Source organism: Paraglaciecola hydrolytica, from assembly GCF_001565895.1.
In the GTDB taxonomy this organism is placed as follows: Bacteria; Pseudomonadota; Gammaproteobacteria; order Enterobacterales; family Alteromonadaceae; genus Paraglaciecola; species Paraglaciecola hydrolytica.
On the sequence record NZ_LSNE01000003.1, the window covers coordinates 190101 to 247771 of the forward strand.

Here is a 57671-nt window from a genome sequence, read left to right on the forward strand (position 1 = left end):
GATATGCAGGAAATACCTTGGGGCATATTGTTATTGTTTGGCGGCGGCTTAAGTTTGGCAGCGGCAGTTTCAAGCTCTGGTTTAGCCTCTTGGTTAGGCCAGAGTTTAGTGCAGCTCAATACGCTCGGTTTGATTGTCTTGATCGTTTGTGCCACCGCCATGGTAATTTTTCTAACGGAAATGACCAGCAACTTGGCCACTACAGCAACATTTTTACCCGTGGTAGCAGCCATCGCTCTGCAAATTGGGGGTGCGCCTATCAGCCTGACAGTACCGGTAACACTCGCAGCGAGTTGCGCCTTTATGCTACCTGTAGCCACACCGCCCAATGCCATAGTGTATTCGTCGGGCTATATAAGCATTCCACAAATGGCTAAAGCCGGATTCTTGTTAAATCTGCTGGGCATAGTGCTGGTAACGTTGGTATCGGTGTTTATTGCACCTTGGGCGTTTGCGCCTTAGAGACTAATAATAAGCCCTAATAAACCTGCAAACTGCGACAATGGCTTAAATCCGACACTTTATGTGGGAATACCTTTAAAGCATTAAGCTGGGCAAAGGCCAGTTGCAGAGTTGCCATGGCATCATCCAAGGCGTTATGCGCTGGCGCTGGCGGGAATCCGTAACGCCGGCAACAATCGCTGAGTACCACACTATCTCGACTGAATACCGCTTGGGCACGGTTTAAGATGTATTTTTCCAAGCACAGGGTATCCAAGCTGAGCATGCCATCCAGTGGAATATCGAGCAGCCGCATATCCCGCGATAACACTTGGGTATCGAGGGGCGCATGATGAAATACCCAAATATGCGAGTGCAACATGGTTGCCAATTTTTGTAGAGCTGGCGCTAGTGCATCACCTTGGGCGATATGTTCGGCAGTTAAACCATGGATCACTGGGCTTTGTTGCAAATCTTCGGCAGTGTTAATCACCTGATAAAAAGCACTAGTGAGATCAGTTTGGCCGTTGATGCCACTTACCCAACCAATGGAGGTAATAGCAGCAACAGAGGTATCCAGCGAGGTTAACTCTAAATCAATGGCTAACAGCGGCACATCCTGCCAATGTTGGTTTTTCCATTTTTCAGGTATTCCCGCACTGACACCCAAAAACTTTTTACTTTTATGCCACCAATTCACTTAACTCATTTCTCCACAAAATTTCATCAAGGCACCTTGCTGTGCCACCTGAATGGCCTGAAAAGCCGCTTTTAACTGATGTTTTTCAATAGCGGATAAGTCTTTAATTAATATGCTGTTATTAGTGACTTTATTACTAACCTGATGACGCCAACGTAAACGATTTAAGAATAACCAGATATCCCGCAAATTATCCGCATCGCGTTTAGTTAAACTGTCCTCACTGGGTAGATTAGCCAAACGGCTTAAGGTGCTGGGCATACTCAATTGGGCTGATAAGGCATAAATTCGCACAAGAGAGTTAATAATATTTAAGGCGTACTTTTTAAGATTGATGGCATCGGCGGTACCTTTGTCATAGGTAAAACGTTTGAACATCGACAAAGGCACACTCAAGTCACCCACTTGCCGTGCCAATAAGGCTAAAAAGCGGCTTTGATTAAACAAAGGGCTGCGTGCCTGATGCAGTTGCTTAAACAGATTGATGTTGCCTGCAACGGGGCGCACATCCAGAAAAATATTAAAACTTAACAAAGCTTTAGGTGTGGGTGAATCAATCCAAGTATGGGCCTCACTAATCGCTTGTTCGAGGGACAAACGTAATTCTGGATTGCTCGCCATGATGTTGCCTGTGCATGAAGCAATGCCACATTTATTGAGGCCCTTACACACATAGTCCGACATCAAGGCAAAATACTCAGCCTCTGTTTCATCGGGTATCCTGGCCAATAACAAACCGTTATCTTGATCAGAACCCATGGTTTGGTCTTCTCGCGCCTGCGAGCCATAAACCAGCCAACAATAATCAAAAGGTGGCATACCATGTTTGATTTGGAAAAAGTCGATTAATTTGCGGGTCATGATATCGGTAGCTTGCGACAGAATTTTGCCCGCCACATCAAAATCCCCCAGACGTTTAGCATGGGTAGAAAAATACTGAGGTAATTGCCACGACAGACGGGTTAACTCATACAGGCTTTGTGCCTTCATCAACTCGCCAATAATAAACAGTACGTTAGCCCTTTGATAACGCAGCATGTCGGTGGCGGTGACCAAACCAATGGGCAGCAATTTATTGCTTTCGACTATGGGCAAATGATGAATATTCATTTCCGTCATCAAACATAAAGCGTCAAAAAGCGTATGTTGTTTTTCGATGTAACAAGGATTGGCTGTCATGACTTTTGCAACGGGCTCTTGCATATCAACCTGGGCAGCCACCACGCGGTTACGAATATCTCGGTCGGTCATAATGCCTACCAGTTGTTCTTCGTCATCGATAAAATCGGTGATCATCAAGGTCGAGACTTGTTGCTGCGCCATCAATTGCACAGCCAATAAAATCGGCGTGTCTTGCCTGGCACTAACCAATTTTTCGCTCAAGACTTCTGCTAAAGGTTTATGCAGCCAAATAGAGTTTGAATCGTCAATAGCTTGGTTGTGCAGGGTTTGTTCTTTGTAAGCGCTAAAAAATAACTGCAACTCCGGTATAAGTTGTAAATTGTTAGCTAGCGCTTCACTGGGAATGACATAGACCAGACCGGGATGATTTACCGTCAAAAATTCAGGGTTAAAAGCCTGTTGTTTAGCCACCAAATGACCAAAATAATCACCGTCACTCAGATGGCTCACACTGCCATCCGGCTCTTGCAAACTAAACTGACCTGACTGGATCAGAAATAAACTGCTTAGATTATCCTTTAGCAAGGTGGAGGCATTTTGGGCAGTTAAATATAATACTGAGCAGCTCGTAGCCAGCGCCGTAAGCTGCTGCGGCTTAAGTTTGTCAAAAGGTGCCGAAGTGGCTAAAAAGTTAATAACTTGCTGGGGAACCGCGTGCATATACACACTCTCTTAATACTGAAAAATATTCAAATAACTCAGTGATTTGTTAACACTAAACGTACAAAATCGGCTTCTGGCAAGGGGCGGTAAAAATGAAACCCTTGAATAGCAGCGATAGCTTTATCACGAAAATAATCGGCTTCGGCCTGATTCTCGACCCCTTCAATAATACATTCCAAGGAAAAATGACTGCTGATATCGATCATCGCATTCACTATTACACGATTATTGGAAGACAAATGAATATCGGTAATAAAACTACGATCAATCTTCACTGCCTGTAAAGGCAGTTTATGCAGATAAGAAAGCGATGAATAACCATTGCCAAAATCATCCAACATAAAATACAAACCCTGTTCACGCAAAACTTGCATGGTATGGATGGCATTGTCAATATTAACCAAGGCCACTCCTTCAGTGATTTCAAGGCGCAGATGGGTAGGCTCGATTTGATGTTCAACCACTGCTTTATTCAACTTGGCGACAAAATTTGTTTGACTGAAATAGCGAGGGCTAATGTTAATACTCAAATACTTTAACGCCGAAAAAACGTTTTTCTGAGTCAATTCTGCAATCAAACCACAGGCCTTGTTCACTACCCATTGGCTAATATCGACAATCAAACCTGATTCTTCGGCGATAGGAATAAAGTCAGCTGGACTCACCCAACCAAGATCAGGGCTGTGCCAACGTATCAACGCTTCAGCGGCGATAATCTGCCCAGATTTATTAACCAAAGGTTGATAGTGGAGTGAAAACTGTTGTTCACGCAGGGCAATATGCAGGTGTTTTTCAATATTTATGCGTTTATCCGACAGCACCTGTAGCTCATGGCGATAAAACGCATAATTGTTGCGAGTATTGCGTTTAACTTGATACATAGCGATATCAGCATTTTTAACTGCCGCATTACAATGTTGTTTTAAGTTTAAATGCTGGTTATTGGTAAAAACCGGAAATACACAGATACCTATACTCAATGAAACATTAACAGAGCAATGTTTAAGTTCTAGCGGAGTCGCTGTCATACGTAACATTTTTTGCGCTATGCGGCTGACGGTAGTTTCTACCTCGGCGGCGCTTTCACCTAGCTGTGAAAGGGTCATAATAAATTCATCACCACCTACCCGCGCCAATGCATCACCATTACGCACGCAACTTTTCAACAAATTAGCGACGCTAATGAGTAATTCATCTCCCACGCCGTGGCCTAGCGTGTCATTAACCAACTTAAAACGATCCACATCAATATATAACACCGCGCCGCAACTATGTTCACGCAGTGCCTTGGCTACATTTTTTTCAAGACTTAAGTTAAACATTTTACGGTTAGGTAAACCGGTCAGATGATCAATATACGTTTGTTCGATAAGCTGCTGTTCGACTTTTTTGCGGTTTTTAATTTCATCAAGCAAAAACTGATGTTCGATACAGGCCTGACAACTAAGCGCCAAACGGCTGAGCAAAGGCCTTAATGCCTGCAATACCATGTTTTCTATCGCGACTTGTTTACGTTGTGCAGCCACTACGCCCACATCCGTAATCCGTAACAAATACCAATGCTTTTTTTCATACTGCAATGCACTAATATTTTGCTCGGGCATCACATAAAACTGGGCAATTTGCTGATTTAGCCAATGTTGCTCGTCACTGTCACTCAAGGTCTGCGGAGAGCTTAAATAGGCCTTGTCGATATTATGGGTAAGGCTGATGTCAGGATTACGGATAAACATCTGAATAGCGCTCAAACTTAAACGCTGTTGCATGCGCCCTATAAAAACTTCTAGCATCACCGCTAGGTTTAAATCCAAACCAATGCTCATGGCCAGTTCATGTTGAATGGAAACAAGTTGCAGAGTACGGTTGTTTTGATCCATATCAGTTACTCTGTAAGCCAGTGATAGCTTTAGTACCAGTTGTCTTAGACTGCTTGCAACTGAGCACCGTTACTGCGGTTTTATTATGAAAATTAATCGAGCCTGCCGCACCTGAGGCGATTTCACCCAACACCAGTACCCCAATAATCGCCTGATTTTCGTTTACTGTGCTGCTTATCCCCTGTAATTCTTCGACAAATCTGTCCTCTAGAAACAACTGCCGACTAATACAGTCAAACAAAAAACCATCATAAAAAGTATGGCTAGCAGAATATTCGCTCAACACCTCTTGTACCGCATTTACCGAGGCACTAATCAGATTATCGGCCTCGCCATGTAAGATATATAACATGGTATTGTCAGGAATTTTACCGACACACACCATATGGTTTTGTTCGCAGGTGATAGGGTCACGCACCAGCACATCATCATCTAAACGTTCGATGCCAAAAGGATAGGTTTTGGCGATAGCAAAAAACTCATGTTCGCTAAATTTTAACCCGCTGTGATGCTCAATGACTTGCTGATAAACTTCCAGTGCAGGCTGAAAATTCAGTTGTTCAACAACATTACCATCAACTTGATTAGCCAAATAAGGACCGGCTAATTTCTGCCAACCGTGGGCTATGGCGAGTTCTAGCTGATTACTCATGCCTACCAGCAACATGGCATCTTGACTGAGCCCCTGATTAGTAAACAAACAAGGTTTTTGTTTAAAACTCAATGAGCCTGCACCACCACCAACAACTCGTATAGAGTGGCCAACCTGATTAAACAGATGTTGCAGACAGGGATCAATATTACGTGCCAGACCATCCACCAGCACCATCATCGAGGGACAACTCAACAGTTGTGGTGTTAATGTAAATTTGGGAGAACTTAGGGTACTTAAATTACTGAGCAACTCGATATGCACGTTTTGGCTTACGCCTGCCAGTAACACCCCCGTATTTTTAACCTCACCAGCAAACAACAAACCCGGAAAGATCCCACCAAAAATAGGAATATGTTGAGACTGTAAAAACGCTTCAATCAAGGCTAAATCTAATGAAACATCATCGGCACAGTGCAGCATCAAGGCTGCTGGATTAGTTTGAATGGTAGCACTAAGGAGTTCTGTCAGACTTTGTTCGGAAACCCTGTCAGCAAATTGAACTGAAGTAAACAATGCACTCAAAATCTTTCCCTTGTTTTATGAACAGCCAACGCTAGTAATAACTAACTTAATACTGCCAATCTTTATTTACCCTTTCAGCAGTCAGGTGAATATACTAACCTTCTGGCGGCGGTGCAACAGAGTCTCGCTCTACTAATTCAGCTAAAAATAAATGAGTACGACTACCGATCTTTTTATTCGGCTCATTGAGTTCAATTGCCAGATTAGAAGCATAGTTGGCCATTTCTTCCACCGGATAATGCATAGTAGTTAGTCTAGGACGGCATGCCCGAGCTAAGGGTAAATCATCAAAACCAATCACCGAAACATCTTGAGGTACCCGTAAACCTGCAGCAAACAAGGCGTGGATAGCACCAATTGCCATTAAATCGTTATAGGCTAAGATGGCGGTAAACTTACAGCCTTTAGCCAATAAAGCATTAACAGCTTGCTCACCCCCTTCGATATTGGCCGTGGATTCTTCAATCGCGGTATTGGGTAAGTCGATTCCTGCTCGCTCTAAGGCTTGTCGAGTACCTTGCACCCTGAGTTCAGGGTCGCCATTACGATAAATACTGGTGACGACGGCAAATTTACGGTGGCCCTTATCCAACAAATATTGAGCAGCTTGTTCTGCGCCTTGTACATTATCGAGCCACACACAACGATTAGCGATTTTAGGAATATAACGATTAATCAATACCAAACCTGGGATGTCATTGGCCAGTTTGGTCAGGGTTTTATGATCCGAATAATCACTGTGCAGTATGATGCTATGACAGTTATGTTCACGCAGAGAATTGAGTGCATCAAGTTCAGATTTTGTCTCATACAGTGAGTTAGCCATTAATAGTTTATAGTTATTTTCTCGTGCGGATTTTTCCACACCACAGGCTAAGGTGCCAAAAAATGACATGGATAACTTAGGTGTAACCACACCGATAGTACGACTGGTTTTACCCACTAAAGCCTGAGCATTACTGTTGGGCCGATAGCCTAACTCTGCAATGACTTTTTTCACCCGTGCACGACAAACTGGACCGACTTGAGCACCATCATGGATCACCCTAGATACTGTGGCAGTTGAAACTCCAGCTATGCGCGCCACATCCTTAATTGTCACCATTGTAGTCATTCTCTTTTATTTATTATTTTCATCTATCTGATAGCGTATCAGTGCCCACGCCAATATGCTAAACGTAAAGGTCCCACCAGCCAAGATTAGGCGCATAATAGTTAAACTGTCGGATGATTGATGGCTGCCTAAATCCGCATCAAAACCACTTAGATTTAAACTCAAGCCAGCAAGTAATATTGCCAGCCCAGCACTCAAATTTGCAACTAAGGTAAATAGTGCAACAAATCGTCCTTCTGAATGCTGCCCAGTTCGCTGGCTATGTTGGTCACTCGTATCGGCAATAATGGCCGGTATCACGGTACTCATGGCACTCCAAATCAGCGTACATAATAAGGCATCAAATACTATCCACAGACCAATACCCGGTACAAACAAAAACCACTTAACCAAGCCACCTAAGGCAGTTAGCAACAAGACCCCTCGCAGCACCTTGATTTTGCCTGCTCGAGTAGACCATCTGAGCAACAAGGGAATGGCAAACATACCCAACAGAGTATAAGCCGTTGATAACCAGCCTTTATCAATTGAACCCAGAATTAAATCGCCGCCATGTACATAATAAACCAGTAGGTAATAATCCATGCTGGCACTAAAAGCACTGCCACCCAATTGCAAAACACACACCAGTAAAATAATACTCAAGGTTTTATTGTGTTTAAGTAATTCGACACTGTCTCTAAGTCTTATGCGGCTTGAGGGCTGTCTGACAAACGCTTGTTCTTGGCAAAAAATCGCTGGCAACATACCCAATAAGGCAATCACCCCTATGCCCACACCCCAGCCAACCACTTTAATGCCAAAAAATACCGAAGAAAATAGCGCCAGTTGTGCCAGTGGAAATAACCATTGATACAACAAAGTACCGAGTTTAACGAAGTAAGTGGTAAAGCCCATTAGAGCTAAACGATTTTGTGGATCCCGGCTTATTTCAAAAGATAGGCAGGTCATGGGTACATTTAAAAATACGTAGCCGCAGTAAAGTAGTAAGGACGTCAGCGCAAAATACGCTAACTGACTGTGCGCCGACCAATGCTCTGGTACCATCCATACTAGGCCGTACAATAAACCACAAATCCACGCAGACACAAAAATAAAAGGACGCCGTCGTCCAAAGCGACTGTGGTATTGGTCGCTTAGATGCCCCACCCATGGATTAAGCAAGGACGCCAATAAAAATGGCAGGATCAAAACTATACTGAGTAAAAAAGGATCGATCCCTAGGGTCATTTGATAAAAGGGAATAGCCAGCACCATCAGGCTTTGATTAACAAACGAAGTAGCAAAAAAGCCTGCGCCTAAACTCCACTTTTGTTTGTTTGCTATGTGCTGGGGCAAATCCCCTCCTTTTAGTGACAAGCAGCGAGTAATGAGTTGCAAAGCAGCGTAATAGCGCTTTGCTTTATCTTAGCGGTAGCCACGAGCTTACGACGCTCGAAGCTGTTTTACTTTAGCTCGCGACTCGCGGCTCAGCGCCCGCAGCAGCTTTTAGCGTTTAAGCAGTTTAACCTCGGCTATATCAATAGCATGCCAGCCACTTGGCTTATCGTATTTCTGTCCCGCAAAGACAAACTGCAATCCTTGTAGTTGATTTAGCTGTTTAAGCCAAGAGGTATTTTCCGCTTTGTTGTTAGCGGGATAAGAGGCAGGCATAAACATCGGATAGCTTTGGGGAAACAGTGTATCGGTGGCTTTAAAGGCTGACAAAGGCAATAACAAATATTGCCACTCTGTAGTAACATCCAGTTCCATCCCCCGAGCCAGACCATCAGCATCCAATAAACTAAACTGTAGATGCTCCGTTTGCTGCACTGCCCGCAGTTTTATGGCTAGCGTATTGTATTGACTAAGATCCCCTTGTAATAACTGATTATCCGCCGCCAGCGTCATGCGTAGCAACGGATTTTGTGCAACAGATAAATCCATCTGCGACAAACGTAAAGCCGCGCCCTGTCCCTGTTGTCCGATAACGTACTCCCACTTAGATTTGGCACTGTTGGGGTAAATTAAGTTGTGGCTATCTAACAAAGCATCAAACACCGTGACTGGTGCGCCAGCGGGTCGTAACTCAGTCTGCCAGTAAGCTTGCGAGGCAACAAAATCCCATTCATCAGGCGAACCTTGTATACCTCCGGGAAAGGTAGTGTTCTGGCTCTTTTCAGTAATCACAAAAACGTATTCCAGTTGCCCAGCAGCAGACCATTCTGGCTTATTGTGGGGCAAACTCACTGCATAATGATTCGCGCCAGTCTCGTGCATGGTTAAAAGACTGAAATTTTTATGCCCTCGATAACGGATGGCTAATTCGACCTTATCGGGCTGTTGTTCACTACCCACTTGCAGCTTAAACTTAAAATTATCATTTACACTGATTTCCCGCTGATTTTGATGACTGATGGTCAGCGCAGGTTTGGCCAACTGAGGTACTAAAAAGACCCTGTCGATAGCATTTAATAATGATTTCTGTGGTTTATGACGGGACAATAAATACACGCCGGGATTGACAGTAACACTGCCTTTATCAGCCTGAATTATTAAATTATTACCTTGGTTTAGCCCCTGAATAACATAGTTTTTACCCAAATCGGCGAGGGCCAGTTTAAGAGTATGAGAACGGGCATATAAACGTCCCACTTCACGTTTCAAACTAGCACTTTGATAAGGATCTTGTAGCTGCAACACATCGGGATACACTTCTAAACGCCAGTTACCCTCACTGATTTTATCCAGAAAATAGGCGCCGCTACCTTGGTAACTCACCACTGGCGACGAACCCACACCGGCAATTTTTTTAAGTTGTTTACTGTTTAAAGGCTTGTTTTGAGTCGAGTTGGAATACAAAAATTGCTCTGGGCTGTTAAGAACACTCAAATCCTGCTGATAATCCACACTCACCTGACTGCTGCCAGCAGTAAAATTGTTGCTTGCAGGGTAATCAGCCTGTTGTTGTAAAAGTGGCACTTGCCTGAACACCTCTGCCGCGATCATAAAACTAATGGCCTTGGCTGGAGTGTAAAGCAGGTTTAAATAGTGGGTATTGTAGTCGGAATTAGTATCGGCAATGGCCGCTGGGTCGTAAGCAAACTGAGTTGCCCATTGAAAACCAGCCTCTTTAAAACTGCGTGCCATAGCGGGGTACATTACCGATTTGGCAGTATCTGCTGCATCAAATTCATAGATCATTCTGGCCTTGGTTTGACACGCCGCAATCTCTGAAAACGGATTAGTATAATGAGCCACACTGCTTAACATATTCGAGGTTAATTGGGAGTTTTTAACTAAGCCAGTTGGATACCACTGATAAGCCACCCCATCTATCGAAGTTGAACAAAGTCTGGCGGCAAATTTAGGGTTATTACCCTGCTCACTAATGTTATAAAACAGCGGTTTAGTAATACCCAGATCGCGTACGACCTTAACAAGTCCCTCAATATAAACTTCATTGTTTTTTAGGCTATCTTCGTGACGTGGTTCGTTAAATAACTCTATCGCTATTACATTAGGATCTTGGCCGTAACTTAATCCAGTGTAAGAGTTAATATGGGTGAAAAACTGCTTAAGGTAGTTGTGCTGGGCTGTGATGGCCCGAGCATTGTGGTTCATATCGCCTTTACTATAGAAAGACGCAAAACCCGGTTCATCGGGATCAGGCTCAGGATAACCACTGCCCCACCAAGCAATGGGAGTAATGATCACCCGAATCCCATGCTCAGCCAATTTGGCTAATAGATAATCAAACAGCTGTAGATGTTCGTTAACCAGCAAGTTGCCTTGCTGATCACTGATTTGCCTGTCCCAGATATGTACTCGATACGCATCTAAACCCAGTCTGGCGATGTGATCCACATCCATATCAATGGCGGTTTTGTGATCAATACCACGTTTTTTTAAGGCTCGATAACTGTAGGCAAATGGCACTGCATAGTTCACTCCAAACAAGGCCACTTCTTGACCTTGTTGACTGCCGTTGCTGTAACGTAGCACGCCATCAACTACGTGGGCATCGGCAGGCAACTGCTTTTGTAATTGAGTTGCCAGCACGGTATTACCGGCAAAACAGCACAGCAATACAAGTCCATAAAAACCCTGTTTAATCTTCATTAGCAAAGCCTTATATTTATTACTGTAGTTTAAGCTCAGAGCTAACAATAGCCGAATTGCCGGTACGAGCAGTAATACTGGCTCCCTGCAAAGTACTGCCAATACGCACTAACACAGCCCCAGTACCTTGTTCAGTAAACACAGCTTCAGGGTTCATGATTTCAATATCACCCTTCACTGCAAAATCAATTTGTTGACCGTTAACCGGTACAGGATTTCCTACTGCATCCTGTAACTGAGCATAAACAAATAGCACATCGTTTTCTCCAGCTGCTGGTGCTACACCGCTGCTATCAATACGCAGACTGATTTGGCTTATTTCACCCGGTGTAATAACTTTATCGCTAGCCACTTCAACCCCATCGATAAAGGCTTTAGCCGACAGTTCACCTGCTCTAAATTTACCAAGGTCAAACTCAACAGGTGGATGGCTTAAGTTCTCTGATAATGCATTAATGCTAGGTTGTTGACGGCCAATTAGCTGGCCATTTAACCACAACTCTACTTGCTGAGCGTTGCTGAATACACGTACTTGTGGGCTTGAATCCGCCGTCCATTCGCTAGCGATTTTAACCATAGGGCCTGCATCGAATTTGTCCGATGTTAAGGCAGGATCACGCTGACTCTGGAAAAAGTAATAACTGTATTTAGGCAAACGATACAAACTCATAATGCCCGAGGCTTCTAAGTCGTCGGCATAACCACGGTTATAATCAAACATCACCCAATAACCATCAGCATAAGCCGGGGTGCTGAGGTTGTCGTTGTGTGCTTCTTGAATATTGCGCGCTTGCTGTAATAAACGAGCTTCGCCGCTGCTTAATAACTGGCGACTAGTGCGTTCATCTTCTTTCAAATCAGCCCAACTATCCTGATTTAAACCGGCATTTTGCGCGTAATATTCCCAATCACCGTATTCAGAGACATTGTAAGGCACAGTGGGCGTTTCGTAGTGTTGCAAGCGATGCTGACGAGCTTGTAAATACATGTCATAACCCTGCTGCCAACCAGCAGAAAATGCGCCAGGGTATTCTTGTTTGACCATGTTATGCAAATCAGCAATAAACTCTTCTGGCATCCAAGACTCATTCAGAGAACATTCAAAAGCCAAAACGCTGGCATAATTGCGGTCGCGGCGAATAAGGTCTCGGCAAGTGCGCAGAACTTGCTCCTTGAATTCAGAATTTTCAGCATAATATTGCCAGCCGAGTATGGCATCGATTAGCACTAATCCCAGTTCGTCAGCGGCCTGCATAAAAGCCGGAGAATGGGGGTAATGAGACAAACGCACATAATCAAAACCAGCTGATTTAATTTTTAACGCATCGCGATAATCAGCTTGGGGCGAAACCGCATACCCCACATGAGGATATTCCTGATGACGATTAACTCCGCGCAAAAAGAACACTTCACCATTGATCAACAACTGCTGTTTATCGTTAAAAGCAAATTCACGTATACCGATTTTACGACTTTGGCTTTCAATAAGCTGCCCATCAAGTTCGATACTGGTATTGAGCTCGTATAAATCAGGATGATTTGGATGCCACAACTTGCTTTGTTTCACGTCGAGCAACTGAGAAAATTGCAGATCACTTTGAGCTTGTAATACCTGTTGTTCTACAACCTCGGCGACGGCTTTGCCTGCAAAACTTAAACGTTGCCGTAGAGTAAAGGCCTTGCTTTCATTGCTATCATTAACCACATGAGTTTGAATCTTAACTTGCGATCCTACTGAGCTAACTTGCGGAAAAGTCACAAACACGCCACCACTGGCCGCTTTGTTTGCCAGTATTTCATCACTGATATACAGCGGTGACTTTACAATAATATTGACCCCACGATACAAACCACCGTAGGTATTAAAATCTAAGGTTTTTAATGGTTTAGGCCCAATGGTAGGGTTGTCGCGGTTATCCAGCTTCACCAATAATTCATTATTTTTAGTAAACAATAATTTGTCACTCAAATCAAAAGTAAAGGGCAAATAACCACCTAGATGACTACCCAGCAATTCGCCGTTTAACCACACCTGCGCATGATTCATCGCCGCTTCAAAACGTAACAGCACTTTATTACCCTGCCAGTCTGGCTGAGTGGTGATGGTTTTACGGTACCAAGCTATGCCCTGCCACTGCTCATTGACCACCATGGGCTCAATATGTGGTGTATGGGGTAAACTGATGTCTTGCCAAACCAGCTTATCTGGCGTTTCCTGCTCACTGCCTTTGGCAAACTGCCAATCTTGACGGTAGTCCAGCTGCTGCGCAGTTAAATGCATAGTTTCCACTGTCTTTTGGCAACTCAATAGCGCCAGACTAAGTAGTAAGACAAGACTGGTTTTAAAGGGCTTTAACACAAGATTCTTCCTATTAATAAAACGAACAAATTTCAGCTTATAGTTGCCGTTATGACGACCTGTAAAACAAAAAAACAGACTGCTCAGCACGCTAAGCAGTCTGTTTAGCTAAGACTTACATTGAATATTGGAAACCAATCAAGAAACGACGGCCCCATTCAACATAATCATAAGGACGTGTGCGGTCGTTATCCCAATAACTAGTTGATGCTTCATCAGTTAAATTCTGACCTTGCAACATCACTTTGAAGTGCTCATTAAACTCATAAGAAATGCTGGCATCTACCGTTGCCTGCGCATCTTGTAATGCTATACGACTGGGGTTCCAACTATTAATTGAGGTGTACTCACTACGATAGTCATAAGAAACTCGCGCTTCAAAACCTTCTTTGTAATACCACAAAGTAAAGTTTGCCACGTCTTGTGATAGACCGGCCAAGGTATAAGGATTATTAACTGGTACAAATTCTTTTACGTCAGCATCAGTATAAGAATAGTTAGCGTATACCCCTAAACCATCAAATGGCGCTGGCAAATTAGTAAAAGCTTGTTGGAATAACACTTCAAAGCCTTTGATTTTGCCACCTTCACCGTTTACTGGGCCGGTGAATTCATAATCAACGCCGTTAAAGTTAAGATTATCCTGAGCGTTTCCAATGTGTGATTTCATATCTTTGTAAAACAATGAAACAGTAATCGCCCCATCGTCACCAAAATAATATTCGTAACCTACGTCAGCTTGGTTGGCGACAAAAGGTTCAAGGGTTGGATTACCACCTGAGGCAGTATTTGGTTCAACCGTTTCATTAATGGCAAAGCCCGTACGCATTTCAATTAAGGGCGGACGTGATAGGGTTCTAGCTAAACCAAAACGTAATTGTGAATCTTCAGTTAAGGTTAGGATGATATTTAACGAGGGTAGAATTTCACTGTAATCGTGATCCACACTTATCGGACTGAGAACATTTGCAATTTGCTGTGTGCCACTCGACGTGGACTCAGTGCTAACATATCTGACACCCATATTTCCCGTATAGTCAAAACCACCAATAGTGCCGCGCAAATTGGCTTGGGCATATAGATTAAAAGTTGTTTCACTGAGTTGCCACGATGCCAGTTTGTCGCCTGCGGATTGGTTGGCATAATCCGCCTGACCAAGGCCACCAAATACCTGCTCAGCCACCAGATCCCAGTCTTTAAAGGTATACATCATCGGTGCAATAATATCGCCACCCATGTCATATTGCAGGCCGTAGTCCGTTAAACCATTATTGGCAATAGGCTCTTTTTGCCAATCAAAAACTCGGTTTTGTTTGTCGCGATCACTATAACGCACACCAAATTCGATGCTTTGGATATCGTTCATATCAATATCACGAGAAAAATCTAACTGAGCGCTGACCATTTCATCAGTTAAATCCCGGTCATCGTCACCAAACATGCCAAAGAAAAATTGCTCCCAATTACCGGGAGAGGTTTCGAGCCAAGTTTCGATACCATCAATGCTATAGTTGTTTGGATTGCCAATATCAGTAAAGGTTAAACCTTGATCGACATTGGGTAATATTTCAACGGCCAAACGATCATTGTCGGCCACACTCCACGTTAAATCATAAGATGGGCCATAATAATTTGAACGAATATCTACCCACACCGAATCAATACTAGCTTGCGAATAACCAACATCGGCTTTAACTGTCCACTCTTGCCCTTCATACACAGCATTTAAGCCAGTACTGATCAGCTCGTTTTCTTGAAACCAAGTGGCGTTATGCATTTCGTGTGAACCAAAAGCTCGTCCACCACCAATCAACTGATCTGTACCGTCGGCTTTAGTAATAATATTGGGTGAGCTGACTGAGTTTTGATAGTCCCAGTTTTGCCCACCCTGCCAATTACCCCAGTTGGTAAAATAATATTGATCTTCACGTTCTTTAATTTCAAATTTTGAGTAGAACAAATCGTATTTAAGGGTCAGATCATCAGTAGGAGCCCATTGCAGTATGGTCATCGCACCAATCCGCTCGTTGTTACCAATTTTGGTGTCAGCCTGACCGCCCCAGGGAGCTGACTCAGGTTTACCGTTGCCGTCTATATCGCCCCGATCAACACCATTGTTGTAATCCCAGGATTCAATACCACGCTGTTGTGAAGGTTGATCTTGATAGGCCAGCCCCAACGCATAACCAAAGTTATCGCCAATTTTATCTACATAACTGAGACTGAACTTTTTACCGGTAGATTGACCACCAGGAAGATCATCAGCCAGTTCATAATGCATTAGATTGCCACTCACAGTAAAAACCCGTTTATCTTTTTTAAGTGGATCAACAAAATCCAAATTAACTAAACCAGAGATCCCCCCTTCCACGTTGCTGGCCATCGGGCTTTTATACACTTGTACTGCACTAACTAATTCGGCGGGGAACTGTTCATAACGTACATCTCGACTAGGCTCACCAGAAACGATTTCGCGCCCATTCATCGTTGCCATATTCAAACGAGGGCCCATGCCACGTATCGAAATACGGCTAGGATTACCTCTATCTCGGTCGGCTGAAATACCGGGCAACCTAGCCAAAGCGTCGGTAATGGTAACGTCGGGCAAGGCACCTAAGTCATCAGTAGAAATAATTTCAACCACTTGTGGCGCGTTACGTTTCTCAAACAAAGATTGTTTTAAGGTTGAAGCAAAACCCCTGACTTCAATTTTTTCAACTTCGTTTGGATCGGCTTTTTCGGTTTCCTGAGCATAAACCATGGGTAAGGCTAAGGCGTTGACTATGGCGGCAGCCATCAGGCTGACTTTAAATGAATTGTTCATATCTTCCTCGGGTCACTATGTAGCAAATAAGTTGTGTCTCTTAGCCTGTTATCCGGCTCTGCAATAAAAAAATATCTTGGCCTTAGTGTTTGCCAAGCTAAGCACTTAAAAGCCAATAACAACTTTATAACATAACTTAAGGTAAACGTTTACCTTAATTTTTACATTAAAGTCTAACAATTAATTTAGTAATTGTTTTTATTGATTATTTTTAAGTAAGCGATTTCTTGAAATTAGACAAATTTAGTAAATTTTATGCAAATTCATTACTCGAGTGTTCAATTTGATTTTGTGTGATACTTCAATTGAAATAATCTGACTTGAAGTGAAAGCCTCCTATAAATCACCTAAAACAGTCCTGTGTTTGACCACAAGACGCAATTCTGATTATATTTGTCGCAATCAAGCAGATGAACCAAATACTAAAATAATAAAAAAGGAGGTTGGTTTGCTGCCATATCAAATACGAGTTAACTATATTGAGGTTGGGCAAATATGAGTGTTCCGAATTGGATGCCATTGGTCGAAGACCTCAAAAAGGCGCTCACTGTTCATAACAGAGCAGCGACAAATTCAGCGGTCACAAAACTGTTAGAAATGAATGCTCCTTTGGGTGAGCACTGGCGCCAATTTGCAGAACTAATGCGTGTAAGCGGTGAAATTACTTTGGCTCACCGTGCTATGGATGCTTTTGTTGCATCAACAGGTAATAATCCAAATGCCCTTTATTCAAAAGCGGTATTGCATACCCAAAGCGGTCAAATGCAAGAGGCTTACAATTTAATCTCCAGTCTACCCGCCAACATCCCTGATCCCGCAGGGCATCAATATGTACTTGGAAGCGCAGCCATGACTATGGGTATGATGGATGAAGCCCGCGAACACCTCATCAAAGCGGTTAAGTTGAAACCTGGTTGGGGCCCTGCCTGGCTGACATTAGCAACTACCATCAACTTTGCCACAGACCCTCTTGCTAGGCGTCTAATTGCTGACAGAAAAGCAGCTGAAAAACAAGGGCCAAGCGATCTAGCTCGCTATTATTTTGCCGTAGGCAAGATGAATGCTAGTAAAGGAAAAGCTGATGCAACTTTTGCCGCCTTTCAAAAAGGTGCTCGTTTGTTACAATTCGAAAATCGCTATAATAGAAAGAACAATGAAACAGGCGCTCAAAAAGCAATGGCTGGTTTCGACAATGGCCTTATCGAAAAACTGAATAAACAAAAGAAGCGCGATACTAGTCGCCCCATCTTTGTTACTGGACTACCAAGATCTGGTACGACTCTAGTTGAACACATCCTAGCTAGTCATAGTCAGATTGCGAATGGCGCTGAACTCAATATCATTCAGCATCTTGGCGCTTTGGTCAAAGGTAATTCTGGCCACGATATCAATACCTTTATAGAGCAAGGTGGTTCAGTTGATGACATGGCCAGCTTATATTTACATTTATTAGACGAACGGTTTGGTACATCTGGGCGAATTATAGACAAAACTGTTGATGCCAGTAGAGCCCTTGGGCTTATCGCTACTGCCCTGCCCGATGCACCACTAATATGGATGCGACGCAACCCACTAGATTCAGCCTGGTCGTGTTTTAAAACCTTTTTTATTCATGGTGTGGCCTGGAGTTATGACCTAAAAGACATTGCTCATCATTTTATGCTTGAAGACCAATTATTGGCTTACTGGCAGCAGCGTTTAGGTAAACGTTTGCTGGTTGTGCCTTATCAGGAATTAGTTACATCACCACAAGAATGGATCAAAAGATTGTTAGTTCACTGTGGTCTAGAGGAAGAGCCGAGCGTATTTAATCCACAAAATACCAAAAGAGTTGTGATGACAGCCAGTGCTTTACAGGTCCGTAAGCCGATTAATCAAGATGGTTTAAACGTGGCTGCACCTTACGTAAAACATATGCAACCCTTTATTGAAAACTATACCCGTATGTAATGCTGAGGGATAAAATGCGTAATATTTTTTAATTTTTTTCGAAACCTCCATTCATTAATTCGAAAGTGTCAGGATTTAAATTTACTAGCCCGACCCTGACAAATGCTTAGCCTGTCTGGTCAAAACGGTAACTTACCGTCGTCACACAGCCACAATAAACATTATATATGTCAATATTATTTACACAAAAATTACGTTTAGACCATTCAGTCTAAAAATATCTAATTATTACAATCGGTTAAAAAATGAGTACGATTTATGCTTAACTAATCGTCTAGCATTTTTTGTTCATTAAATTCACTCAATGCTTGTTAAATAAAAAAATAATTAAATAAAAATCAGAGGAACGTCAATTTATGAAAAAAACACTATTAGCCGCTACGGTGGCAGCAGCACTCGTGTCAGGTTATTCACAAGCAGCGGTTATAAACTTAATTGATGTGGGTGGAGTGACGGGTTCAAAAGCTGAGCAAGGATTTCAAATTGCGGCTGACTATTGGGCCAAAATGTTAACCAATGATGCAACCATTAATTTAAATATTAAATTTGATGCCCTTCCGCCTGGCGTTATAGGTTCTACTGGTAGTACAAAGTCAGATTTACTTGTTGAAAATTGGATTAACGGTGTTAATGCCACCAAAAGTTCGTCAACGATCGATCAGACAGCCGTACTGCCTAAAACTACAAAAGATTTTTTTGGATTCGACTCAATAGTTGATGGCTTAACTGCTGGCGTTGATATTAATGGTTTCAATGATAATACGGTGACTGCTTCATTAGATGGTAAAATTGCTTCTGCAGTGTTATACCAAAATACCTCTGTCCTCAAAGCCATTGGTTATGATGCAGCCTTAGCAGGCGTGGTTGATGGCTCAATGACTTTTAGTAGCACGTTTGCCTTCGATTTTAATCCTCTTAATGGTATTAAAGCAGGTACATTTGACTTTATCGGTGTAGCTATCCATGAGATGGGTCACGCCTTGGGGTTTGTTTCTGGTGTTGACTATTTTGATTTAGTTGGCTTCCCTAATGGACCATATGCTGGGATTTATGGTGACTTCAACGACACGTCAATATTTAGCGCCTTAGATATGTTCCGTTACAGTGCTCCAGGCACATTAGACTTACAAATCGGTGGTAACCCTTATTTCTCAATTGACGGTGGCCAGACTGCTCTGTTCGGCAATACCTTTTCAACTGGCAGGTACAATGGTGATGGTAATCAAGCTTCACATTGGAAAGACGAACCTTTTTGTGGCGCTGGTTTAGGTATAATGGATCCTACCTTTTGTTATGGTCAGATGGGAGTGATTTCTGGTCTAGACTTGGCTGCCTATGATGCGATGGGCTGGAACTTAAGTGTTGATGCTCTGACATATGGCACTAAATCTACTTTCCAAATCTATGCTGAAGCAGTTCCAGAGCCTACAACATGGGCCTTAATGTTAGGTGCTCTTGGTGGTTTAGTAGGTTTAAATCGCCGTAAAAATCGCCAAGCTAAATAAATATTTATAAAGCTAAACAAAAGCCCGCTAGTCAGCGGGCTTTTTATATCAAATTTTACACTCGATTTTATCCACTAAACACTTGTACTAGTGTGCCTGAGCTTCACCCGCGCCACGTGGGTAACGAATGCTTTCAACCAACTGCTGGATCTCTTCAGGTGCTGGTTTGGTAAACTTAAACACGACTAAAGCCACAGCAAAGTTGAGCAGCATACCTATTGAGCCAATGCCTTCAGGCGACACACCTAACAACCAATTATCTGCGACGTTGGCCGCCGGATTAACAAATTTAAAGTAGATAATGTAAGCCGCGGTAAAGATTATACCTGCCAACATACCGGCTATTGCTCCTTGGCTGTTCATCTTTTTAGAGAAGATACCCATGATAATCGCCGGGAAAAACGACGAAGCCGCTAAACCAAAGGCAAAGGCGACCACCTGCGCGACAAATCCAGGTGGATGAATACCAAACCAGCCTGCTATGCAAATCGCCACACCTGCCGCTAAACGGGCATAAAACAGTTCTTTTTTATCCGTGATATTCGGCATTAAATTACGTTTAAGTAAATCGTGAGACACCGAGGTGGAGATCACCAAGAGTAATCCCGCTGATGTCGACAGAGCAGCGGCCACACCACCAGCAGCCACTAAAGCAATGACCCAAGCGGGTAAGTCCGCAATTTCAGGATTGGCGAGTACCACAATATCGCGATCAATGGTCACTTCATTGCGTTCATCACCCGAATAGAACATCTTGCCGTCAGCATTTTTATCTTCCCAGCCAATTAATCCGGTTTTTTCCCAGTTAGTAATCCACGTTGGCGCATCGCTGTAAGGCGTGCCAGTGGCGGCTTGACCTGCAACGGTAGGACCATTAATGGTTTCTATCATATTCACTCGGGCAAAAGCAGCGATTGAGGGCGCAGTAGTGTATAACAAGGCGATAAATAATAAGGCCCAGCCGGCACTCTTACGAGCATCACGTACTTTAGGCACAGTGAAAAAACGCACGATAACGTGAGGTAAACCTGCGGTTCCTACCATCAAGGCTGCGGTAATACAAAACACATCAAACATGCCTTTTGAACCTGAGGTGTATTCATGAAAGCCGAGTTCCATAACCAAACCATCAAGTTTGTCCAATAGATAAACACCGGAGCCATCGCTTAAGGTCGCTCCAAAACCGGTTTGTGGTAGTACATGTCCTGTCATCATCATCGAAATAAACACCGCAGGTACAGTGTAAGCAAAAATCAACACACAGTATTGTGCCACTTGGGTATAGGTAATGCCTTTCATGCCACCCAGCACGGTATAAAAGAACACCACACCCATACCTATGATAACCCCAGTAGTAATATCCACTTCTAAAAAGCGGCTAAAGACCACACCCACACCACGCATCTGCCCTGCCACATAAGTAAAACTGACAAAGATGGCACACACTACTGCCACTGTGCGGGCAGTTTGTGAATAATAACGATCACCAATAAAATCAGGCACAGTAAATTTGCCAAATTTGCGCAGATAAGGCGCCAAACATAAAGCTAATAGTACATAGCCACCTGTCCAGCCCAGTAAATAAACGGTGCCGTCGTACCCCATAAACGAGATCAAACCGGCCATAGAAATGAACGATGCTGCCGACATCCAATCAGCTGCTGTGGCCATGCCATTAGCTATAGGGTGAACGCCGCCGCCCGCGACATAAAACTCCTGAGTTGAACCAGCTCGCGCCCAAATGGCAATAGCAAAATACAGGACAAAGGAAGCCCCAACGATCAACATAGTGAGTGTTTTTAAATCCATCTGTAACTACTCCTCATCCACGCCAAAGCGCTGGTCAATTTTATTCATGGCGTAAACATAATAAAAAATTAATAACACAAAACAATAAATGGCCCCTTGCTGAGAAAACCAAAAACCGAGTTTAAAACCAAAAAGTTGAAACTGGTTAAGTTGATCAACCAATAAAATACCGCAGCCAAAGGATACAACGAACCAAATAACTAAGAGTTTTAACAGTAATAATACTGTGGTGCGCCAATACGCTTGTTTATCATTATCATTTTTGAATCCCACCAGATTCTCCTTAGTTATTATTGTGAATTTGTTAAAAATTTTAGGCTAGTTAAACCCGACAAAAGTAAATTTAAAAGAGATATATTGCAGTTACGATAATTAATAACATTATAGATTTTTATTAACCAGAGCAATAAGTTAAGGATTGAACCATCAAGCCAAAATATCGCACTTTATATAAACTTTTGAATTATCAGGCGAGAAGAAAGGCATTTTATATAGCCTAAGCAACAAAAATATAACATTATTTTCTAGCTGAATTAGCTAGTACTACATGCTCTCACCTTCGTAAATTTCAAATCCTAGATCAATATGGGTTTCACTATTTGTTGCACCATTGATACGTGCAATAAGTTGTTGTGCTGTGACTTGTCCAATTTTGAATCTAGGCGTAATCACTGTTGCTAATGCCGGAGAAGTTAGCTGCCCCATTTCATGCCCATGCATACCGGTAATGGCTATGTCATCAGGTACTCTTATGCCTTTTTTCTTACAGCTTAATAACATGCCAATAGCTACATCATCATTAGTACAAATTGCTGCATCGATTTTTGGCCGAATAGCTAAAATGTTGTGCAAAATTTCTGAACCTAGCCTCATCGACGTGATCTCAGGAGACCTAAAGATGATCGGCTCTCTACCTACTTTTTTGACTGCTATTTCGTAACCTTGTTGCCTGGCTAGATCACGTACGTCACCCTTAGCACCTATGTACGTTATGTTCTGATAGCCTTTGCTCAGCATCCGCTCAGTCATTTGTTTTGCGGCTTCTTCATTATCAAAGCCTACGGCTTGTTGAATGGGTGGCTTACGGGTATCCATGATTTCAGTAACAGGCACACCTGAGCCCGCAATCATGCGCAGGGTATTTTGCGTATGCACACTTTCTGACAGAATTAGGCCATCCACATGAAATGATAATAATGAAGCAATACGTTTTTCTTCAAGCTGTGGTGAATAAGCATAGTGAGCAATCATAATTTGATAACCCGCAGGTTCAGTTACCGACTCAATGCCGCGTAGTACCTCATCAAATACGTGGTTTGAAATAGAGGGAAATAACACCCCGATGGCGTAACTTTTGCCCTTAGACAAAATATTAGGTGCACGGTTAGGGATATAGCCCATGTTGTTAAGCGCATTTTCAATTTGTATACGTGAAGAAGGCGCAACCAATTGTGGATTTTTTAGGTAACGACTCACCGTCATTTTGGTCATACCAACAACATCAGCAATGTCTTGAAGTGAAGTTCTTTTGGATTTCATTGTGGCCTAGAGTGGTATCAATTAGTTTGGTTAGCGTTCAAGTTTTTTGTGGCCAACATGCGACCAAATTATCCTTTAAAACAAATAGCATAGTTCTTTTCTACATTACAGAACTATGCCGATAACGACTCTCCTTAAAAGTACATTTTTATTATGTTAATAATTTTGCGGCTTATTTAACTTCATAAGATCACCTCATTTACTTGTTATGTTACCGGGAACATTTTAGTTTATTAAACAAACTGGCAATACACTTTTTATTAAATATGTCGAATGGTTTCCCGACATAAAAATTCACTTGTCATCCAATTAAAATTTATCAAGGTTAAATCAAATGGAAAAACTTACAAAAACCCGACGTTTCCGTTCTGAAGATTGGTTTGATAACCCTGACCATATCGATTTAACCGCCTTATATTTAGAACGTTTTATGAATTACGGCGTTACTCCAGAAGAACTACGCTCGGGTAAACCTATTATAGGTATCGCTCAGTCTGGCAGTGATCTCGCTCCATGTAACCGTATCCATCTTGAAACCGTCAAACGTGTAAAAGATGGAGTGCGTGCGGCTGGCGGCATTCCCATTGAGTTTCCTACTCATCCTATTTTTGAAAATTGTCGACGCCCCACTGCAGCATTAGACAGAAATTTAGCCTACATGGGCCTAGTTGAAATTCTCTATGGTTACCCGATAGATGCAGTGGTGTTAACCACAGGTTGCGATAAAACCACTCCATCAAATTTAATGGCGGCGTCAACCGTGGATATTCCGGCTATCGTATTATCCGGTGGCCCCATGCTTGACGGTTGGCATGATGGCGAGTTAGTGGGTTCTGGTGCGGTGATTTGGCGCTCCAGAAAACGTCTGGCAGCAGGTGAAATTGACCAAACTGAATTTCTCAATTTAGCCATGAGTTCAGCGCCTTCAGCCGGCCATTGCAATACCATGGGTACAGCATTAACCATGAATTCAGTCGCCGAAGCTCTAGGCATGTCATTAACCGGCTGCGCCGCCATTCCAGCACCTTATAAAGAACGTGGCCAGATGGCCTACCGGACAGGTGTACGTATTGTTGAAATGGCGTATGAAGACCTAGTACCCTCTAAAATTTTAAGCCGTGAGGCCTTTATTAATGCCATGAAAGTCATTGCAGCCATTGGTGGCTCGACTAATGCTCATCCTCATCTAATGGCGATGGCCAGACATGCAGGTGTTGAAATCACCCCCGAAGATTGGAACACCCTAGCAAGACCCATTCATTTGTTGGCCAACATACAACCAGCCGGTAAATATTTAGGTGAACGATTCCACCGGGCAGGTGGCGTACCCGCCATTATGTGGGAGTTGCTCAATGCAGGAGAGTTGCATGGCGACGTGCCCACTGTCACTGGACGTACCATGTCCGAAAACCTGCAAAACCAACAAAGCCATGACCCAGAGGTCATCAAACCTTACTCAACACCCATTAAAAAAGCCGCGGGCTTTGCCGTGTTTTCAGGTAATTTCTTTGATTTTGCCATCATGAAAACCAGTGTTATTTCTGCTGATTTTGAACAGCGTTTTTTATCAAAGCCTGGCAGTAAAGGAGTTTTTGATGCACGAGCGGTGGTATTCGATACCTCAGAACAGTATCACACCACCATCAATGATCCTGCGTTAAACATCGATGGAAACTGCATTTTGGTATTACGTGGTGCTGGTCCAATCGGTTGGCCTGGCTCGGCCGAGGTCGTCAACATGCAGCCACCCGATTATTTAATTAAACAAGGGATCACCAGCTTACCAACCCTGGGTGATGGGCGCCAATCAGGCACGTCTGATAGTCCTTCGATTTTGCATGTTTGCCCAGAAAGCTCAGTGGGTGGCGGCTTAGCTTATATCCAGTCTGGCGATATATTACGTATCGATATTGCCAATGGGATTTGTGATGTGCTGTTAGATAAAGGTGAATTAGCGCTACGTAAACAATCCAGTATTGCCTCTGCGCCAGAATCTCAAACACCATGGCAAGAAATTTATCGCAATACTGTGGGTGATTTATCGCAAGGAGCCGTATTAGAGCTGGGCACAAAATATCGAAAAATTGCGCAAAATTTGCCGCGGCACAATCACTAACTAAAGCAGCATTAATTAAAGAAGCATTAGCCAAGAATCACGAACATGAACTCAATCACTAGGTTTCGAACATGCAACTAACAAGTTATTTACCATCAGATCAATATGCAGGCACATTAATTGGTCGAGCTTGGGTGCCTCAATCCAAAGACTTTCCCATCGCTGGGCCAACACCAATTTGGCTATATGACGCTACTGTTTATGACTTATCTAGTGTAGCCGCGACCTGCTCTGAATTACTTAACATTGGCATCACTAAACAACAGTTAGAGGAGCAGTTAGAAGCGGGCCAATTCAAAGCACTAGGTAGCGTCGAAACTTTATATGCTAACTCAATACAGCGGCCATTAGACAAGGGCTATTTACATTTATTATCACCTTTCGATTTACAAGCTATTAAAGCCTGTGGGGTAACCTTTGCCAGCTCAATGTTAGAACGCGTCATTGAAGAAAAGGCCGAAGGCAACGCCGATATAGCTAAAGATATTAGACAAAAAATTTACGACACTATTGGCTCGTCCATCAGCAAGCTGGTGCCCGGTTCCCAAGAGGCCCTTGAGCTCAAAGAGATACTGATTAAAGAAAATATGTGGTCGCAATACTTAGAAGTAGGTATAGGCCCTTACGCCGAGGTGTTTACCAAATCCCAGCCATTATCGTCTGTTGGTTTGGGCGCCCAAGTTGGTCTACATCCCATCTCAAATTGGAATAATCCAGAGCCTGAAATTGTATTAGCGGTCAATAACCAAGGCCAAATAGTTGGTTGTTCGTTGGGTAATGATGTGAATTTGCGCGATATTGAAGGCCGCAGCGCTTTGTTATTAGGTAAAGCCAAAGATAATAATGCATCTTGTGCTATTGGACCGATTATTCGCTTATTTGATAACAGCTTTTCCTTAGACGACGTGCGAACCTCCATAGTTACCCTGAATGTAAAAGGCGCACAAGATGGCTATGAATTAGACGCCACCAACGACATGACAAAAATAAGCCGCGATGTAGCAGACTTAGTGTCGCAAACCATTTCAGATTGCCATCAATATCCAGATGGTTTGGCATTATTCACTGGCACATTGTTCACACCGACTCAAGACCGCGGCGAAGCAGGCAAAGGTTTTACCCATAAGACCGGCGACATTGTTAGTATTTCGACTAAGTACATTGGCACCTTGCAAAATACCGTAGATTTCTCAAATAAAATCGCTCCCTGGGAATTTGGCATTAGCGCCTTAATGAAAAATCTTGCACAACGCAATTTAATTTAGGAACAACTAATTTAGGAACAATCAATTTAGGAAAGAACTATGATTAATTTAACCCAACAATCTTACATTGCTGGTACCTGGCTTGCTCCTCAAGGCAGTGTTTTTCAAGCGCAAGATCCTGCGACTTTGGACTTGTTAGCGCAACATCACAGTTGCCAACAAAACGAAGTTGAGCAAGCCCTGCAAGCCGCGACCTGTGCTTTTCCAGCTTTTAGCCAAACGTCTATCAGCGCCCGAGCGGCATTTCTCGAAGCTATTGCCTTAGAAATTGAAGCATTAGGCGAGCAATTATTAAATGTATGTAACCAAGAAACTGGTTTAGGCATTCCAAGATTAACCGGTGAACGTGGTCGCACTACTGGGCAAATACGAGCCTTTGCCACCATCGTTAAAAACAGTAGTTGGGTACAAGCCAGTATTGATACCGCTGATGCACAACGCCAACCTGTACCTAAGCCGGATTTACGTAAGCTATTAAAACCCCTTGGTCCGGTTGCGGTATTTGGTGCTTCAAATTTTCCTTTTGCCTTTGGCACACTAGGCGGAGATACCATTTCAGCCCTGGCCTCGGGTAATCCTGTGATTGTCAAAGGCCATCCTTCACATCCTGCTAGTAATGAACTTTTTGCCAGTGTGATGGATAAAGCTATCGCAAAATCGGGCATGCCAAAGGGGGTATTTTCATTATTGCAGGGCAATACCATCTCGTTATCCATTGAATTGGTGACACATCCACTCACTCAAGCGGTTGGTTTTACTGGCTCATTAAATGCTGGCAGAGCAATAATGGATGCCGTGGCAAGACGCACTAAACCTATTCCTGTCTATGCAGAGATGGGCAGTGTTAATCCGGTATTCATGACACATAATGCCTTACTTCAATCAGGCGCAAGCATTGCGCAAAATCTGGCTAACTCAGTGTGTTTAGGCACGGGGCAATTTTGTACTTCTCCGGGAGTGGTTGTTATCCAAAAAAATCCAGTCTTTGTAAGTTTAGTCGCGCAAGGTATGGACAAAAACCCCAGAAACCTACTGTTAAACCAAGGCATAGGCAAAGCCTTTGCGCAGGGTGTTAAACAGTTTTTGCACTATCCAGAGGTGAATTGGGTTAACAGTAATAACCAAGCATTAGAACCTTCGATTCAACCAGCTAACATTGTACTTACTGCCTCTGCTGCAACATTTTTAGCTAATCCAGATTTACAACACGAAGTATTTGGCCCAGCAACACTGATTGTTGAATGCGATAACGAACAAGAGTTTATTGCTATTGCCCAAGCGTTAGACGGTAACTTAACAGCGAGTATTCACACCACCGAACAAGATACCGCATTGGTAAAAAGTTTAATGGCAGAACTCGAGCAAAAAGTAGGGCGTATTATATTTAATGGTTTTCCAACCGGTGTTGAAGTTTGTGGTTCACAAAATCACGGCGGCCCTTATCCATCTTCATCGGTAGCCTCTTCAACCAGTGTGGGGATTGATGCTATCTACCGCTTTGTAAGATTTGTTAGCTACCAAGATACCCCTAACAACCTTTTACCTGTTGAATTACAAAATAGTAACCCACTCAACATCATGCGCCGCATTAACGGCGCGTTCACGACGGATCCAATCACAAAATAATGAATTACCTGTATCCCCTTTATCATTGGAATTGCACGGCGGCCGCAAAGGAACTCAGCCCCATGAGCTTAACCGAACAAAGTGATTCGGGTGAGTGGGTGCAGCCAACAAAGGTTCCGTTTCAAAGATGAAGGGTAGAGTAAACCACATGACTGGAGGTGCAAGGATGCACCACTTGCCCTCACACGCCTTATTCTCGTTTTGCTTTATTCTCCATGTCATTAAAATTAATGATTCTTTCTCGCTAGGTCGCTTAATTTATATAGCCCCAAGTGCTTATTACTGAGTACCAAAATAATTACCAGCGCCGAATTTGTTGCATAGATTTGCCGAATTTATGTTAGGAGTTTGTAGCAACAGCAAGGTAGGATTGTTAACATAAAATTAACCTATTTCTGTATTCCGAAATAGACCAGTAAAATTGAGTTAAGGAATTATGGCAAAATCCAAGATAAGAATGGGCATGGTTGGCGGTGGTCAAGGTGCTTTCATTGGGGCAGTACACCGTATTGCCGCTAATATTGATGGTGAGATAGAACTCGTTTGTGGCGCATTTAGTTCTAACGGTGAACGCAGCGTCGCATCAGGTGCCGATTTATATTTACCCGCCAATAGATGTTACGCCACTTATACCGAGATGTTTGCAGCCGAAGCTAAACTGCCTGCAGAGCAAAGAATGCAATTTGTGGCAATAGTCACGCCTAATCATTTGCATTTTGCGGTGGCCAAAGCGGCACTAGAAGCTGGTTTTCATGTACTGAGTGACAAGCCTGCTACTTTCAATTTGCAACAAGCGGTTGACCTTGCAGAGGTGGTGAAAACCTCAGGCCAACTTTATGGTTTAACCCATACCTACAACGGTTACCCGCTGGTTAAACAAGCTCAGCACATAGTCGCCAGTGGTCAGCTAGGCAAAATTACTAAAGTCATTGTCGAATATACCCAAGGCTGGTTAGCTGATAAAGCAGGTGATTCCGGCAAACAAGCCGCTTGGCGGGTTGATCCTAAACAAGCGGGGATTAGCTGCTGTATGGGTGATATTGGTGTGCATGCGGCCAATCTTGCTGAATATGTCACCGGTGCCAAAATTTCTGCCATGTGTTCAGACTTAAACAGCGTAGTTGATGGTCGACTATTAGATGATGATGGTACGGTACTATTACGTTTTGACAATGGCGCTCGTGGTGTTTTGCTCTCCAGCCAAGTGCAAGTCGGTGACGAAAATAATCTGCGTTTACGTATATTTGGCGACAAAGGCAGCATTGAATGGTCGCAACTTGAACCTAACAGTTTATGGTTAAAATCCAATACCGCGCCGACTCAACTTATTCGCACAGGTGTCGGTGAGTTTTGCCCTGCTGCACAAGCGGCTATTCGCACTCCCGCAGGTCATCCAGAAGGTTATTTAGAAGCCTTTGCCAATATTTATGGCAACTTTGTTAAACAGATCAGAGCCTTTGAAGCCGGTGAAGAACACTCAAATGCCACCTTTGACGTGCCTGGCATTGATGAAGCGATCCGTGGCATGGCCTTTATAGAAAACAGTGTGATCTTCAGTCAATCAGAAACGAAATGGCATGACTTCGTTATCTCTCCACTTTAATCAATCAGGACAGTCAAGATGAAACAAATCAAAGGACCAGGGATTTTTTTAGCGCAATTTGCTGGCAACGATAGCCCTTTTAATTCTTTTCCAGAAATCTGTAAATGGGCAGCAGGCAACGGCTTTAAAGGCATTCAAGTGCCATCGTGGGACGGCCGTTTATTTGACTTGGAAAAAGCCGGTACCAGTAAAGATTATTGTGATGAAATCGCCGGCATTGCCAAACAATCTGGCTTAGAAATCACTGAGCTATCGACTCATTTACAAGGCCAGTTAGTCGCGGTTCACCCCGCTTATGACCAAATGTTTGATGGTTTTGCGCCAGCTAGCGTGCACGGTAATCCTGCCGCTCGTACTGAGTGGGCCGTTAAACAAATGAAATTGGCCGCTAAAGCCAGCCAATATTTAGGTTTGAAAGGGCATGCGAGTTTTTCAGGCGCACTGTTATGGCAGACCTTTTACCCTTGGCCACAACGCCCTGCAGGCTTAGTTGAACAAGGTTTTGCCGAATTAGCAAAACGTTGGAAACCGATTCTGAACGCCTTTGATGATGCGGGTGTCGATGTTTGTTATGAACTTCATCCAGGTGAAGATTTACATGATGGTGTGACATTTGAGCGCTTCTTGGAAGCGGTAGATAACCACCCTCGTGCCAACATTCTTTATGACCCAAGCCACTTTGTACTGCAACAACTGGATTATTTGGCCTTCATCGATATTTATCATGAACGTATTAAAGCCTTCCATGTAAAAGATGCCGAGTTCACCCCGAATGGGCGTTCTGGTGTCTACGGTGGATATCAAGGATGGATTGATCGTCCTGGACGTTTTCGTTCACTAGGCGACGGGCAAATCAACTTTAAGAGCATATTCAGCAAATTGACACAGTACAATTTTGATGGATGGGCTGTTATGGAGTGGGAATGTGCTATCAAACATCCTGAAGATGGGGCGGCAGAAGGCGCTAAATTTATTAGTGAGCATCTGATTAGACCGACAGAAAAAGCCTTCGACGACTTTGCTGGTGTGGAAAAAGACGTTGAAATGAATAACAAAATACTCGGCATTAAATAAGGTAAATAATAATATGAGTGCAACAAACAACATTTCAGATAAAGACGCTAAACGCGTCTTTCGTATCAGTTGTATCGCCCTAATCGTCACTGCGATGACCTTTGCTATCCGCGCTGGGATCTTGCCAGAATTAGGCCAAAAATACGGCTTAAGTGGTGAAGAACTGGGCTGGATCGCCAGTATGGCCTTTTTAGGTTTCCCACTGGCCATGATGTTTGGTGGCATTCTGTATAACGCCATTGGCCCTAAACTCATTGTTTGGTTAGCCTTTATCGGTCACGCCTTAGGATTAATCTTAACTATCATCGCCGATGGATTTTGGGGCTTGATGATCTCAACCTTCTTAGTCGGTTTTGCCAACGGTTTAGTCGAAGCAGGCTGTAATCCCATTATCGCGCAACTCTATCCCGATAATAAAACCGCAATGTTAAATAGATTTCACGTATGGTTCCCAGGCGGTATCGTGATTGGCTCTTTAGTTTCTGCCGCAATGGCTAAGTTAGGCCTAGGTTGGGAAGCTCAAGTCGCCACTATGTTGGTACCAACGGCTATCTACGGCGTAATGATGTTAGGGTTTACCTTCCCTAAATTAGAAAGCGAAGTCGATTCCACCAGCGGCAACTTGAAAGCGCTAATTAACCCTATCTACATCTTTTTAGCTGTGTGCATGACCATGACAGCGGTAAGTGAATTTGGTCCAGGACAATGGATTAACAAAATTCTAGAAGCCTCTGGCGCAACTCCAATGTTAATTTTAGCCTTGATTACCGGCATCATGGCCCTTGGTCGTTATTATGCTGGCCCACTAGTACATAAACTAAGCCCTCCAGGTGTGTTATTGGTTTCGGCTGTATTAGCCAGCTTAGGTTTGTTTTTAATGACGCAACTTTCAGGTACCGCTGTTTATTTTGCTGCCGTAGTATTTGCCTTAGGTATTACCTACTTCTGGCCAACTATGATTGGTTGTACCGCAGAATACACCCCTAAAACAGGTGCCTTGGGTATGTCGCTAATGGGCGGCGCGGGCATGTTTGCTATGGGTATTTGGAATCCCATTATTGGTGGTTGGATTGATTCTGCCACTAAAGAAGCAACAGCTGCAGGTTTAAGCGGTAACGAACTCGCTTTGGCGTCGGGGCAAGCGGCGCTTAATAACCTGATCATGTTCCCCTTGGTACTAATTGTGTTGTTTGCTGGATTTTACTGGTTCATGCGTAAATCAAATTCAGCCGCGGCTAGTCACTAATTAATACGGGAAATTTATGTCAACTCAAAACCTTAATGTAACTACAACAGAGCAGATTTCTGACTCTCGCCGTCAAATAATAAAAAATTTGGCGGCAGGTGCTGCAGGTGTTGGATTGCTCTCTCAGGTAAGCAACAGCACTGCAGCAGAGGCCAAAACACCTCAATCAGTAAACCGCCCTCTGAAAGGCAATATTCACCATTCTATGGCACGCTGGACTTATCAAGATCTCAGTGTTGAAGAGCTCTGTCAGGTTGTAATAAAACTAGGGTTCAGTGCAATTGATTTAATTGGCCCAGATGAATGGCCGATACTCAAAAAATATGGTGTACATAGTTCAATGTGTAATGGCGCTGAACTTAATCTAACCGATGGTTGGGGAGACACACAGTTTCATGAAGCGCTCATCGTGCGTTATCACCGTCACATTGATTTAGTCGCTGATGCGGGTTACACCAATCTGATTTGTTTTAGTGGTAACAAACGGGGAATGGCGCCAGAAGTTGGATTGGAAAATGCGGTCTTAGGACTTAAACAAATCTTACCCCATGCTGAGAAGCGTGGGGTCATTCTGCAAATGGAACTGTTTAACAGTAAAGTCAATCACCCCGATTATTTTGCCGACAACTCCGCTTGGGGCATTGAACTGTGCAAACGTTTAGACTCACCAAACTTTAAACTGCTTTACGATATTTATCATATGCAGATCAGTGAAGGCGACATCATCCGCACTATTAAAGATAACCACCAATATTTTGGTCATTATCATACTGCTGGTGTACCTGGACGCCACGAAATTGATGAGTCACAAGAATTATTTTATCCGGCTATCGCTAAGGCCATTTTAGCCACTGGTTTTAAAGGCTATTTAGCGCAGGAATTTCTTCCTACCCCGCCAGATATGCCGGGAAAAATTGAATCATTACGCCAGGCCATTCAAATTTGTGATGTGTAAACAAACCCTAGGTAGTGATAAAACAAACTAAGTTGTTGAACGAGAAATTTATGGCAAATAATGATTATGATGCGATCGTAGTTGGTTCTGGGATCAGTGGCGGTTGGGCCGCAAAAGAGCTAGCACAGAAAGGCTTAAAAGTGTTGATGCTCGAACGTGGGCGCAACATTGAACATATCAAAGACTACACCAATGCAATGCATGAGGCTTGGGACTATCCTCACCGCGGTTTAGCCACCCAACAAATGAAAGCAGATTATCCAACGTTAGCGCGCGAATATACTCTGAATGAACCCACTGCAGGCATGTGGGCAACCAACAAAGACCACCCTTATACCGAAGTAAAACGTTTTGACTGGTTTAGGGGCTACCACATGGGCGGACGTTCGTTATTATGGGGTCGTCAAAGTTACCGTTGGAACGCCGAAGATTTTACCGCCAACCTGAAAGAAGGCATCGCCGTAGACTGGCCCATACGCTACGAAGAACTTGCTCCTTGGTATGATTATGTCGAAAAATTTGCAGGCATTGCAGGTACCAACGAAGGTTTAGATGTATTACCCGATGGGCAGTTTTTACCACCTATACCTCTGAATATGGTTGAAAAAGACGTCGCTAAACGTTTAGAAAAAGTCTACAAAGGCATGCGTCATCTTATTCATAGCCGTACAGCTAACATCACTCAGGCGATGCCAGAGCAAGATCGTGTTGGTTGTCAGTATCGTAATAAATGCTGGCTTGGCTGTCCTTTCGGTGGTTACTTCAGTACACAATCGTCTACCTTACCTGTGGCACTAAAAACCGGTAACTTGACTGTACGCCCTTATTCTATTGTGACTCAGGTGCTGTATGACAAGAACACAAAAAGAGCCACTGGTGTTGAAGTCTTAGATTCTGAAACCAATCAAACTTACGTGTTTAACAGTAAAATCGTGTTTTTGAATGCCTCGACCTTAAACTCAACCTGGATCATGATGAACTCTGCTTCCGATATATGGCAAGGTGGTTTAGGTTCAAGCTCGGGTGAATTAGGTCACAACGTCATGGATCACCATCTTTCTATTGGTGCACAAGGCACCATCGAAGGATATGAAGACAAATATTATTCTGGCCGTCGCCCTTGTGGATTTTATATCCCACGATATCGCAATTGGGGTGGCGACAAACGTGATTATGTACGTGGATTTGGATATCAAGGCTCTGCTTCACGTGGCAACTGGCAACAGAATGTGGCCGAACTGGGTGTAGGTGCAGACTTAAAAAATGCACTGGCTGAACCGGGATCATGGAATATCGGCATGGGTGGTTTTGGTGAAATATTACCTGATCATCGTAACAAAGTGAGCCTAGATAAAACGGTAAAAGACAAATGGGGTTTACCGGTACTATCTATGGATGCTGAGTTACAAGCCAATGAAAAACGTATGCGTAAAGACATGAAACAAGATGCCATAGACATGTTAGAAGCGGCGGGCGTAAAAAATGTACGTGGTTGGGACGGCGAATCTCCCTTAGGTAAAGGCATTCACGAAATGGGTACGGCACGTATGGGCCGTGATGCCAAAACGTCGGTACTGAATGCTAACAACCAAGTTTGGGACGCACCTAACGTATTTGTCACCGATGGTGCGTGTATGACCTCGGCTTCTTGTGTTAACCCTTCTTTGACTTATATGGCTATCACTGCCAGAGCAGCAAATTTTGCTGTTGAAGAGCTTAAAAAGAGGAATCTGTAATGGAAAGACGCCAGTTACTCAAAATGATCATGGCCGCCAGTGGTGTTGCCATGGTCGGTGGCAATGCTTTGGCTTACGAAATGGGCAGCCCTGTTGCGTTATCAGCCACCCAGTTTAATCAAGATGATGTGATGTTGTTTAATGACATTGCAGAAGTGATCTTACCCCGCACGGACACACCCGGAGCGAAAGACGCTAACGTGGGTTTAATGGCCCTCATCTTAGCCAATGATTGTTACAATACAAAAGAACGAGAACAGTTTGTAAAAGGCTTTCAAAGCTTGAATAAATTAACACAAAATAAATATGGCAAACCCTTCTTATTATTAAGCACTGAGCAAAAATCTAAATTTGTAAAAGGTTTAGATAAAGAAGCTAAAACCTATAATAAAAAACAAGAAATCTACTATGTTCCAGCGACCTCATTTGATCGCTATGCAAGTGAAGAGAACCCAGTAGTGCCGCACTTTTTTACCATGATCAAGCAGTTAACCATTTTCACCTTTTTTACCTCAAAAGAAGGTGCAACTAAGGTCTTACGTTATGAAGCGATACCTGGCAAATATAATGGTGAACTTGATTATAAAAAAGGCGACCGTGCCTGGGCTACTTAATAAAATAATGTAGATTTAAAGCGTAATAAATCATTAATGAGTGGAATGTTATGAAAACAACAAAAATTGCTTCACTGGCTAGCCTAGTTGCTTTAGCCGCTTATTGTTCGTCAGCACTAACTGCGGCAGAAAAGCCCTTAGAACCTTGGCAACAAGCAGAAAAAACCGAAGTATGGGAGCCAGTTCCAGCAGTCGTAACAGCCAAAGCAGGTACGCCTCCTTCAGACGCCATTGTATTAATAGGTGATGGTCCATTATCTCAATGGGATGGGCTTAAAGGTGGTGCGGCAGCGTGGACTATAGGTAAAGGTAAAATTACCGTCAAACCTGGTACCGGTGATATTAAAACCAAACAATCATTTTGTGATATTCAGTTGCACTTTGAATGGCAAGCACCAATCCCAGAAGAAGGCATGCAAGGCCAACAACGCAACAATAGCGGGATCTTTTTTCAGCAACGTTATGAAGTACAAGTACTCGATTCATTCGAAAACCTTACTTATCCCAATGGGCAAGCGGGTTCGGTTTATAAACAATCTATCCCCTTAGTCAATGCCACACGTCCACCAGGCGAATGGCAGACTTACGATATTATTTATAAAGCTCCTCGTTTTGAAGGCGTAAGCTTAAGTTCGCCAGGCTTTGTCACCGTATTACACAACGGAGTATTGGTGCAAAACCACACTGAGATCCAAGGTACAACGGAATGGATAGGTGCACCTAAATATGAAGCCCATGGCTGTGCGCCTTTGCAATTGCAAGACCATGGTAACTTGGTAAGTTTCCGCAATATGTGGGTACGTGAACTTTAGTTTTTGGTATTTATGACTTACGGCTGCGCAGCCATAACTTAGCTTTAATTTTGGTTGCGCGCCAAGGTGTCTGTGGTAGTCGTGGAGCTACCGTACTTAAGTGGGCATATTCATTTTCACTTAAACTTACCTCTCCACCATGAGCTAACCATAGCGCCTTAAGTTGCATATCTCTGACCTTTTGCAAAGACGCTCTATATTGGTTGGGATGAAAGACCGGAAAAGGTGGAATAAAACGTTTTTTTACTTTGACCATTAAATCAGCCACATACATACGATGACTGGGGCGATGTAATAGCGAAATATCACGATCAGTATGGCCTGGAGTCGAAACCGACGTCCATTCTGTAAAATCAGGCAAGATATCACCATCCTCCAACTCAATATCGGGTTTAAGATGAGGTGAATACCACAGATTTTTTTTCGGTTTACCTAAACGCCCCGCCACCCAAGCTGCCAATAATATATCTGTTAAGTGCAGCAAACGCCCATTCAAGCCACGATACCAATGTCTTGTAGTTTTGCCGCTGGCGATTTTACAGCCAGTCAAATCGCGTAACTTATGCGCCGCTCCTGCATGATCAGGATGCATATGGGTAACAACAATCAGTTTTAAATCACTAAAAGGGCGTTGCAATTCGTGAGTAATATAACGTTTAAGCTCATCGATATCAGCGCGGCAACAGCCATCCAACAATAACAATCCTTGTGGATATTCCACGAGATAAATACTTTGGATGTAACCTTTAAGTTGATGCAGTTTCAAAATAGTGGCTAGCTAGCCTCGCCAGCATTGGCTTTTTGCTCAATGTATTCAATGGCTTTTTGCATACTGCCAAAAGCATTGATCAAGTTTTGACGGCCCTTTTGCATCAACTCTGGGCTATCCTTTTCCGACATCATCCACACCCAAGTGCGGATTAACGACTCTGGTGGCAATTTATGCATAATGTGCTCCTCACTTAATGGTATAAACTTGCTAGCAAACAGAATAGTCATTATATCCTGTCAACTGCACGCATTCGAGTGAACTTTTTAGCAAATTCAATGGCTTGGGAATAATACAACCCAATGAAGACACATTTTTTAACCTGATAAATAGAATAGAAACCTATGAATAATGCACCATTAAAACTCGTTGTTGCTTCGTTAAATCCTGTTAAGGTCAATGCTGCTAAGCAAGCCTTTACACAAGTTTTTGCAATAAACGACGTTGCATGTGTAACAGTGGACGCGCCATCTGGTGTAGCCGAACAACCCATGAGTGCAGAAGCCACCCGTTTAGGCGCGATCAATCGCCTTAAATATTGCCAGCAATATTATCAAGCCGATTATTATGTGGCGATAGAAGGGGGAGTGGATATGACTCAAGATGGCCCAGTCACCTTTGCCTATGTAGTAATAGCCAATAATCAACACATGTCCATTGGTCGCAGTGCCACTTTACCTCTGCCCCTCAAGGTTTATAGGGCTTTGCAACAAGGCGCCGAGCTTGGTCCACTGATGGATAGTTTGTTTAATACCGTCAATATTAAACAACGCGGTGGTGCTATCGGTTTGCTAACGCGCGGACAAGCCAATCGAGAAGGTAATTATACCCAGGCACTGATATTGGCCCTTGCCCCCTTTTTACACCCTGATTTGTATGCACAAGATGAGTGAAAACATAAACTCAGATAACCTTAGTTATCAATTTGAAATCATCCCCAAGAGTTGGTCGAAACGGCGCAAGTTAACACCTGAGCCACAAGCTGTAGCCGTTACCATTGCCGACTTCCAATTAATCGAACAACATTTTTGCACTATGCAGGTAACATACGATGATGGGAGTGAGCACAGTTATTACTCTCGGGTATTACGCAATGCCATCACCGGACAATGGACTGTAGATGGCATGCAAGTGGCTGTTAGAGTGATTGTGCCCCGTAAAAGTTAAGTCGGTTTTAGTTATTTTTGTTGAGTAAGAACGCGACCAACTTCAGAAAATCCTCTTCACCTTTAAGACTCTTAGTAAGCACCCGATACTTACCATTCACAATCACAGTTGGCACGGTACCAACTCCTTGTTTACGCAAAGCAGCAGTTTTCTGCTGCATCTGATTAAACTGCATACTGACCGCAAAACTACTATAAATTTTGTCGTAGTTCGGACCATCAACGCCATTAGCAATAAATAGGTTTTTCACGTCGGCGGAAGAATTCAAGATAGTTTTACTGACATGGATAGTATTAAAGATCACGGGTACCATTTTTTCTTCAATGTGTAGCAGTTCAGAAACAATCAAAGCCTTAGTTAAGCTATGCTCAATCTCAACATTCCGACCTGGCATCTTATCCACATGATTTTTGTTAAACTTGGTACCCACTGGCAAACTGGCGACCAAACTGAGCATCATTGGTTCTTGTGTGAAACAGTGTGGGCAATAAAAAGAAAAGTACTCCGTCACTTCTTTGTTTTGACTACGCTCTCCTTCGAGAACTTGATAGTGAATATCTTGCACATAATTTTCAGCTTGAACGCTAAATACCAGCATAAATGAAAACATTGCGAAAATTATTTTTTTTGAAAGCATTTATTTTATCCTTGGTTAAATTGAATGTCTTACATCCCATGTTTATCAAACCTAGGATGTGAGCAACTATTACCTGAATAAACCGTATAAAAAAGTCTAAAGTTGTTGCTATATATTACAGCTTGTTAATCTTGGATAATGCGAGGCGTATCCAAACAAATATTTCAGCGCAATTACAAATTGATGCAATTTTTTTCTCGGTCAAACAGCCACTCAACGTTACCTTCACTAAAGGCAACAAATCTAACCTTTTTTAAATCTAAGACATTGTCATAAATACACTTTTTGACGATAAATCATAACTATTTTTAACATTTATTAAGAAAATTAATTACCAGCCTTTACATTCTTTAACACAGCAAACACAATGGCCGAAATATAAAATTTTTATTTAATATTTAGCAAAATTGAATAATAAATTATTACGGTGTAATTGCATGCAAGCTAGTTTAGCGAGTCGTTGATTATGAGAAAATTATTGGGAATGCGATTGTTTAGCTACTTAATGCTCTCTGATGAAAGCCCAGTAGGTCAACAAGTAGAGCAATGGCGTATCAGCGCACTACGTATTATGACAGTGGTCGGCTATTTGCTGTATTCCATTGTCGCCATTCATTGTTGCTTAAACGCAATGAATACTAATATTAGTTATATCATTCCTCTGATTATTGCCTTTTATACATTAGGCATTTTACAACTGTATTTTTCAAAAAGTCATTACTACATAAGTGTCTATACCCTATTATTCAGCATAGTGGCAGCCGCAATTTGTATTAATTTATTGGTCCAAATTCCAACCCTTGCTATGTTAGGCCCTGTTTTTGTCTTTGCCCTACCTTTAGTCGCTTTTATCTTACTAGGCGCAAAAGCCGGCGTGATATGTATGTTACTCAACATCATCCCATTTATTGCTTTGCTTAGTGGTTTTCAATTAAATCAACTTATCGAAGGCCACGTCTATTTAGATCATGCCAATACTTATGTGATGGGCATTATTTTTATATTCTTCAATATCTGTGTTCCCTTGGGCGTGGCACGAGCCAGCCTTGCAGCCAAGCGCTTAAACCAACAAGTTGTGGCGCACAATACGGTATTACAACAACAAAATACCTTTTATCGCACCCTGTTCGTTAAAACAGAAATTGCCAAATTAGTAGTCAGTAATGAAGGGATTATTTCTGAAATGAATGTTGCTGCCGAAAAGCTATTGCAATGTGAATTTAATGAATTAATTCATCCGCTTAATTTGTCGAGTTTATTTGCCGAGTTCCGTTTTGATGCTATTGAGACTGTGGTCAATCGTACATTAGCAGGTCGCATGAAAGCCTTTAAATTGACCAGAAGTGATTTATGCAGCAATAGTTATTACTTTGTCACTATTCAAGATGTGACTGCCTGGGCCTTATTGCAAAAAACCCTTGCAGCACAAACCATTTTGAGTAAAAAGCGCATGTTGGATACGGTGACAGGCCTGCCTAATCGTGAGTGGTTGGACAATAAAATAAAACAAATGCTCAGTGAACCTCAAGTAGAACTAAGTTTAATCGTCTGTAAAATCAACAATACACAATTTATTGAGCAAAAATACGGTTTTCAATACCTATCTCAGTTAGTACGAAAAATCGCAGAGCATTGGCAAACTAAAACCCATATCCGTTGCCATCTGGCCTCAATAGGCACTGGTAAGTTAAGCATCATTACTGAGCTTTCGCCCATGGACTTACAAACCCAAATAACGGCCTTTATACGTTTATTACCCCAAGTAATTATGATTGATGAACAAAAGTTACCTGTTGATATTAAGGTTGGAATCGCATTTTCAGATACCTCTGAACGTAACTCAGACAAACTCATCAATAATGCCTTATATGCTGTCGACTCCAGCCCCTTACAGATTAATTACCACGATACCGTTAGCCAAGAGCGTTTCATTGAACATCAAGAGATAAACATCTTGTTAAACGAAGCCATATCTAATAATGAATTAAGCATAGTTTATCAACCGAAGGTCAAAGGAGATGGGCGCTTAGTCGGTGTAGAAGCCTTATTGCGCTGGCATTCAAAAATAATCGGCATTGTCTCTCCCGCCATTTTTATTCCTATTGCCGAAAAATCCGGACTCGTGACTCAACTCACACTATGGCTCGTTACTGCAGTATGTGAACAACTGCATCGTTGGCAACAAGATGGGCTCAAAGTAGTACCTGTAGCGATTAACGTATCGGGCAACGATCTCGATCAAGAATATTTTCATGAACACTTGGTTAACTCATTGGTGGAATTCAAAATTTCACCACAACTAGTTGAAATAGAATTAACTGAGTCTTCACGCAGTCTCGATCACGGCAAGGCACTCGCCACCACCCGTTACTTAGCTAACTGGGGATTTTGCATTACCTTAGATGACTTTGGGATCGGCTATTCAGGCTTGTCTAAGTTGATGTCTTATCCGGTTAAAAAAGTCAAAATTGATCGCCAGTTTATAAAAGGCATTCATAAAGACGATCGTAAAGCCAAAGTCGTTGAAGCCATCATTGCTATGTGCAATGTATCTCATGTCGAGATATTGGCCGAAGGTGTCGAAGAATTTGAAGAGGTTGATAAACTGTTATTATTGGGCTGCAGTAATTTTCAAGGTTTTGTATTCTCTAAACCCTTAGATGCTGAGCGCACATCTGGCTTATTAAAAAAACAAAATGTGTTTGCTTATGACGGTATAACCAAAGCCTTTATTAGGCCTTCGTCGTAAATTTTTCATCACAGTTTTGAAGATAGTAAGTTAAGACGTGTAGAATTATAGCTGCCTTGATGTTCACAAAATAAAGTTCAGGCTAACTACCACCCCACTGTGATCTTTTAGATTATTGATGCTGATCTCACCCTGATGGTATTGGGCGATGATTTTGGCGATAAACAAGCCCAACCCGAGATGGGCTTGCTCAGTCACCTGGGACTGACGCACCGATACCATGGAATCAAACAACTGATGCTGCATCTTGTCGGGCAATACCCCGCCTTGGTTGCTGATTTGCAAACTAAGGTGTTTTTCAGTGTATTGCAGGTTTAGGCTGATCAGGCTCCGATCCACACTAAAATCCACCGCGTTAGCGATGATTTTATCTAACATTTGGGCAAATAATTCCGGGGCACCGGACAATGTCACTTTGTTAGTCGTGCTTTTATTATCCAACAGCAAAACAAAGTCACGCTGCGGGTAAACCTGCTGATAACCCAGCACACAGCCCCGTAATACTTCCACCACATTGAAGATTTCGCGTTCGTTGTTTTGAATCGCTTGCTCGAGGCGCGTGGCCTCACTCATGTTAGTGAGGATCTTACTCAAACGCCCAATGCCTTCTTTAGCACGCTCAATGTATTGTCGACTCTCTGGGCTTTGGTTTTCACTGCTTAAATTGTCTAAAGAAGAATTAACTATGGCCACAGGTGTGCGTAATTCATGACTTAAACGGGAGGCCATGTTTTCCAGGTAGGCATTGTATTGACCTAATTTTACCAACACGCTGTTAAAGGTGCGGGACAAGTCACCAATCTCGTCATTGGCCTTAGAAGGTAAGATTTGTCCGACAATTTTACCCTGGGTATCAATGGCATCTTCGGTTTCGTCACGCAGTTTACGAATACGCCAGGAAATGCGCGACGCCAATAAAAATAAGGCTAAGGTGCCCAAGACAATCACTGCCAAGAAAAAGTGAAATTGTTTTTCCAGGGCTTTATTACGTAAGGTACGAATACCATTAGTGGTTTGCTCCACTACCACCGCGCCCATGACTTTTTTATCAATATATATTGGATGGGCGGCCGACAAAATCACCGCTTTATTATCTGGGCTGATACGCCACAAAGTACTGGGTGTGCCGTCTAATGCCTGACTGATATCTTGGCCTTTTAAGGCATAGGCATTTTGCAAATCATCAACAAAGTCAGCGGGCGGTTTGGTTAATATCCGATAATACAAAGGGAACAACCATTCATTCTCAATGTATTGCCACCAACTTTGTTTATTTGAATAGGTAATCTCGCTTTGCACACCGCTTGAACGTTGAATTTGCCCCGAACGTGCCAGGACCCGCCGATGATTATCCACCACCCACACCCGAGCATTAGAATATTGCAAACCTTTAAGAATGTTTTCGATTTCGGGTGAAGGCACTAATACCGTGCCCAAAGAATCTTCTTGGGACGGATTGGCCGTGCCTATGGTGTATTCCACTTGCCGGCTAACAGGATCGTCAACATCCACAATGGCAAAGGCAATTTTGCTCGACATCATGGCCAGTGGAAAACGCAATTCGATTACATAACCCTCAGCCGTTTTGCGCCACTGGCCTTGGATGCGGGTTTCGGGTTTGTCGGGCTGCAAGGATTCAATTTCATTTTTGAGTAAATAAGCATTCACCCAGCCATCCTTGTAAGGGGCAATGATATAACGCTGAAACTGGCCGTTTTCATCTGTCATAGCAATTTGCAGATGGTCGTTGCGGTCGATGCGTAAACTGTTGTTTGGCCTAAATACGACCTGCTCATCGATAACATTAAACATGGCATACAAGTAGCGGTCGTATTGGCCTACCATGTGGGCAAAACGCAGACTTTGTGAGTCATAATCCTGCACCTGATCGATCAGATTCTGCTCACCATAATTGAGCATTAGGGCCTGATAATCCTGCCAGTCATCCAGCTTGCCATCCAGTTGAATAGGATAAGCAATTTTATAAGCATAGAGATCGGTACCGGGTTTTACGTCACTTAAAAAAGCCGATTGGCTGTCAAACAAGGCTGGGCGTTCGTGCAGTGCTGTGGCTACCGCGCGGGCTGTGCCCACCATAGTTTGTTCCTGACCTATACGTAAATAGGTTTCTAACTCCCACACGTATTGGTATCCCAGCCAGGGAATAGCAAACAAAAATGACGAAAAAACCACTAGCTTGAGGCGAATGCCAAAACGAAAACTATGCATCTTAGGAACAACTGACCATTAATTTTTCCACCGATAGCCCATGCCGTAGACCGTTTCGACACAATCAAATTCAGCATCCACTAACATAAATTTTTTGCGAATACGTTTTATGTGCGAGGTAATGGTCGTGTCATCCACCACCATTTTTGATTCGTCCATCAATTGCTGTCGACTTTTAACATGGCCGGAATATTTAGCAATAGCGTGCAACATCCAAAACTCTGTCACTGTCAGTTCAATATTGTGTTTTTGCCAACTGACTGTCATGCGTTTGCTGTCCATAATCAGCTCGCCGGTTTGGATCAAATCTGAGGGCGTTTGTGGCTGATTAAGTAAGGCTGTGCGCCTGAACAGTGCGGCAATCCGCGCCAATAAATGAGGTAGGCTAATATCTTTGGTTAGATAGTCATCAGCGCCCATGCGTAGACCACAAATCGTATCGTAGTCATTATCACGCGCCGTAAAAAAGATAATGGGCAAGGTTTTCGACATGCTACGTAATTGCTGACACACCGCAAAACCACCGTCTATTTCGTCCTGTAAGCCAATATCAATAATGGCTAAATCAGGTAAACGTTTAGCAAAAGCTTGCTCGGCCAACTGACGATTAGCATAGGCTTGTACCTCGTACCCCTGTTTGCCCAGCGCGGCTACGTAGTTATCTCTGAGTGCCTGATCATCTTCCACCAGCGCGATACGTTTTGACATTATCTATCTACTCTTTGGTTTTAGTAGCGCGTGTTTTAGCTACCTGATGTCTGCACTATATAGCAAAAATGTCTGGCTGTTAGCCCCTAAACGTAAAAGCCATTTTTCCGCCACAATTGCTCAGCAGATTGCCACTTTGTCTCCCCGATGCCGCCACCAAATCCTTGTTTACTAGTTAGGAATCAACACCAACCCAAGGAATAACAATATGAAAACAATCTTCACTCGCTCAACTACGGCCATCGCATTAACAGTATTACTTTCTGGTCAGGCTTTTGCTGCCGAACGTAATAAGCCAGACAACAACAATGCCATTGTTGGTTTAGGTTCTGGGGTATTAGTAGGTACAGCTATCGCAGGACCAATTGGCGGCATGCTAGGTGGATTATTCGGCATTATGATTGCTGACGACGTTAATGACGAAATTGAGTTAACTATTAAAAAGACACAAATCGACAAGCAACAACAACAACTTTTTGCTTTGCAACAACGTTTTGAAGAAGCCGATGCCCGCGCCACTATCCTAATGGCCACCATGGATCGCACTTTAGAGCAAAAACTGCCAGAACTTGAAAGCAGCATTCAGTTTAAAACCGCCTCGGCTCAACTTGAGCAGCACTACAAAACCGAACTGGATTTACTCGCTACAACCTTACGCAATAATCCAAAACTCTCTGTCAGTTTATCTGGTTATGCCGACCAACGGGGTGATTCTGATTACAACCAAAACTTGTCTGAATTACGTGCTTTGGCGGTTAAAAACTACTTGTTAGAACAAGGGGTATTAGACACACAAATGTTAACGCAATCCTTTGGTGAGTCGAACTTAGTAAGTAGCGGCAGTCACAGTGAAGATAACTTTTTTGACCGTCGTGTCAGCTTGAAAGTATCGGATAAGGTTGATGCCATGACAGCCGCCAATCAATAAATATTGCCAGTAGAGAAGGAGCGATATTATGGGGCCAGCCATTAAACTTGTCAGTGCACTGTTAGTGGTACTGGCATTGGGAGCGCTGCAAATTGCAGCGCCTTCTTTTAACTCAGCACCACAAGCGGCGCTACCAACAAATCAAATCAGCCACAGCAAAGATGTGATTGAGTTACCCGCTAATACCGGCAGTTGGCAGGTCGCTAATTATCAAGAAGCGGAGCGTGGTAGTTTATTTTTTGTAACTGATGATCCTGAGTCACAAGGTGTTTATAACTTGAGCCCCAGTTTAAAAACCGCTGTCAAAATTAATGTCACAGGAGTGGTGGCTCGCACCCAACTGAGTCAAACCTTCAAAAATGACAGTGATGAATGGCTCAATGCTCTGTATGTATTCCCTTTACCCGAAAATGCTGCAGTTGATCATCTACAGATGCACATCGGTGAGCGTATTATCGAAGGGCAAATCAAAGAAAAACAGCAAGCTAAACAAATCTACGAACAAGCCAAACAAGAGGGTAAAAAAGCCAGTTTAATCGTACAACAACGACCTAACTTATTTACTAACTCCATCGCCAATATTGGCCCTGGGGAAAGCATCGTCATCACCATCGAATATCAGCAAACCTTAGCTTATGACCAAGGGACTTATCAACTGCGTTTTCCTATGACTATTACGCCACGGTATTATCCGCCGGCCTCAACTGACAATGCCAATACTGAAAACATCACTGAGGCACAAGCAGCCTATGCCGCACCTAGTGCTATTACCGAAGACATTAACATTGAGGTTACTTTGCAAACCGGATTTGCTCTGCGCAAAATACATAGCGAATCTCATGGTATTCAAAGCCAAGAGTCGGCTGTTGGCAACTATGTCGTGCAACTCGCCAAACAAACTATAGCCAATCAAGACTTTGTACTTAGTTGGCAACCAGAGTTAGGCGACACGGCCAAAGTGGCCCATTTTCAACAAAACGTTAATGGTCAGCAATATGGTTTGTTGATGATTTATCCACCCGATATCTCGACCCCAAAAACCCAAGAACTGGATCGTGAAGTTATTTTTGTCTTGGATACCTCGGGATCGATGGCGGGTGAATCCCTCAATCAAGCTAAACGAGCTTTGTTATTAGCCTTAAGCGAGCTCAAAGCCAAAGATCGTTTTAACGTTATTGAGTTTAACTCTTATGCACAAAACCTGTGGCAGAACTCAAAGCCAGCTACTTTAGCCGCCATTACTGAAGCCAGAAATTTTATTGTAAACCTCAGCGCCAATGGTGGCACCGAAATGGCCAGTGCATTAACCCTTGCCCTTGATCAACAAGGTAAACAAAGCACAGCTGGCATTCGCCAAGTGGTATTTATCACCGATGGCAGTGTAGGTAACGAAGAATCATTGATGACCCTGATTAGCGACAAATTGCACAGCTCACGTTTATTTACTGTGGGCATTGGCAGCGCACCCAACAGCTATTTTATGACAGAAGCCGCATTAATGGGCAAAGGCACTTACACCTACATTGGCGCCATTGAACAAGTACAAAGCAAGATGCAGGCTTTGTTAAGTAAATTAGCCAATCCTGCTTTAACTGACATTCAGTTGCTGATCAATAACGAAGTGGCCAGCTTACAAACCGACATCGAATTTTATCCACGTATGATTTCCGATCTTTATCTCGGTGAACCACTGGTATTGAGTTATCGCCAGTCCACTCCCGACATCGAACACACAAACTTAAGTATACAGGGCCGCTATCAACAACAGGCTTGGACTATGCCCATCACAATCAATCAGTCTGAGCGCCAATCTGGTTTAAATGTATTGTGGGCGCGAGAGAAAATCGCTCAGCTAAGCCGCGACCAACGCAAAGCGACGATGGATAATCTTGAGTCAACTCAGGCTGAATACTTTAAACAACAAATCACTCAGACCGCTCTTGAGCACCATCTGGTGAGCCAATATACCAGCTTAGTGGCGGTGGATATCACACCTAGCAAGCCAGTGGATTCACCTGTTTATCAACAACAAGTTAGCAACCGCCTCCCTCGTGGCAGCCATAACCCGCTGGCTCATTTGCCACAAACCGCGACGGCAGCAGAGCTTCAGATCCTCATTGGCTGTTTATTTATAGGAGTGGCGATATGCATGCTTGGCATCTCTCGCAAAAGAAAACGCGATTTAGTTTAATAAGTTGGAGCTGGCGTTATAAGTGGATAACACTGTTGTTTGCCGCTGGCTGCTATCTGTTTGGCGGCGGCCTTTACATTTTTGCCAAAGCCAATGTGGCCCAATATTTAATTGCCAAGGCGTGGCAACTCAGTTTACAAGACCAACAGCAACATCGCCCTTGGCCATGGGCTGATACTCACCCTGTGGCTGAGTTAAAAATTAACGATGTAAGCTGGTACGTACTGGCTGATGCCAACGGTCGTAATTTGGCGTTTGCACCGACCCATTTAAGTGCCACAGCCTTGCCTGGCGATCACGGTAACAGTGTGATTGTGGGCCACAGAGATACGCAGTTTAATAGCCTTAAACACATACAAGTAGAGGATATTATTGAGGTGACTAATTTACGCGGATCATCACGATATAGAGTGACGTCCCTCAGAATTGCTCAAGCTGCGCAGCTAAGATACTGGCAAACAGAGGTTGAGGATACATTTGACCAAGCCAGCTTGACCATTATCACTTGTTATCCCTTTGATAGCATTTTACCCAACCCGACTTATCGTTTTATCGTTAGTGCAGAAGGAGTTTGATGTAGATTACCTATTATAAAAGATGTCACGTCTTACCTGTGCTGTTACTAATAATAGACAGAAAGAGGCTAAAAATGATAAAAAATAGTTAGAATATCGGATATTATCTATATATATCAAAAAGTTGAAAGTAATGGAACGATTCTGGCAAGTGGGTCATGAACCGTCGACCTATACGGCCTTACAACTAGGCTCCCATTAATGGTATTAGCTGTTAAAGTATAGGTTTATTGACATTCGTTAACATTCTCAGAGGAACCATTATGTCATTCTCAAAAACAAAATTAAGTGGACTAATTATTTTATCCTTAGTCGCCATCAGTGCCTGTACCGACGCTCAAAAAGATTCTGTTGCAGACACTAAACAAGAGGCCCTAGTTGAACTCGAAAAAGCCAAAGATAAAAGTGTAGAGCTAGCTAACGATGCCAAAGAATCAGCGGGTGATATGTATGATGATGCAAAAGATAGCGCATCGGAAACCTATGAAACAGCTAAAGAAAAAACCTCGGACATGCTCGATGCAAGTGAAGAAAAAGCCGCTGAATTAAAAGCATCTACAGCCGTTAAGCTTAAAGAAGCCTGTATCGCCACCAAGAAAAAACTGGGCAAAGATCCTAAAGATTGTGAATAGTTTTTAGAGCGTAGTCCAACAAGGACTGTCTCAAATAGGCAACAGGTAATTATTACCCTTAAAGGACGTTTTTAACGTCCTTTTGTTTGTCAGGTTTATATGCTGTATTTACCGGCACAATAACCCTATTATTAGCCTAGTCGTTGAGTTTTTAGGAAAATATTGTGCTGTCACGTTTATGTGATTTTATGCCGGGTTTAGTGACCTTGCTTAATTATGAACGTAAATGGTTTTCTGATGATGTTAAAGCTGCATTATCCGTTGCAACCGTCGCCCTACCCGTCGCTATTGCGTATGCCCAACTTACTGGCGTTAATGCTGCTGTAGGCTTGTATTCCTGTATTTTACCCATGCTGATTTACGCCTTATTTGGTACTTCAAGACAATTAATTGTTGGCCCTGATGCGGCGACCTGCGCGGTTATAGCTGCCGTAGTCACACCTTTAGCCGCAGGTGACAGTGTTAAACATTGGCAACTCGTGGTGACCATGACTGCCATGACGGGCTTTTGGTGCCTTATTGCCAGCCGCTTTAAACTAGGTGTGCTAGCTGATTTTTTGTCTAAACCGATATTAATGGGTTTGTTAAATGGTGTGGCGATCACCATTATTGTGGGCCAGTTTTCTAAAGTATTGGGTTTTAGTTTTGATGAAAAATATTTACTTGAACGCCTAGGCAACATACCGAGTTATCTAACACAAACCCACATTCCAACTCTCATGATGGCCTTATTGACCGTCGGCATCTATTTTACTATGAAACGCTTAAGGCCCACTTGGCCGCCAGCCATGTTCGCAATAACCATCGGCGCCATTTTAGTCTGGCTGTTTAACTTACAGCAGTTTGAAATACAGAGCATAGGCACTGTTACTGGCGGTTTACCCTTATTTCAAACCCCCATGCTCAATGTGGGTGTTATTCGTGAATTAGTCATGCCGGCACTTAACTTAGCCATTATAAGTTTTGTCAGTATGATGTTAACTGCGCGCAGTTTTGCCGCCAAAAATGGTTACGATATTGATGCAGATAAAGAATTTAGAGCCTTAGGCATGGCAAATTTTGCTTCTGCCTTGTCTCAAGGTTTTGCGGTCAGTGGCGCCGATTCTCGTACTGCCGTCAATGATGCCAATGGTGGTAAAACCCAACTTGTATCAATTATAGCGGCAGCAATAATAGCCATCATTGCGCTCTTTTTAACCGGCCCATTAGAGTTTATCCCCAGTGCTGCATTAGGAGTCGTACTGATCATTGCGTCTATCCATCTATTAGACTTAAAAGCGATTTGGCAGCTAAGACGTCAAGACAGGCAGGCGTTTTATTTAGCCTTAGTCACACTATTTGCTGTGCTGTTTATTGGCGTTATTCCAGGCATTACTCTTGCCGTTTTGTTAGGTTTATTTCAATTCATTCGTACCGTCATGCGCCCAAGCGATCAAATACTTGGGGTAGATAAAAACGGTGTGGTGAGAAGTCTTGATGCCAGTGATAAGGCAAAAGCGGTAGATGGAATTTTTATCTATCGTTTTAATTCCCCCTTAACCTATTTTAACTCGGGTTATTTTAAACGGCGTTTATTAGAGCAATATGCCAGACAAAAAGACGACATCGAAGTGGTTATTATTGATGCAGTCCCCTGCTTTACCCATTTAGATTTAAGTGTGATGGCGATGCTAGAAGACTTAGACAAGATATTTAGGAAACGAGCGGTACGCTTTGAATTGGCAGGCAGAAAGCGCCAGCTACGTGCATGGTTTAAACAAGTAGGAATGACATCAGGCAGCGATGGAATTTATATACACTCCGACTTGTACATTGCATTGGAGATAAACAAAAACAAACAAAATACCGATAAGGCGCTACAGCAGGATGCTCAGGTCAAAGAGCTTAGCTAAATATTGCTTATTTATGTGCTAGGTCTTGCAAACTGTTGAGCTCCAATACTGGCGATGCATCAATATCCTGGGCATCCATCATTAAGGCAATACGTTGCATAGTTGCGACCAACTGGGTTTGCTCCCATTCAGCCAAAGTTTCAAAACGTTGAATAAAGTGCTCTTGTAAAGGAGTGGGCGCCCCCTTTATCGCATCCATGCCAGCTTGAGTGACATGTAAACCCACTTTGCGTTTATCGATGGTTGAACGTTGCCTGATCACCAAACCACGGGGTTCTAATCTATCTAATATACTAGTGACGGTTGCAGAACTTAAATTGATGCTGGAGGCAATGTCTTTGACCATCACATCACCTTGCGCCGCGATATTTTGCAATACCAGCAATTGAGGACTAGTTAAGCCACTGTCTTTATTCAATTTGCGCGAATAAATATCAATAGCTCGTATCACTTTTCGCAACGAAATAAGCAACTCTTCATACTTTTTCATAACAAACTCTGTATTCAGTTTATTCGGGAGCACTTTAGGGACTGTTACAATTATTTGCAACACCGCCCACTAAAATACATTCAATACAAATCATTAATAACTAAAACCAACTCAATAACTCTGCATAAAACTCACGAATCGCCACATAAAACCTTGTTTTTACTAACAACAATTTTGTTTAACGATCAAAGTCAAAGATTAAAATGGTTAGAATTCTAAACAAATTAGCTCAATTTAGTATATAATGCTCGGCAACTATGCACAGTTAAACGCATTTTTCGCAGTACAAAACACACTCAACTTACATGAATCGGTCAACAACGATGGCTTATTGATGATGTGTGTTCAACGATAAAAGGTAGTTATATGGACAACATGAGTTACGTCACCCTGGCTTTGTATTTTATTGCCATGTTGGGGATTGGCTTATTCGCTTATAAAAACTCGACAAGTGATATGTCTGGTTATCTGCTTGGGGGCCGTAAAGTTAGCCCGCAGGTTACCGCACTGTCTGCAGGCGCATCTGATATGAGTGGTTGGATGTTAATGGGTTTACCAGGCGCCATGTTTGTTATGGGCTATGAAACTATTTTTATCGCTATTGGTTTAACCCTAGGTGCTCTTATAAACTATATCGTGGTAGCACCTAAGTTAAGGGTATTCACTGAAGTTGCTAACGATGCTCTAACCATTCCCGAGTTTTTTGCCAATCGATTTTGTAAGCCTAAAGGTAGTATCAGAGTTATCTCAGCAGTTATTATCGTGTTATTTTTCACCCTTTACACTTCCGCGGGATTAGTTGCTGGCGGTAAGCTATTTGAGTCGGCTTTTGGCTTGAGTTACCACTTAGGTTTGATTGTGACTCTAGCTGTCGTCGTATCTTATACCTTGTTGGGTGGTTTTTTAGCGGTCAGCATGACGGACTTTGTACAGGGCTGTATTATGTTTTTGGCGCTGATTTTAGTACCTGTTGTTGCCTACATGCAATTTGACGGTATTAACGATTTAAATAACTTTGCTCAACAATCAATTCCGTCGTTTTCAGCGTCGATGAGCGATGTCAGCTTTTGGGCCTTGTTATCGAGTTTGGCCTGGGGTTTAGGCTATTTTGGCCAACCCCATATTATTGTGCGTTTTATGGCAATACGTTCTGTTAAGGACATTAATGTCGCTCGTACTATCGGCATGAGTTGGATGTTGGTCACTATTGTCGGGGCCTTGGCGACCGGTTTAGTGGGCGTAGCCTATGCCAATAAGTTTGGTTTAGTGGTTGAAGATCCTGAAACTATCTTTATTATTTTTTCCAACCTGTTGTTTCATCCTTTAATCAGTGGATTTTTAATGGCTGCCATTTTGGCTGCCATTATGAGTACTATCTCTTCACAACTTTTAGTTTCTGCCAGTTCACTGACCGAAGATATTTATCGCCTTAAAGCCGGTAAACAAGCCAGTGAAAAAGAATCAGTACGGATTGGCCGCTTTGGCGTAGCCGGTGTGGCTATCATGGCTATGTTATTAGCACTTGATAGTTCAAATAGTATTTTGTCTTTAGTCAGTAACGCCTGGGCTGGCTTTGGCGCGGCTTTTGGCCCCTTAGTATTGATCAGCCTCTATCATAAAAACTTAACTCACAAGGCAGCTGTAGCAGGCATCATAACTGGGGCTGTGACGGTGTTGTTTTGGATTTACGCACCTATACTCAGTGATGGGCGTGCTTTAAGTAGTGTTGTATACGAAATTGTCCCAGGCTTTATCTTAAGCAGTGCGGTTATTTGGATAGTGAGTCGTATAAGCACTGCACCAAACGAAAACACTATCACTCTATTTAATAAAACGAATCAAATTTTAACGGAGCAGAAGTAATGGTTCATGGAAATAGCACTAATTTCAAATGGCAGCGAGTTGTCATTAAAGTCGGCAGTGCCTTAATAGCACCGGACCGAAAAGGCGTAAGTAGCCGTTATTTATTGGGTATTGCCCAATTTATTGTGCGCTGTCGGGAAATGGGGATCCAAGTTGTATTGGTTTCATCTGGCTCAGTAGCGGCAGGTGCTCATTTGTTTCCTGATATCGATAAACCCAGTGTATCCATTAAAAAGGCAATGGCCGCTGCTGGTCAAACTGAAATGATTGGTATTTGGAACAATTTATTTGATTTTTCCACCGCTCAAATACTCATGACTCATGGTGATCTGCGAGATAGAGAACGTTATGTCAGCATAAAAAATACTATTCATACTCTCTTGGATAATGGGATCTTACCCATCATTAATGAAAACGATACGGTAACCACCGATAAACTACGAGTTGGCGATAATGACAACCTCTCGGCCATGGTTGCAGCGGCTTCAGATGCTGATGTATTAATAATATGTTCTGACATTAACGGTTTATATGACAAAAATCCCCGTACCTATGACGATGCCGTATTGGTACCTGTGATAAAAGAAATCAATAAACACACATACGCTATGGCGGGTAGTGAAGCGGGTTTACTTGGTACTGGTGGTATGCGTACTAAAGTTGAAGCTGCAGAAAAGGCCACATCCCATGGTATTGATACCTTCATCATTAATGGCTTTTCAGAAACGGCGTTTAATCAATTATTAGCAGGTCAAAACCCCGGTACACATTTTTTCCCTGTGGCGAAACCGATGAAAGAGTTAGTGCATTGGATGACTTATACCTCTGACGCTCAAGGTGAAGTCGTAGTTGAAAATGACTTTGAGTTTGATATGGACATTCAAAGCGAATTACTTACCAGTGAAGCCATCGCCGAAGTAAGAGGCCAGTTTACGGTAGGTGATACGGTCTTAATTACTAAACGAGATGGCACCAAGTTAGCAAAAGCGGTATCAAATTATAGTAGCTGTTTGCTAAGTTTTATTGCCGATCAAGCCGATGATAGTTTTGCGACCGACTTTCAATCAAACACTGGTTCAATCATTTCACCGAAAAATATGGCAATGTTAAACAATAAGACGGTTTAATTGTATTTAGTGGCAACTCCTTTCACCTAATAAGGCGATTCACTAAGGTGACTCGCCTTATTTTATTTATAAAAATTAAATTTTTGTTGGCCTGTCTTCTTATTTATAGTGATTTGGCTTAAAGCAGACAAACATTATGTACATTGAAAATACATAAATTTGTCATGAAAAACTTGAATTATTAAAAGTAAACGGCATATAGCATATCGGTAATAATGATCCTTAACTGGACATCGACATTTATCTTCTGCACCAATCTCATCACGTTAAGGCACTAATAATGTATGCACTGGATATCAATGGTTTAACCAAAACCTACAAGGGCGGTACACAAGCCTTACAAGGGATTAATTTGCAAGTTAAACAAGGTGACTTTTTTGCCTTGTTGGGCCCTAATGGCGCAGGCAAATCAACCACTATTGGCATTATCAGTTCACTGGTTAATAAAACCGCGGGTGATGTCAAAATATTTGAGTATTCCTTAGCTTCGCAAATGGAAGATGCAAAGTCCTGTATTGGTCTGGTGCCGCAAGAATTTAATTTCAATCAATTTGAAACACTCTGGCAGATCATGCTGAATCAAGCTGGTTATTACGGAGTGCCACGAAATGTCGCTAAACCTCGAGCCGAAAAATATCTAAAACAATTAGATTTGTGGGAAAAACGCAATTCAGCTGCTAGAACCTTATCGGGCGGTATGAAAAGGCGATTGATGATCGCCAGAGCGTTAATGCATGAACCTAGAATGCTTATTCTTGATGAGCCAACGGCCGGTGTGGATATTGAAATACGCCGTTCAATGTGGACATTTTTAAAAGAGATTAACCAGCAAGGCATCACCATTATACTGACAACCCATTATCTTGAAGAGGCAGAGATGTTGTGCCGCAATATCGCTATTATCGATAAAGGCCAGATTGTCAAAAATACCAGTATGAAATCCCTGCTTGCTACCCTCAATCTTGAAACTTTTGTGTTAGATTTGTCTAAGAATATTAGTTCTTTAACATTAAGTGGCTTTGAATCACGCTTAATAGATGGTCACACCCTTGAAGTGGATGTGCCTAAAGAAGTCGGTTTGAATTCGGTTTTTGAGCAATTAACAACACAAGATATTCAGGTATTGAGTATGCGTAATAAATCCAATCGCTTAGAAGAACTCTTTGTCAGATTAGTGGAATCAGGTCGTCAACCTGAAAAAGGAAATAATAAACATGACTAGTCGTAACTTTGTAGCCTTACGTACTATTTGGATTAAAGAATGCACTCGTTTTATGCGCATCTGGATCCAAACTCTTTTACCTCCTGCAATTACCATGAGTCTATATTTTGTCATCTTTGGCAACCTAATAGGCAGCCGTATAGGTGACATGGGCGGATTTAGCTATATGGAGTTTATTGTACCTGGCCTGATTATGATGTCAGTCATTACCAATGCTTACTCCAATGTTTCTTCCTCATTTTACAGCGCTAAATTTCAACGCAACGTTGAAGAAATGTTAGTTGCGCCGGTACCCAACTGGGTCATTATTGCGGGTTTTGTGGGTGGTGGAGTGGCGAGAGCTTTATTAATTGGCTTTATTGTTACCTTGGTTTCACTCTTGTTTGTCGATATTCATATCCACAGTTTAGCCATCATATTGCTGACTTTAGTTCTTACTGCAACATTGTTTTCAACCGCGGGATTAATTAACGCCATCTATGCAAATTCATTTGACGATATCAGCATTATCCCCACTTTTGTATTAACTCCACTGACCTACTTAGGCGGAGTTTTTTATTCTTTAACCCTGTTGCCTGAATTTTGGCAATGGGTGAGCAAAGCTAATCCTATTGTGTATATGGTTAACGGCTTCAGATATGGCTTTTTAGGCGTGTCAGATATTAATCTTTATGTCTCAATGGCACTGCTTGTAGGATTTAATCTTATATTATTAACCTTGGCTTATTCATTGATTAATCGTGGTGTTGGCATTCGCAGTTAGGCCAACTAATTTGCAGATACTTGAGTTAATTAGAAGATGCATAAAGCCCCCCGTAGCATTGAAACCAATCAGACAGGTATTAATACTAACCTGACTAAAGTGGTTACAAAGTACTTAAACAGTAACAGCAAAAAGCCGTTTTCTGAACATTCGCTAACGGCCATCAACACCATCAAGCAATGGCTGGGCGACTGGCAAGGTGAACTGATATTTGATTCATGCTGTGGGGTGGGCGAAAGCACAGTGGCTATCGCTCTTGCCCATCCTAATGCCAAAATCATCGGCATTGATAAGTCTATTGCTAGATTGGATAAACACCCAGCTTACGCGGCAAAGCTGACTAACTATCTTATTATACGTGCTGACCTTAACGATTTATGGAGATTAGCTGTTCTTGAAGGTTGGCATTTAACAAAACACTATTTGCTTTACCCTAATCCCTATCCTAAATCGTCTCAATTACAAAATCGTTGGTACGCCTCCGCGGCTCTACCCGATTTACTTAAACTCGGTGGTTTACTTGAGGTGAGGAGCAATTGGAAGTTGTATATTGAAGAGTTTTCCTTCGCTTTGCATTTGGCAAAAGTGACTGCAGAAGTTCAACAATATAATGCTGAGCAAGCTATGACTCCCTTCGAACGTAAATACTGGGGCAGCGGTCAATCAAGTTGGCAATTAATAGCCAATCTTAAACAAGATTAATTATTCTAATTTAGCTAAAGGCTCACTTAAATAAAAGCCCTGGGCATAGCGAAAACCCAAGGTTTTCATTGCCTCTAATACACTATTCTGTTCAATATGCTCAGCAATTAAATTAATATTACGAGTGCTCGCCTGCTGAAATAAATGTAGTAGCGACTGATGTAAAACTCCGTTTTGCTCAATGCCTTGCATGACATTGCCTGAAATCTTAATGGCATCAACGGGTAAAGCGAGGGTTTGTGCTAAGTCATCGTTGTGCAAATCAAAATGATCAAGGGTTATGCCTATATTCAAGCTTTTACAAAATGTCGCAAATTCTGTAAACACAGCTAGATTTTCCAAGGCATTGTTAACCGTTACTTCAATAGATACACGCTGAGGACTTGGATAATTATACAATTGCGCGCGCAAAAACTGGATGATTTCAGGATCCTGCATGTCTTCGAGACTCGCGTTGACACTCCAAGCAACATTAAGATTTCGGAAATAATTTGCACTACGATTAAATATGGTTTCAGTCAAACGAGCAACTGAATGTCGTCTATCTACTAGAAATAAAAACTCACTGGGAACAAAAGCTGGCTGATTGAAATTCACTAGTCGCGCTAAACATTCATAACGCCACACCGTATTATTTGACAAATCCATTATGGGTTGAAAAAAAGGCACTACGTTATCTAAGCTAAAATCTTGATTTACGTGAGAAACTTGCATGTTTTTATTATTCTGACTTTTTACA

At 42.6% G+C, this 57671-nt stretch carries 45 protein-coding genes; 26 read left to right on the top strand and 19 right to left on the bottom strand.

Translation table 11 applies throughout. The features are described from left to right. On the top strand, positions 1-462 hold a 462-nt coding region (locus tag AX660_RS03395), incomplete at its 5' end, for an SLC13 family permease (protein WP_201027400.1). Positions 463-478: 16 nt separating this feature from the next. Here AX660_RS03395 and AX660_RS03400 read toward each other — a convergent pair. The 9 genes from AX660_RS03400 to AX660_RS03440 all read right to left on the bottom strand — a co-directional run bounded on the left by AX660_RS03400 (position 479) and on the right by AX660_RS03440 (position 16438). Next, positions 479-1141 carry a 3'-5' exonuclease gene (locus AX660_RS03400; RefSeq protein ID WP_068372546.1) on the bottom strand — a complete coding sequence of 221 codons (663 nt, stop codon included), beginning with the start codon at positions 1139-1141 and terminating at the stop codon, positions 479-481. Then, positions 1142-2983: a DUF294 nucleotidyltransferase-like domain-containing protein gene (locus AX660_RS03405; protein WP_068372549.1), complete on the bottom strand. Its 1842-nt coding sequence runs from the start codon at positions 2981-2983 to the stop codon at positions 1142-1144. A 38-nt stretch (positions 2984-3021) separates the two neighbouring features. Beyond that, positions 3022-4863, bottom strand: coding sequence for a putative bifunctional diguanylate cyclase/phosphodiesterase (locus AX660_RS03410; protein ID WP_068372553.1), 1842 nt, complete (start codon positions 4861-4863; stop codon positions 3022-3024). 1 nt (position 4864) lies between these two features. Beyond that, entirely contained in the window at positions 4865-6040 is a 1176-nt protein-coding gene (locus AX660_RS03415) for an FIST signal transduction protein (protein WP_068372557.1), read from the bottom strand. Between the two features lie 94 nt (positions 6041-6134). Continuing rightward, positions 6135-7145, bottom strand: a complete 1011-nt coding sequence (locus tag AX660_RS03420) for a LacI family DNA-binding transcriptional regulator (protein ID WP_068372560.1) — start codon at positions 7143-7145, stop codon at positions 6135-6137. Positions 7146-7160: 15 nt separating this feature from the next. Continuing rightward, complete coding sequence (locus AX660_RS03425) at positions 7161-8492, bottom strand: MFS transporter (protein WP_082768722.1); 1332 nt, start codon at positions 8490-8492, stop codon at positions 7161-7163. Positions 8493-8642: 150 nt separating this feature from the next. Next, complete coding sequence (locus AX660_RS03430; protein ID WP_068372563.1) at positions 8643-11255, bottom strand: glycoside hydrolase 5 family protein; 2613 nt, start codon at positions 11253-11255, stop codon at positions 8643-8645. 19 nt (positions 11256-11274) lie between these two features. Then, positions 11275-13614 (bottom strand): glycoside hydrolase family 2 TIM barrel-domain containing protein, encoded by a 2340-nt coding sequence (locus AX660_RS03435; RefSeq protein ID WP_327082842.1) that lies wholly within the window; start codon positions 13612-13614, stop codon positions 11275-11277. A 115-nt stretch (positions 13615-13729) separates the two neighbouring features. Beyond that, a complete protein-coding gene (locus AX660_RS03440; protein ID WP_068372566.1) occupies positions 13730-16438 on the bottom strand; it encodes a TonB-dependent receptor in 2709 nt (902 codons plus the stop codon). A gap of 495 nt (positions 16439-16933) precedes the next feature. On the opposite strand from AX660_RS03440, the gene AX660_RS03445 reads away from it, so the two are divergent. Further along, on the top strand, positions 16934-18388 hold the full coding sequence (locus tag AX660_RS03445; protein ID WP_068372569.1) for a tetratricopeptide repeat-containing sulfotransferase family protein: 1455 nt from the start codon (positions 16934-16936) through the stop codon (positions 18386-18388). 356 nt (positions 18389-18744) lie between these two features. Continuing rightward, positions 18745-19893, top strand: coding sequence for an NF038122 family metalloprotease (locus AX660_RS03450; protein ID WP_068372572.1), 1149 nt, complete (start codon positions 18745-18747; stop codon positions 19891-19893). A gap of 87 nt (positions 19894-19980) precedes the next feature. On the opposite strand, the gene AX660_RS03455 is transcribed toward AX660_RS03450, so the two are convergent. The 3 genes from AX660_RS03455 to AX660_RS03465 form a co-directional block, all read right to left on the bottom strand. Next, positions 19981-21702 (bottom strand): sodium:solute symporter family protein, encoded by a 1722-nt coding sequence (locus tag AX660_RS03455; protein WP_068372575.1) that lies wholly within the window; start codon positions 21700-21702, stop codon positions 19981-19983. A gap of 6 nt (positions 21703-21708) precedes the next feature. Further along, positions 21709-21975, bottom strand: coding sequence for a DUF4212 domain-containing protein (locus AX660_RS03460; RefSeq protein WP_068372579.1), 267 nt, complete (start codon positions 21973-21975; stop codon positions 21709-21711). Positions 21976-22245: 270 nt separating this feature from the next. After that, positions 22246-23241: a substrate-binding domain-containing protein gene (locus AX660_RS03465; protein ID WP_068372582.1), complete on the bottom strand. Its 996-nt coding sequence runs from the start codon at positions 23239-23241 to the stop codon at positions 22246-22248. Between the two features lie 334 nt (positions 23242-23575). Between AX660_RS03465 and AX660_RS03470 the strand changes: the two genes are divergently transcribed. The 10 genes from AX660_RS03470 (at position 23576) to AX660_RS03515 (ending at position 36288) form a co-directional block, all read left to right on the top strand. After that, the gene (locus AX660_RS03470; RefSeq protein ID WP_068372585.1) at positions 23576-25357 is read left to right on the top strand and encodes an IlvD/Edd family dehydratase; all 1782 of its coding nucleotides are present in this window, start codon (positions 23576-23578) and stop codon (positions 25355-25357) included. 71 nt (positions 25358-25428) lie between these two features. Continuing rightward, positions 25429-26622 (top strand): fumarylacetoacetate hydrolase family protein, encoded by a 1194-nt coding sequence (locus AX660_RS03475; protein WP_068372588.1) that lies wholly within the window; start codon positions 25429-25431, stop codon positions 26620-26622. Between the two features lie 39 nt (positions 26623-26661). After that, positions 26662-28248, top strand: a complete 1587-nt coding sequence (locus tag AX660_RS03480) for an aldehyde dehydrogenase (NADP(+)) (protein ID WP_082768723.1) — start codon at positions 26662-26664, stop codon at positions 28246-28248. Between the two features lie 436 nt (positions 28249-28684). Next, positions 28685-29851, top strand: a complete 1167-nt coding sequence (locus AX660_RS03485; protein ID WP_068372590.1) for a Gfo/Idh/MocA family protein — start codon at positions 28685-28687, stop codon at positions 29849-29851. Positions 29852-29869: 18 nt separating this feature from the next. Continuing rightward, a complete protein-coding gene (locus tag AX660_RS03490; protein WP_068372593.1) occupies positions 29870-30925 on the top strand; it encodes a sugar phosphate isomerase/epimerase family protein in 1056 nt (351 codons plus the stop codon). A 13-nt stretch (positions 30926-30938) separates the two neighbouring features. Then, positions 30939-32171 carry an MFS transporter gene (locus AX660_RS03495; protein ID WP_068372596.1) on the top strand — a complete coding sequence of 411 codons (1233 nt, stop codon included), beginning with the start codon at positions 30939-30941 and terminating at the stop codon, positions 32169-32171. Between the two features lie 16 nt (positions 32172-32187). After that, the gene (locus AX660_RS03500) at positions 32188-33126 is read left to right on the top strand and encodes a hydroxypyruvate isomerase family protein (RefSeq protein WP_201027401.1); all 939 of its coding nucleotides are present in this window, start codon (positions 32188-32190) and stop codon (positions 33124-33126) included. Between the two features lie 50 nt (positions 33127-33176). Beyond that, the gene (locus AX660_RS03505) at positions 33177-34862 is read left to right on the top strand and encodes a GMC oxidoreductase (protein ID WP_068375089.1); all 1686 of its coding nucleotides are present in this window, start codon (positions 33177-33179) and stop codon (positions 34860-34862) included. Continuing rightward, positions 34862-35476, top strand: a complete 615-nt coding sequence (locus tag AX660_RS03510; RefSeq protein ID WP_068372600.1) for a gluconate 2-dehydrogenase subunit 3 family protein — start codon at positions 34862-34864, stop codon at positions 35474-35476. Before AX660_RS03505 ends, AX660_RS03510 begins: the two co-directional genes overlap by 1 nt. Before the next feature lie 50 nt (positions 35477-35526). After that, positions 35527-36288 (top strand): 3-keto-disaccharide hydrolase, encoded by a 762-nt coding sequence (locus AX660_RS03515; protein WP_068372603.1) that lies wholly within the window; start codon positions 35527-35529, stop codon positions 36286-36288. Between the two features lie 10 nt (positions 36289-36298). On the opposite strand, the gene AX660_RS03520 is transcribed toward AX660_RS03515, so the two are convergent. Next, a complete protein-coding gene (locus tag AX660_RS03520) occupies positions 36299-37054 on the bottom strand; it encodes an MBL fold metallo-hydrolase (protein WP_068372606.1) in 756 nt (251 codons plus the stop codon). A gap of 8 nt (positions 37055-37062) precedes the next feature. Further along, the gene (locus AX660_RS23390; protein ID WP_164483513.1) at positions 37063-37236 is read right to left on the bottom strand and encodes a hypothetical protein; all 174 of its coding nucleotides are present in this window, start codon (positions 37234-37236) and stop codon (positions 37063-37065) included. Positions 37237-37401: 165 nt separating this feature from the next. On the opposite strand from AX660_RS23390, the gene yjjX reads away from it, so the two are divergent. Then, complete coding sequence (gene yjjX / locus AX660_RS03530) at positions 37402-37950, top strand: inosine/xanthosine triphosphatase (RefSeq protein WP_068372612.1); 549 nt, start codon at positions 37402-37404, stop codon at positions 37948-37950. Continuing rightward, complete coding sequence (locus AX660_RS03535) at positions 37943-38224, top strand: hypothetical protein (protein ID WP_068372616.1); 282 nt, start codon at positions 37943-37945, stop codon at positions 38222-38224. The genes yjjX and AX660_RS03535 overlap by 8 nt, the downstream gene beginning before the upstream one ends. A gap of 7 nt (positions 38225-38231) precedes the next feature. Here AX660_RS03535 and AX660_RS03540 read toward each other — a convergent pair whose 3' ends face one another. Further along, positions 38232-38861 carry a thiol:disulfide interchange protein DsbA/DsbL gene (locus tag AX660_RS03540; RefSeq protein ID WP_068372622.1) on the bottom strand — a complete coding sequence of 210 codons (630 nt, stop codon included), beginning with the start codon at positions 38859-38861 and terminating at the stop codon, positions 38232-38234. A 466-nt stretch (positions 38862-39327) separates the two neighbouring features. Here AX660_RS03540 and AX660_RS03545 point away from each other — a divergent pair, with 466 nt between their 5' ends. Next, complete coding sequence (locus AX660_RS03545) at positions 39328-41610, top strand: GGDEF domain-containing phosphodiesterase (protein ID WP_082768724.1); 2283 nt, start codon at positions 39328-39330, stop codon at positions 41608-41610. A gap of 63 nt (positions 41611-41673) precedes the next feature. Here AX660_RS03545 and pdsS read toward each other — a convergent pair whose 3' ends face one another. Both pdsS and pdsR read right to left on the bottom strand, forming a co-directional pair. Then, on the bottom strand, positions 41674-43839 hold the full coding sequence (gene pdsS, locus AX660_RS03550; protein WP_068372624.1) for a proteobacterial dedicated sortase system histidine kinase: 2166 nt from the start codon (positions 43837-43839) through the stop codon (positions 41674-41676). Between the two features lie 18 nt (positions 43840-43857). Then, positions 43858-44547, bottom strand: a complete 690-nt coding sequence (gene pdsR / locus AX660_RS03555) for a proteobacterial dedicated sortase system response regulator (protein WP_068372625.1) — start codon at positions 44545-44547, stop codon at positions 43858-43860. Between the two features lie 208 nt (positions 44548-44755). Here pdsR and pdsO point away from each other — a divergent pair, with 208 nt between their 5' ends. The 5 genes from pdsO (at position 44756) to AX660_RS03580 (ending at position 50765) form a co-directional block, all read left to right on the top strand. After that, entirely contained in the window at positions 44756-45475 is a 720-nt protein-coding gene (pdsO, locus tag AX660_RS03560) for a sortase-associated OmpA-like protein PdsO (RefSeq protein ID WP_068372628.1), read from the top strand. Positions 45476-45503: 28 nt separating this feature from the next. Next, positions 45504-47666, top strand: a complete 2163-nt coding sequence (locus AX660_RS03565) for a marine proteobacterial sortase target protein (RefSeq protein WP_082768725.1) — start codon at positions 45504-45506, stop codon at positions 47664-47666. Further along, positions 47621-48241, top strand: coding sequence for a class GN sortase (locus AX660_RS03570; RefSeq protein ID WP_082768726.1), 621 nt, complete (start codon positions 47621-47623; stop codon positions 48239-48241). Before AX660_RS03565 ends, AX660_RS03570 begins: the two co-directional genes overlap by 46 nt. A 263-nt stretch (positions 48242-48504) precedes the next feature. Next, positions 48505-48873 (top strand): hypothetical protein, encoded by a 369-nt coding sequence (locus AX660_RS03575; protein ID WP_068372630.1) that lies wholly within the window; start codon positions 48505-48507, stop codon positions 48871-48873. A gap of 164 nt (positions 48874-49037) precedes the next feature. Beyond that, on the top strand, positions 49038-50765 hold the full coding sequence (locus AX660_RS03580) for a SulP family inorganic anion transporter (protein WP_068372632.1): 1728 nt from the start codon (positions 49038-49040) through the stop codon (positions 50763-50765). A 7-nt stretch (positions 50766-50772) separates the two neighbouring features. On the opposite strand, the gene AX660_RS03585 is transcribed toward AX660_RS03580, so the two are convergent. After that, entirely contained in the window at positions 50773-51255 is a 483-nt protein-coding gene (locus AX660_RS03585) for a MarR family winged helix-turn-helix transcriptional regulator (RefSeq protein WP_068372635.1), read from the bottom strand. A 366-nt stretch (positions 51256-51621) separates the two neighbouring features. On the opposite strand from AX660_RS03585, the gene putP reads away from it, so the two are divergent. The 5 genes from putP (at position 51622) to trmB (ending at position 56932) form a co-directional block, all read left to right on the top strand. Continuing rightward, positions 51622-53118 carry a sodium/proline symporter PutP gene (gene putP, locus AX660_RS03590; protein ID WP_068372638.1) on the top strand — a complete coding sequence of 499 codons (1497 nt, stop codon included), beginning with the start codon at positions 51622-51624 and terminating at the stop codon, positions 53116-53118. Then, positions 53118-54245, top strand: coding sequence for a glutamate 5-kinase (gene proB, locus AX660_RS03595; RefSeq protein WP_068372640.1), 1128 nt, complete (start codon positions 53118-53120; stop codon positions 54243-54245). Before putP ends, proB begins: the two co-directional genes overlap by 1 nt. Before the next feature lie 280 nt (positions 54246-54525). Beyond that, on the top strand, positions 54526-55467 hold the full coding sequence (locus tag AX660_RS03600; RefSeq protein ID WP_068372647.1) for an ABC transporter ATP-binding protein: 942 nt from the start codon (positions 54526-54528) through the stop codon (positions 55465-55467). Beyond that, positions 55460-56230 (top strand): ABC transporter permease, encoded by a 771-nt coding sequence (locus AX660_RS03605; RefSeq protein ID WP_068372654.1) that lies wholly within the window; start codon positions 55460-55462, stop codon positions 56228-56230. Before AX660_RS03600 ends, AX660_RS03605 begins: the two co-directional genes overlap by 8 nt. A 36-nt stretch (positions 56231-56266) precedes the next feature. Next, positions 56267-56932 (top strand): tRNA (guanine(46)-N(7))-methyltransferase TrmB, encoded by a 666-nt coding sequence (trmB, locus tag AX660_RS03610; protein WP_068372656.1) that lies wholly within the window; start codon positions 56267-56269, stop codon positions 56930-56932. Here trmB and AX660_RS03615 read toward each other — a convergent pair whose 3' ends face one another. Beyond that, the gene (locus AX660_RS03615; protein ID WP_068372659.1) at positions 56933-57646 is read right to left on the bottom strand and encodes an EAL domain-containing protein; all 714 of its coding nucleotides are present in this window, start codon (positions 57644-57646) and stop codon (positions 56933-56935) included. Between the last annotated feature and the right edge of the window lie 25 nt (positions 57647-57671).

What these genes read in the sequence shown, in the direction of transcription:
- AX660_RS03455 (WP_068372575.1), bottom strand. Translation starts at nt 21,702, where the DNA reads ATGGATTTAAAAACACTCACTATGTTGATCGTTGGGGCTTCCTTTGTC.
- AX660_RS03500 (WP_201027401.1), top strand. Translation starts at nt 32,188, where the DNA reads ATGTCAACTCAAAACCTTAATGTAACTACAACAGAGCAGATTTCTGAC.
- AX660_RS03565 (WP_082768725.1), top strand. Translation starts at nt 45,504, where the DNA reads ATGGGGCCAGCCATTAAACTTGTCAGTGCACTGTTAGTGGTACTGGCA.
- AX660_RS03615 (WP_068372659.1), bottom strand. Translation starts at nt 57,646, where the DNA reads ATGCAAGTTTCTCACGTAAATCAAGATTTTAGCTTAGATAACGTAGTG.
- AX660_RS03600 (WP_068372647.1), top strand. Translation starts at nt 54,526, where the DNA reads ATGTATGCACTGGATATCAATGGTTTAACCAAAACCTACAAGGGCGGT.
- pdsO (WP_068372628.1), top strand. Translation starts at nt 44,756, where the DNA reads ATGAAAACAATCTTCACTCGCTCAACTACGGCCATCGCATTAACAGTA.
- AX660_RS03480 (WP_082768723.1), top strand. Translation starts at nt 26,662, where the DNA reads ATGATTAATTTAACCCAACAATCTTACATTGCTGGTACCTGGCTTGCT.
- AX660_RS03515 (WP_068372603.1), top strand. Translation starts at nt 35,527, where the DNA reads ATGAAAACAACAAAAATTGCTTCACTGGCTAGCCTAGTTGCTTTAGCC.
- putP (WP_068372638.1), top strand. Translation starts at nt 51,622, where the DNA reads ATGGACAACATGAGTTACGTCACCCTGGCTTTGTATTTTATTGCCATG.
- AX660_RS03440 (WP_068372566.1), bottom strand. Translation starts at nt 16,438, where the DNA reads ATGAACAATTCATTTAAAGTCAGCCTGATGGCTGCCGCCATAGTCAAC.
- trmB (WP_068372656.1), top strand. Translation starts at nt 56,267, where the DNA reads ATGCATAAAGCCCCCCGTAGCATTGAAACCAATCAGACAGGTATTAAT.
- AX660_RS03535 (WP_068372616.1), top strand. Translation starts at nt 37,943, where the DNA reads ATGAGTGAAAACATAAACTCAGATAACCTTAGTTATCAATTTGAAATC.
- AX660_RS03605 (WP_068372654.1), top strand. Translation starts at nt 55,460, where the DNA reads ATGACTAGTCGTAACTTTGTAGCCTTACGTACTATTTGGATTAAAGAA.
- AX660_RS03410 (WP_068372553.1), bottom strand. Translation starts at nt 4,863, where the DNA reads ATGGATCAAAACAACCGTACTCTGCAACTTGTTTCCATTCAACATGAA.
- AX660_RS03430 (WP_068372563.1), bottom strand. Translation starts at nt 11,255, where the DNA reads ATGAAGATTAAACAGGGTTTTTATGGACTTGTATTGCTGTGCTGTTTT.
- AX660_RS03505 (WP_068375089.1), top strand. Translation starts at nt 33,177, where the DNA reads ATGGCAAATAATGATTATGATGCGATCGTAGTTGGTTCTGGGATCAGT.
- AX660_RS23390 (WP_164483513.1), bottom strand. Translation starts at nt 37,236, where the DNA reads ATGCATAAATTGCCACCAGAGTCGTTAATCCGCACTTGGGTGTGGATG.
- AX660_RS03475 (WP_068372588.1), top strand. Translation starts at nt 25,429, where the DNA reads ATGCAACTAACAAGTTATTTACCATCAGATCAATATGCAGGCACATTA.
- AX660_RS03575 (WP_068372630.1), top strand. Translation starts at nt 48,505, where the DNA reads ATGTCATTCTCAAAAACAAAATTAAGTGGACTAATTATTTTATCCTTA.
- yjjX (WP_068372612.1), top strand. Translation starts at nt 37,402, where the DNA reads ATGAATAATGCACCATTAAAACTCGTTGTTGCTTCGTTAAATCCTGTT.
- AX660_RS03570 (WP_082768726.1), top strand. Translation starts at nt 47,621, where the DNA reads ATGCATGCTTGGCATCTCTCGCAAAAGAAAACGCGATTTAGTTTAATA.
- AX660_RS03545 (WP_082768724.1), top strand. Translation starts at nt 39,328, where the DNA reads ATGAGAAAATTATTGGGAATGCGATTGTTTAGCTACTTAATGCTCTCT.
- AX660_RS03450 (WP_068372572.1), top strand. Translation starts at nt 18,745, where the DNA reads ATGAAAAAAACACTATTAGCCGCTACGGTGGCAGCAGCACTCGTGTCA.
- AX660_RS03465 (WP_068372582.1), bottom strand. Translation starts at nt 23,241, where the DNA reads ATGAAATCCAAAAGAACTTCACTTCAAGACATTGCTGATGTTGTTGGT.
- pdsR (WP_068372625.1), bottom strand. Translation starts at nt 44,547, where the DNA reads ATGTCAAAACGTATCGCGCTGGTGGAAGATGATCAGGCACTCAGAGAT.
- AX660_RS03470 (WP_068372585.1), top strand. Translation starts at nt 23,576, where the DNA reads ATGGAAAAACTTACAAAAACCCGACGTTTCCGTTCTGAAGATTGGTTT.
- pdsS (WP_068372624.1), bottom strand. Translation starts at nt 43,839, where the DNA reads ATGCATAGTTTTCGTTTTGGCATTCGCCTCAAGCTAGTGGTTTTTTCG.
- AX660_RS03540 (WP_068372622.1), bottom strand. Translation starts at nt 38,861, where the DNA reads ATGCTTTCAAAAAAAATAATTTTCGCAATGTTTTCATTTATGCTGGTA.
- proB (WP_068372640.1), top strand. Translation starts at nt 53,118, where the DNA reads ATGGTTCATGGAAATAGCACTAATTTCAAATGGCAGCGAGTTGTCATT.
- AX660_RS03405 (WP_068372549.1), bottom strand. Translation starts at nt 2,983, where the DNA reads ATGCACGCGGTTCCCCAGCAAGTTATTAACTTTTTAGCCACTTCGGCA.
- AX660_RS03490 (WP_068372593.1), top strand. Translation starts at nt 29,870, where the DNA reads ATGAAACAAATCAAAGGACCAGGGATTTTTTTAGCGCAATTTGCTGGC.
- AX660_RS03420 (WP_068372560.1), bottom strand. Translation starts at nt 7,145, where the DNA reads ATGGTGACAATTAAGGATGTGGCGCGCATAGCTGGAGTTTCAACTGCC.
- AX660_RS03585 (WP_068372635.1), bottom strand. Translation starts at nt 51,255, where the DNA reads ATGAAAAAGTATGAAGAGTTGCTTATTTCGTTGCGAAAAGTGATACGA.
- AX660_RS03485 (WP_068372590.1), top strand. Translation starts at nt 28,685, where the DNA reads ATGGCAAAATCCAAGATAAGAATGGGCATGGTTGGCGGTGGTCAAGGT.
- AX660_RS03510 (WP_068372600.1), top strand. Translation starts at nt 34,862, where the DNA reads ATGGAAAGACGCCAGTTACTCAAAATGATCATGGCCGCCAGTGGTGTT.
- AX660_RS03495 (WP_068372596.1), top strand. Translation starts at nt 30,939, where the DNA reads ATGAGTGCAACAAACAACATTTCAGATAAAGACGCTAAACGCGTCTTT.
- AX660_RS03445 (WP_068372569.1), top strand. Translation starts at nt 16,934, where the DNA reads ATGAGTGTTCCGAATTGGATGCCATTGGTCGAAGACCTCAAAAAGGCG.